We start from the raw sequence: 57,140 nt of genomic DNA, 5'->3' as shown, positions 1-57,140 counted from the left end.
TCACTGCCAAGTTCAACCGGCAGATCATCAAGCTGCGCATCGACCTGAGCTGCAAACCTGAATAAAACAGATTAATCGATAGATTGAACCCACTTTTTACGCTTTTTTATCGATAGGTCAAGCCTTAATCTCACCTCCATCGAATCGCAACCCTTTTTGCCGATGGAGGCACCCCATGTCCCGCGTACTGATCATCGAAAGCAGCGCCCGCCAGCAGGATTCCGTTTCCCGTCAACTGACCCGCGACTTCATCCAGCAGTGGCAAGCGGCGCATCCTGCCGACGAGATCAAGGTACGCGACCTGGCGGTCAACCCGGTGCCGCACCTGGACGCCAACCTGCTCGGTGGCTGGATGAAGCCCGAAGAGCAGCGCAGCGCGGCTGAAATCGAAGCGCTGGCCCGTTCCAACGAGCTGACCAATGAGTTGCTGGCCGCCGACGTACTGGTGATGGCCGCGCCCATGTACAACTTCGCCATCCCCAGCACCCTCAAGGCCTGGCTCGACCACGTGCTCCGCGCCGGCATCACCTTCAAGTACACCCCGACCGGGCCGCAGGGGCTGCTCAACGGCAAGCGTGCGATCGTCCTGACTGCCCGTGGCGGCATCCATGCCGGCGCCACCAGCGATCATCAGGAACCGTACCTGCGCCAGGTGATGGCCTTCATCGGTATTCACGAGGTGAACTTCATCCACGCCGAGGGCCTGAACATGAGTGGCGATTTCCATGAGAAGGGGCTCAACCAGGCCAAGGCAAAACTGGCGGCGGTAGCGTAAAACGCGAGGTAGCCACGAATTCCCAACCCTGACACCTGTTGCTCCTTTGGGTGTATGTGCCCGGTCAAGCGAATGACCGGGCTTTTTTTTGCGCGCAAGGCTCAGTGCAGATCCGCCACTTCCCTGCGCTGCTGCGCCATCTCCATGAAGGCGCTCATCGCCGAAGTCGGCAGCGAATCCTGGCGACGGATGAACACCGTGGACACGCGAGAGAATTCCGCTGGCAGCTCATGGCAGCGAATCGCATGGCGCACGCTGCAGTTCTGCGTCACCGACCTGGGCAACAGGGTCACGCCCATTCCGGCCGACACGCAGGTAAGGATGCCATCCAGGGTGCCCATCTCCATGATCTGGTTGGGCACCAGGCCAACCCGGTAGAACCAGTTCTCCAAGGTAGAGCGGTAGAAGCAGCCGCTGCGAAACACCAGCACTGTCTGCGAGGGCATTCGCGCCATCAAGCTGTCGAGCGAATCGAACTGGTCGCTGCTGACCAGCACCAATTCCTCGCAGAACACCTCTTGCTGGGCAAGCATCGGATTCTGGTGAAATCCTCCGACGAAAGCGCCATCGATCCGGTGGGACTCGATGGCCTTGATCAGTTCTGCAGTGGTGCCGGTAAGCAACGACAGTTGCACATCGGGATGCTGCTCGCGGTAGCGGGTGAGGATCTTCGGCAGGCGAATGGCGGCGGTGGTCTCCATCGAGCCCAGGCGCAGCGGGCCGTTGGGTACGCCGGTATCGAGCAGGGCGCTGCGGCTTTCTTCGGTCAGTTGCAGGATGCGTCGGGCATACCCGAGAAACGTCTCGCCCGCAGCCGTGAGCACGACGCCGGATTTTCTGCGGATGAACAGCTCGCGATTGAGCTCCGCCTCGAGCTCCTTGATGCGCATGGTCACGTTGGATTGCACGGTGTTGATCCTGGCTGCGGCCGCGGTAAAACTGCCCAGGTCGGCCACGGCGCAGAAGATCTTCAACTGGCGCATTTCCATGAGGTCTACCTATCACTGATGATGATTGATGGCCTGTTTATGCATCATTTCATACCCGGTTATCCAGTGGCTTGGGGGCAACCGGTCCCGTCTGCTGCTTCACGATCAGTGATGGAACTCATCATTTATCATCATTTGTGAAAATTCATGGGTGCGCTTAAGGTCGACTCTGGGCTCGCTCCACGCCAACGGAAACGCGCGCCCGCCATGAACCACCCGCCGTCGCCTGCGCTGCGATGAGCAATCCATGATGAGCAACCTCAATGACCACTGACATCCAGGCTTTGCTGAACATCCGTTTCCCCATCATCCAGGCGCCCATGGCGGTCGCCTCCACGCCGGCGCTGGCGGCGGCGGTATCGAATGCGGGCGGTTTGGGTTCGATCGCGATAGGCCCGTGCTCGGTCGAGCAGGCTCGCCAGCACATACGTGCAACCTTCGCGCTGACCCAGAAACCGTTCAACGCCAATCTGTTCTGTCATCGCCCGGCGCTGCGAGATGACGTGCGCGAGGATGCCTGGCTGCAAGCGCTCGAAGCGCGCTTTGCCGAGTTTCAGGCCCAGCCGCCGACGGGCCTGCGGGAAATCTATCGCTCGTTCGTCGAAGACCCCGAGATGCTGCAGATGCTGCTGGAAGAAAAACCGGCAGTGGTGAGTTTTCATTTCGGCCTGCCGCCGCAGTCGTTCATCGAGGCGCTCAAGGCGGCCGGTATCGTGCTGCTGGCCTGCGTGACCAATGTGGAGGAGGCGCTGCAGGTACAGCGAGCCGGGGTCGATGCACTGATCGCCCAGGGTTACGAAGCGGGCGGCCACCGCGGGATCTTCGACCAGGATCATGATGATCGATTGAGCACCCTGGCACTCGTACGCCTGCTGGCTGATCACGTTCAACTGCCGATCATCGCGACCGGCGGGATCATGGACGGCGCAGACATCGCCAAGGCGTTCGCGCAGGGCGCCTGTGCGGCACAGTTGGGTACAGCGTTCTTGCTGTGCCCGGAGTCGGCGGCCAACGCGGCCTATCGTGAGGCGCTGACCGGGCCACGGGCGCGCCAGACGCAGATTACCAGCGCAATTTCCGGACGGCCTGCGCGGGGTATGGTCAACCGCGCGTTCGAGGTGAAGAGCGCTGCGGGCGTGCCGGATTATCCCCGCGCCTACGATGCCAACAAGGCGCTCAATAGCGTGGCGACTGCCCAGGGCTGCAGCGACTTCGCCGCACAATGGGCCGGTACCGGCGCCTATCGGGCGCGCGCCATGCCGGCAGCGCAGTTGGTCGAAGTGCTGATGGCCGAGCTCGACGCGCAGCGCTGACAGGCAAGATCTGGCTCAAAGGCTGTGGTGGAACTGGCTTGTTCAAAATCCAAAGACCAGCCCAATCCCCTGTAGGAGCGGCGGTTCGGCGCTCCGACTTGCCCGCGAAAAGGTCGCTGCGGTGGATGGCACCAGCACAACCGGTGCCATCCACCGCCGCATCTTCATCTTCCTCCCGGTTGCCCAGAACACCCCGTACCCGCTAAGGTCGCCGCCTTGATCCACGAGAGGCAACCATGGGCTACCTGATTATCGTCGCGCTGATCCAGGCGTTTTCCTTCAGCCTGATCGGCGAATACCTGGCCGGCCATGTCGACAGCTACTTCGCCGTGCTGGCGCGGGTACTGCTGGCAGGGCTGGTGTTCCTGCCGCTGACCCGCTGGCGCCAGGTCGAACCGCGCTTCATGCGCTCGATGCTGCTGATCGGCGCGCTGCAGTACGGCATCACCTATGTCTGCCTGTACCTGAGCTTTCGCGTGCTCACCGTGCCTGAAGTGCTGCTGTTCACCATCCTCACCCCGCTGCACGTCACCCTCATCGAAGATGCACTGAACCGCCGCTTCAATCCCTGGGCGCTGCTTGCGGCCCTGGTCGCGGTGGCCGGCGCAGCGGTGATCCGCTTCGACAGCATCAGCGGCGAGTTCTTCATGGGCTTCCTGCTCCTGCAACTGGCCAACTTCACCTACGCCGCCGGGCAGGTCCTGTACCGTCACCTGATCGCCCGCCACCCCAGCGACCTGCCGCACTACAAGCGCTTTGGCTACTTCTACCTGGGCGCGCTGATCGTCGTGCTGCCGGCCTTCCTGCTGTTCGGCAACGCCCAGCACCTGCCGAGCACCGACGTGCAATGGCTGGTGCTGTTGTTCCTCGGCCTGTGCCCGACCGCACTGGGGTTGTACTGGTGGAACAAGGGCGCCTGCCTGGTTTCCGGCGGCACCCTGGCGGTGATGAACAACCTGCACGTGCCGGTGGGCTTGCTGCTCAACCTGCTGATCTGGAACCAGCACGAGCCGCTGGGGCGGTTGTTCATCGGCGGTGCGGTGATCCTCGCCTCGGTGTGGCTGAGCCGCCTGGGCGACCGCCGCAGCCCGGCGCTGGCCGGCAAGGCCTGAGGCGCCCATGCATACCATCCTGGTCATCGTCGCGCCGATCTTCGCCCTGATCCTGGTCGGCTACCTGTGCCGCAAGACCGGCAAGCTCGGCGAACAGGCCGCCGCCGAAATCAACCGCATGGTGGTCTGGCTGTGCCTGCCGGCGCTGCTGTTCAAGGTGACCGCCACCGCGACCTGGAGCGAAATCTGGCACCCCGGCTTCATCGTCGCCTTCGGTGCCGGCGCGCTGGCAATGTTCTTCGTTACCCTCGCTTGGCGCCTGTTCAGCGGCCACAGCCTGGTGGCCTCGAGCATCGATGGCTTGAGTGCAGGCTATGCCAACACCGGCTACATCGGCATCCCACTGTGCCTGTTGCTGTTCGGCCAGCCAGGGCTGCAACCGGCGCTGATCTCGTCGCTGATCGTAGTCTGCCTGGTGTTCGCGATTTCCCTGACCCTGATCGAGATCGGCCTGCAGGAAGAACGCCAGATCGGCCGCGCCGTAATGCTGGTGGCCAAGGCGCTGGCGAAGAACCCGCTGGTGATTTCGCCACTGACCGGCGCTGCCTGGGCCATGTCCGGCCTGGGGCTGGCCGAGCCGGTGATGCACTTTCTCGACATGCTTGCCCTGGCCACCACGCCTTGCGCGCTGGTGTCGCTGGGGGCATTCCTGGCGCAGAAACGCAGCGGCGCGCAGGCCAGCCCCTGGCCGCTGGTGGGGCTCAAGCTGGTCGGGCAACCGGCACTGACCTGGGTGCTGGCCTTCAAGGTGTTCAGCCTGCCGACCATGTGGGCGACCTCGGCGGTGCTGCTGGCGGCGCTGCCGACCGGGACCGGGCCGTTCATGCTGGCGGAGTACTACAACCGCGAGGCGGGGCTCATTTCGCGCACCATCCTGCTGTCGACGGTGGCTTCGCTGCTGACCCTGACCGGGCTCATGTACCTGCTGGGTGTGGCGGGCTGACTGCTACGAAATGATCGCGGGACAAGCCCGCGTCTGTAGGAACGGCCGAGGATATGGGCCATTCAGCGAGTCTATGCGGCCAACTGAAACAGGGTTGAAGGCGAGCGGCGGCTTGCGGGTCGTGACGGAATGCTCTCGACCCAAAGCCGACACTCGCGCGGCGAAGGCCGAGGCAAGACCGTCGTGTCTTGCGTAGCCGCGTTGTCAATGTCGGCGCGCGTCGTCAGCTTGCTGCATGGGGTAGCGGCGTCAAGCCACTATCTTTGATCGCTGCGTCGGCTTCTGGTGAGGCCAGGTAATCGAGCAGCGCCTGGGCTGCGGCGTGATGCTGGCTCTTGTTGACGACAGCGCCCGAATACAGGGTCATTTTCTGTGCTTCTGCCGGGATCAGACCAACGATGTCGATACCTTTTACGGGCTTAAGCTCACTGAGCTGTTGAAAGCCGATCTGTGCTTGGCCGCGAGCGATCACTGCGCCTACGGGTTCGGCAGGTATCATGTGAGCCTTGGATTCGAACTGTTCACCAAGCTGCATGCGAGGGAACAGCGTCTTGGAAAGATATACCCCGCTTGCGCTGTCGGAGTAAGCGACAGAGCTGCTATCTTGCAGCACTTTGCGTAAGGTCTGCATGGTGCTTATGTCTGGCTTCGGTTCACCTTTGCGAACGGCCATGGCAATGAAAGATTTTCCGAGATCTGTTCGACTCGTCTTGTCGGCTTGTCCACTGGCGACCAAGTTGTCGAGGGCCGAACCAACCATCAGCACAACATCCGCCTGCTCACCACGAGCGAGTCTGTTCGGGATGGCCTGTGGGGTATCCCCCATCGATGGGGCGGCTAGAATTTCCAGCTTCACGCCATATTTTTTCTCATACGCTGGCGCTACTTCCCGGATGGCGCCCATGATCCCGCCGGAACTCAGAACGGTCAGTGTTTCCTTACCGCCGTGTACAACGTCAGCAGCCGAGCAGGCGAATGAAGTGGTTAAGAGGGTGGCACAGAACAGCATTCGGAACATCGGAGCTTTCTCCACAGGTATACGCGCAAAATCCTACCTGGGCGAAGCTCAAAGTTGTGATTAATCAGCGATTAAGAATGTTTTACTTTCTCCCCACCAATGGCATCTACAGGTAGAAAGTTGACCTTCGTGGATGTGCTGTATTCCCCCCAAAAAATCGTCTGGGACCGCTCGCCGCCATCAAGTTGCCCTTGCACGGGGCCCGACGCTATAGCGCCAGCAGTGCTGCTGCAAGTGCAGGCGGCATCACCAGCACCCCTAGGCGCAAAAAGTTCCAGGCGCTGACATGCGCCCCTTCGCGACGGATCGCCACCAACCACAAAAGGGTGGCCAGTGATCCGGTAATCGACAGGTTCGGCCCCAGGTCGACGCCGATCAGCAGCGCCGCGGTCACCGGCTGCGGCAGGGCCACCAGCGACCCCATGGACCCGGCTATCAATCCAGTCGGCAAGTTGTTCATCAGGTTGCTGGCGATGGCCACGCCCACGCCTCCCACCCAACTCGCCCCGATCGTCGAGTCTGCGGCCAGAGCAGCCAGCCCCTGGGCAAGCTGCACTATCAGGCCGGTCTGGGCGACAGCTTCGACCAGTATGAACAAGCCCGCCACCAACGGCAGCACACCCCACGCTACATGGCGTAGCACCGGCATCGGGCTACGGCGCTGGCGTAAGTGGATCAGTGCTGTGGTTGCCACGCCGGCACAGAAGGTCGGCAGGCCAAGTGCCCGGTCCAGCGCTGAGGCTCCCAGCAGCAGAATTGCCGTGAGCACGATGCCCACTGCGCATAGACGGGCGCCCAGAGACAGCGGCTGGTTATCCACATTCAGAGTCAGCGGTTGGCGGATCTGCCGGCGTTGGGTCAGGCGCAGCACCAGATAGGTCACAGCGATTGCCGCAAGCGATGGCAAACTGAACTGCCTCAGCCACTCCAGTAGCGGGGGCATCTGGCTGCCGAAGACTACCAGATTGGCCGGATTGGAAATCGGCAGCACGAAACTGGCGGCGTTGGCGATGAAGGCGCAGATCAACAGGTAGGGCAAAGGCTCGGCCTTGGCAGCCTTGCACGCCGCATACACCGCAGGAGTCAACACAACCGCTGTTGCATCGTTGGACAGGAACACGGTGACCAGCGTACCCACCAGAAATACCAGGTCGAACAGCCTTTGCCCCGAACCTCGGGCGTGGCGGACCGCGTAGCGGGCCAGCCAGTCGAACAGCCCCTCCTGGCGTGCAAGCTCGGCCAGTACCATCATGCCGATCAGGAAGAGGTACACGTCGCCGCCTTCGGCCACTGCCGCCAGAGCGCTGCGCGGTGTGATCAGGCCCAGGCCTGTCAGTAGCAGCGCACCGCCCATGGCCCAGACGTATTCCGGGATCCGCCAGGGGCGCAGGATGACACCGCAGGTTGCCAGAGCGGCTATCGTCCAGATGATCGAGGCGTTTTCGCTGTAAGGCATGAGGCGTCTAGTTTCCGGCAGGGGTAGGCAGGGGCGATGGCGCGACGCCCGGATGAGTCTCCGGCAGCGCCATCAGCACTATTGCGAAGGCGACCGCGGCAATGCCGGCCAAGGTCAGGAATGCCGCATCGTAGCCGGCTGCTTGAACAACCAGCCCGGCAATCCCAGGGCTGAGCGCAGCGCCCAGTCCGAACACCGCCGTCAGCGCGCCAAGGCTGAAATTGAAGCGCCCGGTGCCTTCGGTCAAGTCCTTGATCACGATCGGGAACAATGCACCGAAGATGCCTGCGCCGATTCCATCGAGCAATTGCACGCCAACCAGCCAGAATGGATTGTCGGACGCCACGTACAGGGCTCCGCGCAGCGGTAGGATGAAAAAGCCGGCCAGAAGGAACGGCCTGCGCCCCCAGGTCTCGGCCTTTGCCCCCACGAGCAGCGCCATCGGCACCATCACCAACTGCGCTGCGACGATGCAGGCGGATGTGAGTGGAGTGGCCAAGCGCAGGTCGACTTGCGATAGCTTCTGGCTCACCAGCGGCAGCATCGCCGCGTTGGCCAAGTGGAACAACGCGCAGCACACAGCGAATACCAAGAGCGTGCGGTTGTGCAGGAGGTCCCTGAACTTGGCAAGGTTTTCAGCACAACCCGGACCATGGACAAGGCCGCGAGCCACCTGGTGGTCGATGGCGGCTGCTGGCACACGCCACATCGCCACGATGCTGGCTACGGTCATGACCGCCATGAGATAGAACACCACCACCGGGCCGAACAGATACGCCAAGCCACCGGCCAGCAATGCTGAGCAGGCATTGCCCGCATGGTTGAACGTCTCGTTGCGACCCACCCTTCGCGTAAAGGCCTTGGGGCCTGTGATGCCCAGCGAGATGGCGGCAATCGCCGGAGCGAACAGCGAGCCTGCTATGGCGCCGATCGTCTGGGTCAAGGCCACTCCGGCGAACGACGAAATCCACGGCAGCAGCAGGCAGCTGCCGGTCACCAGCACGGCGGCGGTCACGACCACCGCGTGTTTGGCTGTCGTGCGGTCAATCAAGGCTCCAGCCGGAGTTTGCGCCACCAGTGCAGCGATGCCTGCCAGGCTCATCACCAGGCCAATGCTCGCCGGCTGCCACTGGTGCACGGCAAGCAGGTAGATGGCGAGGTAGGGCCCGAGTCCGTCACGCACGTCCGCCAGGAAGAAGTTCAGCCAGTCAAGGGCACGGTCGTGCGAAGCGGCGCAGCTTGAGTGTTCCATGGACGCAGTCTCTAAAAACAAGGGGGGAGCGCGATGGGCAGTTACTGGACGCGCGCAGGCCTGATAAAGCAGCTGTCTGATGTCCATCAGTCCAACGCACTTCCTGCACTGTAGGCCAGCGCGCCCCTATCTGTACGCGGCTCTGTCGTTGACATAGGACTTGCTCAAATGGTTCGGCACATGATCGCTCAGCACGCAGATCATTTGCGGTTTAAACGGGGCACCCGATAAGTGCGGCTACGCGTTGCGCAAGCGAGGTACTGGCAGGGAGGCGCGAGCTGCTATGCGGCTTTTAGGTGGAAACCCAAGAATTTGAGCTTCCATTGGTTATCGGATGCGGCTTCTCATTGCAGAGGGCCGCTTTGCGGCCCTTTCGCGGGGCAAGTCGGGGCGCGAACCGCCGCATCCATTGGGGGAGCGCTTTTTAGGCCTCGCTCATGCGCTCAACCCGCGCCGCCAGCCCCGAGCGCATATCGCTACCGCTAGGCTGCTGATACAGACTCAAGCCAAACTCCGGCAACACCGCCAGCAGGTAATCGAAGATATCCCCCTGAATCCGTTCGTACTCGGCCCACACCGTGGTGCGGGTAAAGCAGTAGATCTCCAGCGGCACACCCTCGGCGCTGGTCTGCATCTGGCGGACCATGCAGGTCATGTTCGGGTGCACGTCGGGGTGGTTCTTCAGGTACGCCAGGGCGAAGGCGCGAAAGGTGCCGATGTTGGTCAGCTTGCGGCGGTTGGCCGAGAGTTCGGCGACCAGGCCCTGGGCCTCGTTCCAGTCGTGCAGTTCCTTGCGCTTGGTGGCCAGGTAGTCGCCGAGCAGGCGTACGCCGCCCAGGCGCTGTTCTTCTTCGAGGGTGAGAAAGCGCACGCCGGTGGCGTCGATGAACAGGCTGCGCTTGATGCGACGGCCGCCGGACTGCTGCATGCCGCGGTAGTTGCGGAACGACTCGCTCATCAGGCGCCAGGTGGGGATGGAGACGATGGTCTTGTCGAAGTTCTGCACCTTGACCGTGTGCAGGGTGATGTCGATCACATCACCGTCGGCACCGACCTGGGGCATTTCGATCCAGTCGCCGACGTGGAGCATGTCGTTGCTGGTCAACTGCACGCTGGCAACGAACGACAGCAGGGTGTCCTTGTATACCAACAGCAGCACCGCCGACATCGCACCCAGGCCCGACAGCAGCAACAGCGGCGAGCGGTCGATCAGGGTGGCTACGATGACGATGGCGCTGAACACCCACAGCACCATCTTCGCCAGTTGCACATAGCCCTTGATCGAGCGGGTACGGGCGTGTTCGGTGCGGGCGTAGATGTCCAGCAGGCCGTCGAGCAGGCACGACAGGGCGCGGGTGAGGAACAGCAGGGTGACGGCCAGGGCCAGGTTGCCGAGAAAATGCTGGGCGGTGGCCGAGAGCTCCGGCACCAGTTTCAGGCCGAACTGCAGAATCAGTGACGGCGTGGTCTGCGCCAGGCGGTGGAAGACCTTGTTGTGGCGCAGGTCGTCGAGCCAGCGCAGCGGCGGCTGGCGGGCCAGCAGGCGGGTGCTGTGCAGCAGCAGGAAGCGCGCCAGGCGGCCGACCAGCAGCGAGACCAGCAGCAGGACCAGCACGCCGAGGGAGGCGTGCAGCATTGGGTGTTGGTCGAGGGTGCCCCAGAGGTCCAGGGTGTCGTGCCAGATTCGTTGGATATCCATGTAATCAATGCATTCAGTGGGTCGAACGGAGCGCCATTAGAGCGCGGAAACCGCGAATGTTGCCAAAAGAAATTCGGCTACAGCCGCGGAAAACGTTACCCTATGCAACCGAATTGTCCGCATCTGTCTGAGGTACACCCGTGTTTTCCCAATTCGCCCTGCACGAACGCCTGCTCAAAGCCGTGGCCGAGCTGAAATTTGTCGAGCCGACCCCGGTGCAGGCGGCGGCCATTCCCCTGGCCCTGCAAGGGCGTGACCTGCGGGTCACGGCGCAGACCGGCAGCGGCAAGACCGCAGCCTTCGTGCTGCCGCTGCTCAACCGCCTGGTCGACCTGAGCGGGCCACGGGTCGAGATCCGTGCGCTGATCCTGCTGCCGACCCGCGAGCTGGCGCAGCAAACCCTCAAGCAGGTGCAACTGTTCTCGCAGTTCACCTACATCAAGTCCGGCCTGGTCACCGGCGGTGAAGACTTCAAGGAACAGGCCGCGATGCTGCGCAAGGTGCCGGACGTGCTGATCGGCACCCCAGGTCGCCTGCTTGAGCAGCTCAATGCCGGCAACCTCGACCTCTCCCACGTGCAGGTGATGATCCTCGACGAAGCCGACCGCATGCTCGACATGGGCTTTGCCGAAGATATGGAGCGCCTGTGCAAGGAGTGCGAGAACCGCGAGCAGACCCTGCTGTTCTCCGCCACCACCGGCGGTGCGGCGCTGCGCGACATCATCGGCAAGGTATTGAAAGACCCTGAGCACCTGATGCTCAACAGCGTCTCGCAACTGGCCGAAGGCACCCGTCAGCAGATCATCACTGCCGACCACGACCAGCATAAAGAAGCGATCGTGCAGTGGCTGCTGGCCAACGAGACCTTCGACAAGGCGATCATCTTCACCAACACCCGCGCCCTGGCCGACCGCATTTACGGTCACCTAGTGGCCAAGGATGTGAAGGCTTTCGTCCTGCACGGCGAGAAGGACCAGAAGGACCGCAAGCTGGCCATCGAGCGCTTCAAGCAGGGCAGCTCCAAGGTGCTGGTGGCCACCGACGTTGCGGCCCGTGGCCTGGACATCGACGGCCTGGACCTGGTGATCAACTTCGACATGCCGCGCAGTGGTGACGAGTACGTGCACCGTGTGGGCCGTACCGGCCGTGCCGGTGGCGAAGGCCTGGCGATCTCGCTGATCACCCACAACGACTGGAACCTGATGTCGAGCATCGAGCGCTACCTCAAGCAGCAGTTCGAGCGCCGCGTCATCAAGGAGGTCAAGGGCACCTACAGCGGGCCGAAGAAGGTCAAGGCTTCGGGCAAGGCAGTGGGCGCGAAGAAGAAAAAGGTCGACAAGAAGACCGGCGAGAAGAAGACCGCCGCCAAGCGCAAACCAACCGCCAAGCCGCGCCCGAACGCTCCGCTGGCCAGCTCCGATGGCCTGGCACCGCTGAAGAAGCGGGCGCCCAAGGCGGAGTAACCCCAGCACCTGTCTTGTTCAAAATCTTAAGGCCAGCCCAATCCCCCTGTGGGAGCGGGCTTGCCCGCGAACACGGGCGTAGCCCGTGCCAGGCAGCGCGGTGTCTTTTTCGCGGGCAAGCCCGCTCCTACAAGTGGTATGCGGTGCACGGCAGCTTTGATTCAACCCGCCTTTTGCTCCGCCTCTTTCAACTCCTTCACCCGCTTGTCGATCAGCTGGCATTTGTCTGGCAAGTCCTTGCTTGCCGTCCCCAGCTCCATGCCCTGGAGCTCATCATTTATCTCCTTGGCCTTCTGCGGGTTCTGCTCGGTCAGTTGAGTCACCAGCTTGGCCAGTTCTTCGCGCTTTTGCGTGGCTTCTTCCGGTGTGCAGGCCCAGGCGGGCAGGGCGCAGGACAGGCTGGCGAGCAGGGTGATGCGGCACAGAGTGTTCATGGGCTTGGCCTCATGGCGGGGTTATCCGGTTGAGGTCTGACGGGCGCTGAAAGTTCATACGATCCATGGCCTGTAACGATTCAGCCACAAGGCCTGTCCTTGAGCGTTTGCGCGGTTTTTGGGGCGATGGGGCGCACGCGCAAGGATGGGCCCTCTGTGCGCTGTTTCTGAGTTTCTGCCACGTCCAGGCCCAGGCCGCCTCGCCCGGCGACCAAGACCTGATCCGCGAACGCCAGAACCGTCTGCTCGAAGTAATATATACGGCAACGTAGCTGGTTCTGTATTCTCCGAAGTCGTTGGGGGACAAGTCAGTTCTGTAGGAAATAAAAAGTGAAGCTGGAAAGAGTTGGTTTTTTTTTGATGGCTGTGTTGTTGGTGTATTCTGTATTGTTTTTTCTTGGAGTTGGGGTGTTGGGGCACCTTGTAGGGTCGATTATTGGTTATTATAAGTTTGATTATTGGGTATTTGGTTGGAAGGAGATTCATAAGTCTATTCTTGTTGGCTTGTCTTGCGGGGTTCCAGTCGCTTTAGGGATATGGGTGGAGTCAAAGGTGGCAGCGGTTAAAAAAAGCGCCGCGACTGATTTTTAATTTGTGGTTGTTTTAGGTTTATTTGGAGTTTAGAGGAACCTAACTATAGTGCCGCGAGCGCTCAGATTTTGTAAGTTTTTCAGCCGTATATGGAAAGGAGTCTTGTGGCGGCTAAGAGCCAGCGACGAGTCAAGTGCCGAAGCGTTAATCAATAAAATCTACTTCACGTCGTCTGTAGAAATCGACCAAGGATGAGCAGGGTTTGATTCGTGGTTCTGATTGTGAGCGGTTGTGGCGTGAGGGACGACCTGCGTCATTAATTCACGCCAAAAATTTTAAGTAGTAACCCAGAAATTATCCCTGACCCTCGCGGCGCGCCGGGATGCTTGATTCAATTGGGCCTGATAAAGTCAAAGATTGGTTTCGCCCGCAGAGCTCCGTCGGTTGCTTCAAGTGTCGCCACGCTCGGGGTATGAGCCTTATCGCGATGCGAGAAGCGCCATCACCCTAGCTTTTCATTTCTCAGCAAAGGACGCAAAGAATGGCCCGTTATTTCAAACATTCCGACTCCCAAAAAGTCGAAGAAGTCAGCTCGTTCCAAACCTTTATGGTCATGTTCTTCGGCCCGCTGTATCTCTTTCTCTCCGAACAGCTCAAGCATTTGATGATCTGGATCGCAATCGTGGGGCTGACGCTCACGTTGCAGCCACAGTGGACAGCTCCAGTGTGTCTTGGGCTTCAGCTGTTCTACATGGCCTTCATCCAGAAGATGCTCGCTGCTCGCTACCTGCGCGAAGGCTGGGTCGAAATCAGCGAGGAAGAAGCACGCACTTCGGACGTGATCGGTTGAGCCTCGTCAAAGCATGACCGACTCTTGATCATTCCCCCTGCAAGTTAGCCCGAATGGGCTTACTTTCAGCGGAGGCGCGAATGCTCAGGCTTCTTGCTCCCTCGAGACCGATCGCCACGTCACCAGCCCATCGAGGCCAAGATCTGACTTCAGGTAGTTCAGTGTATTGCGCGCCTGGGCCTTTTCTTCGAACGGGCCGGCGAACAGGTGAGGGGGTTCATCGAGAATTGCAGGAATGTCCATCAGTTCGATCTGCTTGGCGAGACGTTCAAATTCTTCGTCAGTTTCAGCAGTAATGCGTGCTACCCAACCACTGCGGTCTCTCAACGCTATGGGCTCTACTTGCGCTGCGCAGTGCTTGCAGCGTGACGCTGACGCCTTAATGTCCTGTGCGCAGGAGGGGCAAGGGCGCAGATCTTCGTGCACGAGGCCGTCAACGCCGGTTTTTTCTCGTCGTGGCAGTATCAACACGGCGATCAATGCCAGGCCAGGAAAGAAAAAACCGATCGCAATCCATCTTGGCACCGAGCGGCCGCGGCTGTTTGCTGCATAAGCAGTCATCGCCAGGATAACGATCCAGAGCACCAGAAAGAGATTCATTGCAATTCCTTATTTTGATCCTTGAGCGAGACTCCGCGGTTCCAGACGGCGGGTCGCTCAGCGAAATTCCGTTCTGCGGGGGCATTGCGCCACGCTGGCAACGGTCATGACGGGCTTGTTTGAAGCATGTACATGTTCAACCCGCAAGGGTTAGGACCGTGCTTTGTCGCAGCTGGCGCAGCGGTCGGCTATTTCAGCACAGCTCAGATGAGTCGCGTTGATTTGTTTTGCGGTTTCTGGAGACAAGACTTGTCTCGAGTTCGTGGGAGCTGTGAATCCGTGAGCCGGTTTGAACTGCCATAGATGCCTGTTCGCAGGACCAGAGCCGGCTCCAGCCGTGTACTGTCAATGATTTGAACGGACCTCCGACGCTTCCGGTCCCATGCTGTGTACCCACCGTCCACAGCAAGAGGCCACTGCCATGAGCACCTACGACTGGGACCTGATCGAACGCTTGCTGCACGAGGTGCAGAACGGCGCAGGTCAAAGCTTCACGCCACGCCCCTACGCCGAGCAGCATGCTGCGGCGATGGCCGCCAAAGGCCAGCCGGTGGGCGATCTGGATCAGCTGAAAACCCGCGCCTGTGAATACGAAAAGCTGCTGTTCCAGCGCGGCTTCATCGAAAGCCGGCCTGAAGAGGATGGCGGCAACGGTGAAAACTTTGTGCTCACCGAGCGCGGCTCGCGCCTGCTCAGCCTCATCGACAGCGCGATTCCAGGAGCGGACAGCCCACGCTTGAAGCTGGATCAGCAGGCAGATGCGCTGGATGAGTCCACCTTCGATCAGGTCTCAAGCAAGCCGCAGATCACACCAGGTGCGATTTAGGCTGGTATCGGCGGGGCGGGCGCACCGATAATCGGCAATGGATCCATTTTCTGACTGCCGAGCGTTGCCCATGCCCCTGACCCGCTACGAGGCCCGCCCATGAGCGCGGCCCGCAAGAACACCGACGCCTTTGCCCTGCAGGTGATGCTGGGGTTGTGCCTGATCTGGGGCTCCCAGCAGGTGATGATCAAATGGGCGGCCGTGGATATCGCGCCGGTGATGCAGGCGGCGTTTCGCTCCGGTATCGCTGCGGTGCTGGTAGGGCTGCTGATGTGCTGGCGGGGCGGCTGGGCGCAGTTGGGCAGCACCTGGCGCGCGGGTTTGCTGGCCGGGGCGTTGTTCGGGCTGGAGTTTCTGTTCATCGCCGAGGGGCTGAAGCTGACCTCGGCGGCGCATATGTCGGTGTTTCTCTACACGGCCCCAGTGTTCACCGCGCTGGGGCTGCACTTCATGTTGCCCAGCGAGCGTCTGCGTTTGTTGCAGTGGCTGGGGATTGCGCTGGCGTTTGCCGGGATTGCCCTGGCCTTTGCGGGCGGGCTGTCGCTGGATCAACTCGATGGGCGGGTGCTGCTCGGCGATGCCATGGCGGTGCTGGCCGGGCTGATGTGGGGTGCGACCACGGTGGTGGTGCGGGCTTCGCGGCTGTCGGAGGCGCCGGCGACCTTGACGCTGTTCTACCAGCTGATGGTGGGCTTCGTCGGCTTGCTGCTGATGGCGTTGTTCAGCGGGCAGATCGGTGCGGTGTCGTTCACGCCGTTGGCACTGGGCAGCGTGCTGTTCCAGGGGTTGGTGGTGTCGTTCTTCAGTTACCTGACCTGGTTCTGGTTGCTGCGCCAGTACCTGGCGTCGAACCTGGCGGTGTTTTCGTTCATCACGCCGTTGTTCGGGGTGACGTTCGGGGTGCTGTTGCTGGATGAGCCGCTGAGCGTGAACTTCGTGGTGGGGGCGGTGATGGTGCTCGGTGGTGTGGTGCTGGTAAGTGCCGAGCCTTGGGTGCGGCGGCAGTTGCGCCGGGTGGTGGGGTAAGGCGGGCTGTAGCGTGTCTGATTTTTCCTAATTCTCGGGCGCCGGTGTCAGGTTTTGAGTCGTTAGGATCTATCCTACGCGGCTTGCGGAAGCGTCTTAATTGTCGTGGAAATGCGTCAGGGATAACTTCGCCGGGTCGTCCAAACGACAGGGTGTGAGAACCCTAATCACGATAGCGTCCGCTCTGCTATGGCAGCCGTGCGCGGGCAGGTTCGTCCTGACCGGTTCCCCTATCGTGGCCGGGTTCTCACCCCGCGTACGACTGCCACCCAATCCTGTGAGAACGAGCGAGTGGCAGTTCCTGTTTTTCACGATGGGAGTCATGCCATGAAAAAGCTCGTCCCCGATCCACCCCGCCTTACGCACGTTCCCCACACCACAGTGAGGAAACGTGGCCATGACTGATCTATCCGATGGCTACACCACCGCTGGTGTGGCGACTTTCCTGGACATGTACCGCGTACAGCCTGGCATTCCTTTCGAGCGGGTGCTGGAAGAAGTGTCGGTGATCCTTGGCTGTGTCCGGGAGTTGAGCGAGCAGGAACAGGTGAACCCGGTGAGCATCACCGCACTGCACTACCTGAGCGCGATGGCCAAGGCGTTGCTGAACGACCTGGAGGTTGGGCGTAACTCGGTGCATTGAGGCACAGCCCGGCTATGAAACCGCCTCGACCTGTAGGAGCGGGCTTGCCCGCGAAGAAGATATCGCGCTGCCTGGCACGGGCTACGCCCGTGTTCGCAGGCAAGCCGCTCCCACAGGGCCTGGGCTGGTTTCTAGATGTTGAGCAAGACAGCTGCTCCTACACTGTGGTCGCCAGTTGCTCTGCGGCGCGTTGATCCGATCTGCTTGTCGCCACCAGCAACCCGGCGACCCCCAGCCCTGCAGCCGCCAGCAACAGTGCGGGTTGCAGCCCGCCGCTGAAGTGGTTGCTCAGCGCGGCCAGCAAGGGGCCGCTGAGTTGGCCGAGGGCGAAGCAGGCGGTCAGCAGGCCGGCGTTGCGCTGGGTGGCGTGGGGCGCGAGCTCTCGCGAACGCTGCATCACCAATTGCATGCAGGCCAGGAACGGCGCACCGCACAGCAGTACCCCGAGCCCCAGTCCGATACCGCCGCCCAGCAGGCAGGCCAGCACGCCCAAGGCTTGCAGCCAGAGTGTGGCGGTCAGCCAGACGCTGGTGCGACCCGGGCCGCGCAGGCTGACGATCACTACGCCAAGCGCTGCGGCAAGGCCGAAGCCGGGCCAGAACAGGTCGGCAAGCCACTGCCCTTGGAATTGCTGGCTGGCCATCTGCGAGAGGAAGGTGGCGGGCAGGATGTAGCCGATGCCGTACAACGCATAGACCATCGCCAGACGGACGATGCCGCGCTGGCGTGGATGAGCCTGCGCTGCTGCGGTGCTGGGGGCGGGCGTCAGCAGATGGGCGCGCGGCAGCCACGGCAGCACAGCCAGCAGCATCACCAGCGCTGCCACCGAGTACATCAACCACAGCGCCGCCGAGTCGAGGCTGAGCAGGTGCGCACCGAGTGCGAGGAAACCGGTGATGGCGATCCCCACGCCGGGGCCTGCGAACACCAGTGCGCCGAGTCGCGCGCGATCATGGCTGCTGGCCACGTGCTGGCTGAGGCTGGTCAGCATAACCAATGCCCAGGCGCTTGCCACACCGATGCCGAAGCGCAGCAGCAGGTGGCTCCAGAATCCGTTGGCAGCCCAGGAGGCCAGGGTCAGCAGCACGCACAGCCACAGCCCGGCATGCAGGCGCAGGCGCACCTGGTGCGGGTGGCGGGCGAACATGCCGTCCACGGCGCCCAGAAAATAGCCGAGATAGTTGGCAGCGGCCACCAGGCCGCCTGCGGTCAGGTCGAACTGGCCCTCGGCAATCAGGCGGGGCATCTGCGGGGTCAGGGCGAAGCGGCCGATGCCCATGGCCATCATCAGCGCGACGGCACTGGCCATGAGTTGCAGTAAGGGCGACATGGGAAGACTCCTGCGCAGTGGTAAGCGATGGATGGCAGGGTAGGAGTTCTTGACTTTCAATAAAATTGAATAATGATGATCAAGTTGTTCTGTTTTGGAGAATGTCGTGGACTTCAGCCAATTGCGGATCTTCCAGGCCGTCGCCGAGGAGGGTTCAGTGACCCGCGCCGCCGAGCGCCTGCACCGGGTGCCGTCGAACCTGTCGACGCGCCTGCGTCAGCTCGAGGAGCAGCTGGGCGTGGAGTTGTTCCTGCGCGAGCGTCAGCGCTTGCAGCTCTCGCCGGCCGGCAAAGTGTTGCTGGACTATGCGCACAGGCTTTCGGTACTGCGCGATGAAGCCATGGCAGCGGTGCAGGGCGGTCAGCCAGCTGGGGACTTCATCATCGGGACCATGTACAGCACTGCGGCCATCCAGCTTCCGGCGTTGCTTGCGCGCTACCATCAGGCCTATCCGGCAGTGAACCTGCAGGTGCAGGCCGCGCCCAGTGGCGAGTTGTTGCAGGGCCTGCTCGAGCGCCGCCTGGACGCCGCGCTGGTGGATGGCCCGCCGGGGCTGGCCGGGCTCGATGGCGTGCCCTTGTGCGAGGAACGGCTGGTGCTGATCACCAGCCCCGAGCATCCGCCGGTGCACAGCGCGCGTGATGTGGCCGGGCGTTCGGTGTTCACGTTCCGCCAGGGGTGTGCCTACCGCATGCGTCTGGAAGCCTGGTATGCGCACGATCACACGCCAATGGGGCGGGTGATGGAGATCGAGTCGTACCAGGGCATGCTGGCGTGCGTGATCGCGGGGGCGGGGGTGGCGATGATGTCGCAGTCGATGCTCGACAGCCTGCCGGGCCGCGAGCGGGTCAGCGCGCATCCGCTGCAGGCGCCGTTCGATCATGCCGAGACCTGGTTGATGTGGCGCCAGGGCATGTGCGGGGCAAATTTGCAGGCGTGGATCGACCTGCAACAAGGTGAAACAGTAAACCGGCTGTCGGAGTACGGCGTTTCCGCTTGATCTGCGGCAAAATCGCCCATATCTGTAAGGTTAGACGCAGGCGATATACAGAACATGGGACTATGATCTGTATGAAGCATCGCAGGACTGATTTGCCGCAAGGCTGACCCGTGAAGGGGGCACTATGAACAAGCGCATGTACAACTGGCTCCACGACCTTGCCGTCGCCCTTGGCCTGGTACCGCCGCCATTGCAACCGGTACCGATCCCCACCGACGAAGAACAGCGCAAGCGCCAGCCGCGTCGGCGCTGATTAGCGCAGGAAAAAGGCCGCTGCATCCTTGGGGGATGCGGCGGCCTTTTGCGTTTTTGCAGGGGGATCTGTGGTGGGGCTTTCGCAGTGCATGGCACCGGCTTCGCCGGTGATCGCGGGACCAGCCCGCTCCCACAGGGATTGGGCTGACCTTTAGATTTTGAACAAGACAGCTGCTTCCACAGGGTAGGGGCGGGCTGGTCCGGGGATTTTCTGCCCTGGAATCAGGCCAGGTTCACCGCCGCTGCCGGTTTACGCGACATCAGGCTGACCACGACAAAGCTCACCAGGCCCACCGCCAGGCTGTAGTAGATCGGCGAGTTGGCATCCAGGCCGTCCTTGAACATGAAGAACAGCGCGGTGGCAAAGCCCAGCGACATGCTGGCGATTGCGCCTGGAGTGGTGGCGCGTTTCCAGAAGATCGCCCCGATCAGCGGGATCAGCATGCCACCGACCAGCAGGTTGTAGGCCAGGGTGAGGGCACTGATCACATCGTTCACCGCCAGGGCGATCACCAGCACGGCCACGCCAGTGAGCAGGGTGAACAGGCGGTTCACGCCCAGGCTCGAGCGCTTGCCACCACGCAGCTTGGGCAGCAGGTCTTCGGTCAGGGTGGTGGACGCCGCCAGCAGGCCGGCGCTTGCGGTCGACATCATCGCCGCCAGTGCCGCCGCCATCAGCAGGCCACGGATGCCGTCGGGCAGGGTGGTCTTGATCATTTCGGCGAAGGCGTTGTTCGGGTTGGCCAGGTCTGGCATCAGCACGTGGGCGGCCATGCCGATCAGCGCGCAGGCCAGGCCGTAGATCACGCAGTACACGCCTGCGGCGGTGCCAGCGCGCTGGCAGACTTTCTCGTCACGTGCGGTGAACACACGCTGCCAGATGTCCTGGCCGATCAGGATGCCGAAGAAGTAGATCAGGAAGTAGGTGATGATGGTGTCCCAGCCGATGGTGGTGAGCTGGAAGCTCGCCGCCGGCAGCTTGGCCACCAGTGCATCCCAGCCACCGGCCTTGTACAGGCACACCGGCAGGAGGATGAACATCAGGCCCACGGTTTTGATGACGAACTGCACGATGTCGGTGAGGGTCAGCGACCACATGCCGCCGATGGTCGAGTAGACCACCACCACGCCACCGCCGAACAGCAAGGCCATCCAGAACGGCACATCGAGCAGCACTTGCAGCACGGTGCCCATGGCCAGCGTGGAGACCACGCCGATCATCAGCGCGTAGGCCAGCATGATCACTGCACTGGCCTGGCGCGCCATCGGGTTGTAGCGGCGCTCCAGGACCTGGGTCACGGTGAAGATGCGCAGGCGCAGCAGCGGTTTGGCGAGGAACAGGTTCAGGGCGATGATGCCCAGGCCCAGGGCCGCGCACAGCCAGAAACCGGAAATACCGTGGACATAGCCCAGGCGCACGGTGCCGACGGTGGATGCACCGCCGAGCACGGTGGTGGCCATGGTGCCCATGTAGAGGGTCGGGCCGAGATTGCGTCCGGCGACCAGGTAGTCTTCGTGGGTCTTCGCACGCCGCATGCCGTACCAGCCAAGCCCGAGCATGCCAGCGGCGTAGATCAGTACAACAATGATGTCCAAGGCCATGGGTGTCTCCGATTATCTTTATTATGCGAGATCGATCGCTCGGACGCTCTCACCGCGTCCGGCGCTCCTCATCGAGTGTTGGCGGGCCTCTATGGCCCTGTCCCACGGCTCCTGCCTGGGTATTGCAGGTGTTTCAGGTGATCAGCGACGCACTACGCCGGGAAGCACGCAGAGCATTTCGAACAACAGGTTGGCGCCCAGCAGCGAGGTGTTGCCGGTGGTGTCGTACGGTGGCGAGACCTCGACCAGGTCGCAGCCGATCAGGTCCAGGCCGTGGCAACCGCGGATGATTTCCATCGCCTGGATGGTGGTCAGGCCGCCGATTTCCGGGGTGCCGGTGCCTGGCGCCCAGGCCGGGTCGATGCCGTCGATGTCGAACGACAGGTACACCGGGCCACCGCCGACCTTCTCGCGCACTTCGGCCATCAGCGGCTCCAGCGATTTGTGCCAGCACTCTTCGGCCTGCACCACGCGGAAGCCCTGGCGGCGGCTCCAGTTGAAGTCGTCGGCGGTATAGCCCTGGGCGCGCAGGCCGATCTGCACCACGCGGTCGCAGTCCAGCAGGCCTTCCTCGACGGCGCGGCGGAAGGTGGTGCCGTGGGCGATCTTCTCGCCGAACATATGATCGTTGACGTCGGCGTGGGCGTCGATGTGCACCAGGCCGATCTTGCCGTGCTTTTTATGCAGGGCGCGCAGGATCGGCAGGGTGATGGTGTGGTCGCCACCCAGGGTCATGGGGATGACGTTGTGTTCGACGATCTCGTCGTAGGCTTCTTCGATGATGCGTACGGCGTCGAGCAGGTTGAAGGTGTTGATCGCCACGTCACCGATGTCGGCGACCGACAGCGAGTCGAACGGGGCGGCGCCGGTGGCCATGTTGTACGGGCGGATCATCACCGATTCGGCGCGGATCTGCCGCGGGCCGAAGCGGGTACCGGAGCGCAGCGAGGTGCCGATGTCCAGCGGCACGCCGATGAAGGCGGCGTCCAGGCCTTCGGCGCTTTGCAGGTGGGGGAGGCGGAGCATGGTGGCGATGCCGCCGAAACGCGGCATTTCGTTGCCGCCCAGTGGTTGGTGGAGAATCTTGTCCACGGTGGGCCTCATCAGTCGGTCGATTGTTCTGTTTGTTCGAACCTGTGTCGCGGCACGCTCGGCAAGCGCGAAGGCGCCGGCGACCAGGGACATTTCGGCCAAGTCTGCGCAAGGTAGTGCGCCGGAAGAATCGCTACCGACAAATACTTACTTCAGGAATTTCTGAACTATCGCGACGAAGGCGCGGTAGACTCTGACGGATTTCCACTCTGCGGAACCTGTGCGCCATGGCCTCATCGCTGCCCGACCTGAAACTGCTGCGCATCTTCGTCAGCGTGGTGCGTCACCAAGGTTTCGCCAACGCCCAGCGTGACCTCAACCTTTCCACGTCGGCCATCAGCACCTACATGAGCCAGCTGGAAAGTGCCCTGGGCCTGGTGCTGTGCCACCGCGGCCGTGGTGGTTTCAGCCTGACCAGCAAGGGTGAGCTGTTCCACCAGGAGACCTTGCGCCTGCTGGGCGAGCTCGATGGTTTCGAGCAATACGCTGCGGCGCTCAAGGGTGAGCTGCGCGGCACCCTCAACCTGGGGGTGATCGACTCCACCGTCGGCGATCGCGCGCTGCCCCTGGCCGAGGCGATCGGCGCCTACAGCCAGGAGCACCCGGCCGTGCACTTGCACCTGTCGGTTTCCAGCCCTTACGAGCTGCAGCTGGGTGTGCAGGACAACCGCCTGGACCTGGCCATCGGCGCCTTCTCTTCGCGCATGAGCGGCCTGGTGTACCAGCCGTTGTACCGCGAGCAGCACTGGCTGTACTGCAGCAGCCGCCACCCGCTGTTCAACGAGCGGCGCATTCCGGCGCAGGTCATCACCCAGCAGCGTATGGTCGGCCGGGGTTACTGGAGCCAGGCGGAGCTGGCCCGTCACGGCTTCAAGCACAGCGCCGCGACCGTGGAAAGCATGGAGGCGCAGCTGATCCTGATCCTGTCCGGTGCCTACATCGGTTACCTGCCCGAGCACTATGCCCAGGCCTGGGCCGACAAAGGTGATCTGCGTGTCTTATCGCCGTCTACCTTCGGCTATCAGGCGCCATTTTCTTTGATCATCCGGCGTGGGCGCAGCCGCGAACCGTTGATCCAGACCTTCCGCGACCTGCTCAAGTCGCAATTGAATGTGGGCTGATCGGCGTTGCCGGAAACACATTCCGTCAGGTCGGGAACTTTTCTTACAAATGCTGATCTCGCACGTGAAAAAGCTCTGCTAAACCTTTACTTGCTTTGATGAAATTTCCCCCTCGTCTACACAAGCAAGGACCGCCCGAGATGCGCACGAACCTGCCCGTAACCGAGCATGAAAGAACGTTCTCCAGCGAGCAGCGGTTGATTTCCACCACCGACCTGAACAGCCGGATCACCTACTGCAACGATGCGTTCGTGGCAATCAGCGGATTCACCTACGACGAGTTGGTGGGGCAGCCGCACAACCTGGTGCGCCATCCCGACATGCCGCCGTCGGTGTTCGGCCATATGTGGGAAACCATCAAGCAGGGCAAGCCGTGGATGGGGGTGGTGAAGAACCGCGCCAAGAACGGCGACTTCTACTGGGTCAGCGCCTATGTCACGGCGGTCTACGAGAACGGCCGCATCAGTGGCTACGAATCGGTGCGTTCGGTGCCGACTCGCGAACAGATTCGTCGTGCCGAAGCGTTGTACGCACGCCTGCGGGCCGAACGCTCGCCAGTGCCCTGGGCCGCGCGGCTGGCGCATGGCCTGGGGACTGGCTGGCCACTGGTGGGTGCCGGGCTGATTGCGGCGGCAGGCTACCTGTGGCTACCGCCCTATGCGGCGCTGGGCCTGCTGATGGTCAGCCTGTTCAGTGCCTGGTACCTGATCGAACACCGGCAGAACCAGGCCATCCGCCGGACCTTGGCCGAGCATCCCAAGGCTTTCACCAGCCCGCTGGTCGCCCTGACCTACAGTGACAACCCCGGCTTGCGCGGCCAACTCGACCTGGCGATTATCAGCGAAGAGGCACGCCTGCAGAGCGCGCTCACGCGGCTGGTGGACGCCGGCGTTGGCGTCAAGTCACGGGCCGCACAGTCAGCGGAACTGTCTGATGCCCAGGCGCAGATGCTCGACCGACAGCGCAGCGAAACCGACCAGTCGGCCACCGCCATCGCGCAGATGGCGGCAACCATCCAGCAGGTCACCCATAACGTGCAGAGCACTGCCCATGCGGCCGGCGATGCCGACCAGCTGGCGCAGCAGGGCAGTGACCTGGCCCAGCAGAGCCTGCGGGCCATGGGCAGCATGAGCGAGGCGGTGAACGACATCGGCCAGGCGGTCAATGCCCTGGCCGAGCAGACCCAATCGATCGGCAGTGTGGTGGATGTGATCACCTCGATCGCCGAGCAGACCAACCTGCTGGCGCTCAATGCCGCAATCGAAGCGGCGCGCGCCGGGGAGCAGGGCAGGGGGTTTGCGGTGGTGGCCGACGAGGTGCGCTCGCTGGCCCAGCGCACTCGCACCTCCACCGAGGAAATCCACCAGATCATCGCCTCGCTGCGTGCCGGTGCCGAGCGCGCGGTGAGCAGCGCCAGCCGCGGCGAGCAGATTTCCCGTGACAGCGTGCACAGCGTCGAGGCGGTGCAGTCGGCACTGGCTGGCATCGTCCAGGCGGTGAGCCGCATCACCGGGATGAGCCAGCAGATGGCGACCGCGTCCGAGCAGCAGAGCCACGTGGCGGAGGATATCAACCAGCAGATCGTGCGCATCGCCCACCTGTGCGACGAAAGCGCCGGGCAGGCGAAGCAGGGCGCCGAGATCAGCCAGGACCTGGAGCGGATGGCGGAGTACCTGCATAGCCTGGCGGAGCGGTTCAATCGTTAGAGGGGAATGGCGACGCCGACAAACCTGCTCCTGCCAGGCACTGCGATCTGCTGTAGCAGCCCCTGCATCCTGTGTAGCTGCACAGATCCTGGGGCCGCTGCTCGGCCCATCGCGGGACGAGCCCGCTCCCACAGGACAGCGCCGCATTCGAGGCGCGTGGTGCTGTCCTGTGGGGGCGGCGGTTCGGCGTCCTGACTTGTCCCGCGAATGGCCCGCAAGGCGGGCCCCGATTTCCGGCATATAGCCCCGGCATATGGCAAAATCCCTCCGCCAACGGAGACCCCCATGCCCAGACCTCGCTGCGAGCGCTGCCAGCGCCCGCTCGCCCATTGCCTCTGCCCACTGATCCCATCAATAGACAGCCGCACCCGCGTGGTCCTGCTGCAGCACCCCAGTGAAACCAGCCACGCCCTGAACACCGCCCGCCTGGCGGCTTTGGGGCTGCGCAATGCCGAACTGTTGATTGCTGAGGTCTTCGAGGATCTGCCCGCATTGCTGGCCACTCCCGGCTATCGTCCGGTGCTGCTGTTCCCGGGCGAGCAGGCCGAGGTGGTGTCGGCCTATGGCGAAGGCGATGCGTTGCCGTTGCTGCTGATCGTCCCAGACGGGACCTGGCGCAAGGCACGCAAGTTGCTGTACCTCAACCCGCTGCTGGAGGGGTTGCCGCGGGTGACGCTCGGCCAGGTCCAGCCCTCGCGCTACCGACTGCGCAAGGCGCCGGAGGCAGGTGCGGTGTCGACCATCGAAGCGGTGGTGCAGGCGCTGAATGTGTTGGAGCAGCCCGCGAATTTCGATGAATTGCTCAGGCCGTTCGAGGCATTGATCGAAGGGCAGATCAGCGCCATGGGGGCTGAGACCTTTGCTCGGAATCATGGGGAAGGATGACAGAGTGGTGGTGGCCTTTTCGCGGGCAAGCCCGCTCCCACAAGGCCACCACCCATCCCACGGCCCTCACCGCTCACGCATCGCCTCGGTCCTGGCCTTCATCACCGGCTTGAGCAGGTAATCCAGCACGCTCTTCTGCCCGGTGATGATGTCCACCGTCGCGGTCATCCCCGGGATGATCAGCAGCGGCTTGTTGTCCCCGCCCAAATGGTTTTTCTCGGTGCGCACCTGGATCAGGTAGAACGCATTGCCCTTGTCGTCGGTGACGGTGTCGGCACTGATCAGCTCGAGCGTGGCCTTGAGCCCGCCATAGATGGTGTAGTCGTAGGCACTGAACTTGACCATCGCCACCTGCCCCGGATGCAGAAACGCCACGTCCTGCGGGCGCACCTTGGCTTCGATCAGCAGGTTGTCCTCGATCGGTACGATCTCCACCAGGTCGCTGCCGGGCTGGACCACGCCGCCGATGGTGTTGACCTTGAGCAGCTTGACGATGCCCCGTACCGGCGACACCACGGTGGTGCGGTTGACCCGGTCGTCGATGGCGATGCTGGTGGCGGTGATCTTCGACAGTTCCGTGCGCTTGTCGTTGAGCTCCTTGGCGGCGTCCGAGCGAAAACTTGCATCGGACTCCTGGATCTTGCTGCGAATCTCGGCGATGGCCGCTTCGGCGCGGGGGATGGCCAGGTTGGTCGCGTTCAGTTGGCCGCGGGCTTCGACGCTGCGTTGCTTGAGGCGCAGGATCTCCACCGGCGAAATGGCGCCCTTGCTCACCAAGGGTGACGACATGTCCAGCTCCTGCTGCAGCAGGCCAACGGCCGAACGGTACTGCTCGACCTTGGAGCGGAATTCGGCGAGTTCCTGGGTCTTCTGCCGCAGTTGTTCGTTGAGTGTCTGCTTCTCGCTGGCGAGCCGGCGCTGGCGTGATTGATAGAGGGCGATTTCGTCTTCGGCCACCTGCGGTGCCTTGGCGCGGACTTCTTCCGATAGCGCGAAGGGTCGCCCTTCGGCTTCGGCCGACAGGCGCTCGACCTGTGCGGTCAGGGCATAACGGTCGGCTTCGCTCTCGCCCTTGTTCGACTTGAAACGGGTGTCGTCCAGGCGCAGCAGGGTGGCGCCCTTGTCGACCATCTGCCCTTCGCGCACGAAGATCTCGGTGACGATGCCGCCTTCGAGGTTCTGGATCACCTGCACCTTGCTCGAGGGGATGGCCTTGCCTTCGCCGACCGTGACCTCGTCGAGCACGGCGAACTTGGCCCAGACCAGGGCCACCAGCAACAGCGCTGCTGCCAGCCACACCGTGATGCGCGACAGGCGCGGCGAGTCCTGCAGGGTGGCACCTGCCAGCTCCGGCATGTAGTCGCGCTCGGCATGCTTGTCGGCGCCGGAGAGCTGGCTGCGCACACTATGGCTGAGGGGCATGTCTACCTCCGATGAAAACCACGGTGCCTGTGGCAGCGCCGTCCTTCACGTCGTTTACAGGGCTGCGCCGATACGGCCTTTGCGCAGGGCGTCGATCACCGCGTCCTTCGGCCCGTCGGCCACCACCTTGCCGTTGTCCAGTACCACCAGCCGATCCACCAGGCTGAGCATCGAGCTGCGGTGGGTGACCAGCAGCAGGGTCTTGCCGGGCACCCAGGCCAGCAGGCGTTGGCGCAGTTGGTCTTCGCTGCTGTTGTCCATGTGGCTGGTGGGTTCGTCGAGGATCAGGATCGGCGGCTCCAGCAACAGTGCACGGGCCAGCAGGACGGCCTGGCGCTGGCCGCCGGAGAGCAATTGGCCGCGCTCGCCCAGCGGGCGGTCGAAGCCCTGCGGGTGTTGGCGGGCCAGTTCGCTGACACCGGTCAGCTCGGCGACTTCGAGCATGCGCGCATCGCTGACGTGGCGTGCGCCCAGGGTCAGGTTGTCGCGCAGGCTGCCTGCCAGCAGGGGCATGTCGTGGGCGACATAGCCAAGCTGATTGCGCAGGTCGGCGATATCCAGCTGGCGCAGGTCGAGGTTGTCCAGCAGTACCTGGCCTTCGTCAGGGTGGTGAAACCCCATCAACAATCGCCCGAGCGTGCTCTTGCCCGAACCGCTGCGACCGATGATGCCGATGCGCTCGCCGGGCTTGATCGACAGGTTGATATCGTTCAGTGCCGCGGCGACCTGACCGGGATAGCGGAACGTCACGTGGCTGATGCCCAGGCCGCCTTGCAGCACCGTATGCTCCAGCGCCTGCTGACCGGGTTGGCGCTCCTGTGGCAAGCTCATCAGTGCGTCGGTGCTGCGCATGGTCAGTTGTGCTTGTTGGTAACGGGTGATCAGCCCGGCGATCTGGCCCAGCGGCGCCAGCACCCGGCTGCCGAGCATGTAGCAGGCGACCAGCGCGCCCACGCTGAGGCTGCCGGCGATGATCGAATAGACCCCCGCGACGATGGTGGCCATGCCGCAGAACTGCTGGATGAACAGCGTGCCGTTGCTGGCCAGGGCCGACAGGTTGCGGGCATGGGCGTCGAGACGGGCGATGGCGCCGTTGGTGTGTTCCCACTGGTATTGGCGTTCGCTTTCGGCGCCACAGGCCTTGAGGGTTTCCAGGCCGCCAAGGGTTTCGATCAGCAAGGCCTGGCGCACGGCGCCGAGGCTCAGGCTTTTCTGCACCGTGTCGCGCAGGCGTATCTGGATGAACAACGCCACGCCCACCGCCAGGGGGAAGGCGACCAGCGGGATAACCACCAGCCAGCCGCCGAGCAGGCCGATGACCAGCAACATCAGCACCACGAAGGGCAGGTCGATGATGCTGGTCAGGGTCACGGCGGTGAGGAATTCGCGCAGGCCCTGGAAGTCGTGGATGCTCTGGGCGAAGCCGCCGATGCTGGCCGGACGCGCTTTCATGGCCATGCCGGTGATGCGTTCGAACAGCGTGGCCGACAGGATCAGGTCGGTCTTCTTGCCGGCCTGGTCCAGCAGGTGCGCGCGGACCATGCGCAGCACCAATTCGAAGGCGGTACCGATGAACAGGCCGATGACTAGCACCCACAGGGTCGAGAGGGCCTGGTTGGGCACCACGCGGTCGTAGGTCTGCATCACGAACAGCGGCACCATCAGCCCGAGCAGGTTGATCAGAAGGCTGGCCAGCAGGGCATCGCTGTATAGCCAGCGCGAATGCTTGAGGGTGTCGCGAAACCAGGCTTCGACCCTTGGCAGCAATGGCGTACGCAGGTCTTCGAGGGTATGTCGCGGGCGGGCGAACAGGGCTTGCCCGCTGTAGGCCTGCTCCAGCGCCTGGCGCTCGACCCATTGCTCGCCACCGTCGGCCTCGCACGGCAGGATCAGCGCCCGTCCATCTTCGCTCCAGCGTTGCAGCACGGCGCTGCGTCCATCGCCGAGCAGCAACAGTACCGGCAGGTTCAGTGTATTGATGGCGCTCAGTTCGCGGCGCAGTACGCGTGCCTGCAGGCCGGCGCGGGCGGCTGCGCGGGGCAATAGTTCGAGGCTCAGGCGCTGGTCGGCCAGCGGCAGGCCGGCGCACAGGCTGGCACGGCTGGCCGGGCACCCATGAACCTTGCACAGGATCAGCAGGCCATCGAGCAACGGATCATCCGCAGCCAGGGTGGGCTGCGTGCTTTGCATACTGGTCACGATGGCCTACTCCTGCCGCGCTGGACGGGAAGCGGCCGTGGCGTTGCCAGGCCGCGTTGCAGGACCTAACGCATGTCGGGCAACTGCGCCTCATTGCGTACGTCGGTCTTGGCGATGGCTTCCGGTGGCAGCGAGATGCGCTGCTTGCTCAGCAACTCGCCCATGGTCGCCAGCACCCGGTACATGGAAAACTCTTCGGTGTAGCGCACCTCGGTGTAGCGGCGGTTGGCGTTGTACAGCTCGTTCTCGCTGTCGAGCACGTCAAGCAGGGTGCGCTGGCCCAGGCCGAACTGGTCCTGGTAGGCACCGCGTACGCGTTGAGTGGTCTCGGCGTATTCGCGGGCGCTAGGGGTCTGCTTGCGCGCGTTGTTCATGGCGTTCCAGGCCAGGCTCAGGTTCTCGGTGAGCTCGCGCAGGGCATTGTTGCGGATGTCCATGGCCTGGTTGATCTTGTGCGCATCGGACTGCAAGCGCGCCTTGTCGCTGCCGCCACGGAACAGGTTGTAGCTGAGCTCGACGCCGGCCTGCCAGTCGTTGTTGCTGTGGCCGCGCTCGCCGCCCAGGTTGTTGTTGGCGCCGGTGGCCAGCACTGCGTCCAGGCGCGGGTAGAACGGCGACTTGGCCACTTCGTACTGTTTCTCCGCCGCGTTGACATCGGCCTGGGCGGACTTGAGGTACGGGTTGTTCTCGCGCATGCCCTGGCGGGCTTCGTCGAGGGTGCTGGGCATCTGGATCTTGATCGAGGTCGGCGTTTCCAGTTCGTCGGGCTGGCGACCGATGACGCTGTAGAAGTTGGCCTCGGCGTCGGCCAGGTCGACCTCGGCGGTGTCCAGGTTGTTTTCCGCCAGGGCGCGACGGGCGCGGGACTGGTCGAGGTCGGCGGTGCTGCCGACACCGCGTTCGCTGCGCAGGCCGATCTGGTCGTTGACGCGCAGGTGCGCCTGCAGGTTGTTCTTGGCCAGGGTTACCAGCTCACGGCGCTTGAGTACTTCCAGGTACACCTCGATGGCACGCAGGGCGACATCCTGGGCGATGGCCTGGGTGTAATACGCGCGCGAGGTGGCCACCGATTCGGTACGCCCGACTTCGTTGGCGGTGTTGAAGCCGTCGAAGATCATTTGCCGCAGGCGCAGTTCGGACTGTGTGTAGTTGAGGGTTTCCTTGTTGTGATTGCGCGTGCCGTCGGGGTTGATGCCCCGCGTATTGAGGTTGTCCGAGCGCTGACGGCCATAGCCGGCCACCAGGTCGACGGTGGGGAAGTAGCCTCCGCGCGCGAACTTCACATCCTCATCGGCCGACAGCTTGCTGTTGCGATTGGAGCTGATCTGAGGGTGGTAGTCCACGGCGCTCTGGACAGCCTCGGTGATCGACATCGCCTGAGCGTTGGCACAGGCCATGGCCAACAGAATCGCACTGGTGATGGGGGTTAACACGCGCATGGGGTACTTCTCCCTGGTCTTTAAAAAGATCCTGCTATTCGCCAAAAAAATGACGAAAAATTGAGTTGAAACCGTTTCAGGTTTGTAACAACAGAGCTAAGAACATTTAACGGGCGAGCTAAGAAGATTTTTTCATAAGGTCTATGCGAAAAAAAACTTATGCGGTCTAAGCAAACCGAGACATTGTTCTATTCAAGCGCTCGGGTAAATCGGCTGCAGTACCTGATTTCCGGGCTTCTGAGAAAGTTCCAGATTTTTTGCAGCTAAGGACCCTGGAGAGGACAACAACGGCGGAATTTGGCGACAAAAAATTGGCATTAAAATAATGGCCAATTACCACTACCGCACGTGTTGAGCTGTCTTGGTGAAGGCGATTTCTCACCCTTGTGACAGACGCGAGACCCGCAAAGGATCGCTTCCCGCATTACCTGGCCTGTCCGCCACTGCAGAAAGCCAATCGGCAGGGGAGGCGTGCGTTCATGGCTAAATCAATTGGCGTGGTCAGCAAGGTCATAGGTCAGGTATTCGCGGTGGGCAGCGACGGTGCCAAGCGCCTGCTGGTGGAAGGCGATCGGCTGTTCGCGGGCGAGCAGCTGGAAACCGGAGCCGCGGGTGCTGTGGCCGTACGTTTGCACAACGGCGCCGAGCTGACGTTGGGACGAGGTAGCAGCCTGGAGATGACCCCGGACCTGTTGGCCAACCGAGCTCCCCACGTACATGCCCCTGATACGCTGCCCAGCCAGGCGCAGCTCAGCGATGTCGAGCGCCTGCAACAAGCCATTGCCGCAGGTGCCGACCCGACGCAGGAGGGCGAGGCACCCGCCGCCGGGCCTGGCGCCAATGGCGCGCCCGGGGCCTTGGGCGGCGGGCACAGCTTCGTGTTGCTGACCGAAGTGGCCGGGCGGGTCGATCCGACCATCGGCTTCCCCACCGCAGGCTTCAACGGTATTCCGGAACTGGCCAACCGCTACATCGGTACCCTGGATGTCGACAACAACGCAGGGCCGTTCGGGCCTCCGGCCATTCCTCCGATCAATCCGCCTGTAAATCCGCCTGTAAATCCGCCTGTAAATCCGCCTGTCATACCGCCGGACAATCCTGTGACCCTGCGCGGGCTCGACCTGAGCCCCGCCGAACTGACTCTCAACGAAGCGAACCTGCCGTTGGGGTCGGCCAGCAACCCGGCGGCCCTGACCCAGTCCGGCAGCTTCACCGTGGTCGCGCCGGATGGTGTGTTCAACCTCAGCGTCGGTGGTATAAACGTGGTGACTGCCGGGGTGGTGACCGGCGTGGGCCAGTCGATCACCACGGGCCTTGGCAACATCCTCACCATCACCGGTTACAACCCGTCCACGGGCGTGGTCAGCTACAGCTACACCCTCACCGGCGCCGAGCAGCATCCGGACGGAGCGGGCAGCAATGAACTCGGCGAGCATTTCCCGGTGCTGGTCAGCGACACGGATGGCGATGTGGCCAGTGGTTCGCTGGACGTGATCATTCGCGACGATGTGCCCACGGCGGTCAACGACACCAATGCGGTCACTGCCACCGAGCAGCACACCCAACTTACCGGCAACGTGCTGGACAACGACGTCCAGGGCGCCGATCGGGTGGTCGGCGGCCCCGTGGTAGCCGGTACCTACGTCGGAACCTACGGCACCCTGGTGCTCGCTGCGGACGGCTCCTACACCTACACGCTCAACCCCGAGGATGCGGACTTCAAGAACCTCAACGGTGGCGGACATGGCGTCGAGACCTTCACCTACACCCTGAAGGATGCGGACGGTGACACCAGCAGTGCGACCCTGACCCTGAACATCACCAACCTCGACGATCCGGTAACGCTCGGCGGCCTGGATGTGGAGGGCGGTGAACTGACGGTCTACGAGAAGCACTTGAGCAACGGCAGTGCGCCGGACAGCACCGCCCTGACCCAGAGCGGCAGCTTTACCGTCAGTGCACCGGACGGCCTGCAGACCCTGACGGTCGGCGGTATCAGCGTGGTCAGCGGCGGCCTGGTGGCGGGCTTCCCGCAGTCGATCACGACCGCGCTGGGCAACACCCTGACCATCACCGGCTACAACCCGACCACCGGCGTGGTCAGCTACAGCTACACCTTGCTCGGTAACGAAGGGCATCCCGTGGGCGAGGGCACCAACAGCCTGAGCGAGCATTTCAGCGTGATCGCCCAGGACACCGATGGCAGCAGCGCCACGGCCACCCTGGATGTGAACATCGTCGACGACGTGCCCCAGGCGCAGCCCGATTCGGCCAGCGTGGTGGAAGGTGGCACGGTCAGCGGCAATGTGCTGCTCAACGATCAGTTGGGCGCCGACCAGGCTGGCACCAGCAATGTGGTGGTGGGCGCGCGGGCGGGGGCCGACACCTCGACCTCGGTCATCGGCAATCTCAATACCGCGATCGGTGGCCTGTACGGCACCCTGACCATCGATGCCGCCGGCAACGCCACCTACCATGCCAACCCGAATGCCGTGGCGCCGGCCGGTGCCACCGATGTGTTCGTCTATACCATTCGCGACACCGACGGAGACGAAAGCACCACCACCATCACCATCAACGTCAAGGACTGCTCGCTGATCGCCGGGCCTAACGATGGCGTGACGGTGTACGAGAAGGCGCTGGATCTGGTGAAGGATGGTAATGACCTGGCGCCGGGTACCGTCACCGGCAGTGCGCCGAGCTCCACCGGCGAAACCGCCTCCGGTAGCCTGGCGGGTTCGGTGAGCGGTGGCATTGGCGCCCTGACCTATACGCTGGTGGGCAACGCGGTGGGCCAGTATGGCCAGATCCAGCTCAATGCCGATGGTTCCTACACCTACACGCTGACCTCGGCGCCGAAATCGCCGGATAACGTCAATGATGGGCCGAACAGTCTGACCGAGAGCTTCACCTACGAGGTGAAGGATTCGCTGGGCAACTCGACCACCAGCACCATCGTCATCACCATCGTCGACGACGTGCCCAAGGCACACAGCGATTTTGCCAATGTCTTCGAGGGCGGCACGGTCAGTGGCAACGTACTGGTCAACGATGTGTTCGGTGCCGATGTGGTGGCCGATGGCAAATACGTGGTCGGGGTTCGCGCAGGCGGGGACACTTCCACGTCGGCCATCGGCCAACTGGGCGTCCAGGTGGTCGGTCAGTATGGCTACCTGACCCTCGATGCCCAGGGCAACGCGACCTATCACGCCAACCCCGACAGCGTCACGCCGCCCGGTGCCACGGATGTGTTCGTCTACACCATCCGCGATGCCGACGGTGACGAGAGCACCACCACCATCACCATTGATATCCACGACTGCTCGTTGGTCGCGACGCCTGATGGCGGCGTAACGGTGTACGAGAAGGCGCTGGACCTGGTGAAGGATGGCAATGATCTGGCGCCGGGCAGCGTCACCGGCAGCGATCCGCATTCCCCAGGCGAGACGGCATCGGGCTCGCTGGCCGGGTCGGTGAGTGGCGGTATCGGGGCGATGACCTTCACCCTGGTGGGCAACGCCACCGGGCAGTACGGGCAGATTCAGCTCAATGCCGATGGTTCCTACACCTACACGTTGACCTCGGCGCCGAAATCGCCGGGCAACGTCAACGACGGCGCGAACACGTTGACGGAGTCCTTCACCTACCAGGTGAAGGATTCGCTGGGTAATTCGACTACTGGCACCATTGTCATCAGCATCGTCGACGATGTGCCCAAGGCGCACTGCGATGTGGCCAGCGTGACTGAAGGCGGTGTGGTCAGCGGCAACGTACTGGACAACGACATTGTCGGCGCCGATGTGCGGGGGGACGGCCAGTACGTGGTCGGCGTGCGTGCCGGCTCCGACACCTCGACTTCGGCGATTGGCCAGGTCGGCAGCCAGGTCATGGGCCAGTACGGCTACCTGACCGTCGATGCACAGGGCAATGCGACCTATCACGCCAACCCCAACAGCGTGTCCCAGGCCGGCGCTACCGACGTGTTCGTCTACACCCTCCGCGATGCCGACGGCGACGAGAGCACCACGACCATCACCATCAACGTGCACGACAGCAAGCTGGTGGCCTGCGAAGACAGCGAAGTGAAGGTGTATGAAAAAGCACTGGACCTGAACAAGGATGGCAACGACCTGGCGGCAGGCAATGTCACCGGCAGCGACCCGCACTCGACAGCGGAAACTGCATCCGGCAGCCTCGCGGGCTCGGTGGGTGGGGGTGTGGGCGCACTGACCTTCAGCCTGGTGGGCAACGCCACGGGGCAATATGGGCAGATCCAGCTCAATGCCGATGGCTCCTACACCTACACCCTGACCTCGGCGCCGAAAACGCCGGGCAACGTCAATGACGGTGCGAACAGCCTGACCGAGTCCTTCACTTATCAAGTGACGGACTCCGTAGGTAACTCGACCACCAGCACCATCGTCATCACCATCGTCGACGACGTACCCAAGGCCCATTGCGATGTGGCCAGCGTGACTGAAGGTGGTGTGGTCAGCGGCAATGTGCTGGACAACGACATTGTCGGTGCCGATGTACGGGCAGATGGTCAGTATGTGGTCGGCGTGCGCGCAGGCTCCGATACTTCGACTTCGGCAATTGGCCAGCTTGGCAGCCAGGTCATGGGCCAGTACGGCTACCTGACCCTCGATGCCCAGGGCAATGCGACTTATCACGCCAACCCTGACAGTGTGTCCAAGGCCGGCGCTAGCGACGTGTTCGTCTACACCATTCGCGATGCCGATGGTGACGAGAGCACCACGACCATCACCATCAATGTGCAGGACAGCAAGCTGGTGGCCTGTGAGGATCGTGACGTCACCGTGTACGAGAAGGCGCTCGACCTGGTCAAGGACGGTAACGACCTGGCGGCGGGTACGGTCACGGGTAGCGACCCGCACTCAACGGCGGAAACCGCCTCCGGCAGCCTGGTGGGATCGGTCGGCGGGGGTGTGGGTGCATTAACCTATAGCCTGGTGGGCAATGCTGTCGGCCAGTTCGGGCAAATCCAGATCAACGCCGACGGCTCCTACACCTACACCCTGACCTCGGCACCGAAAACGCCGGGTGGGGCGGACGATGGCGCCAATCGGGTTGTCGAGTACTTCACCTACAAGGCCACCGATTCACTGGGCAACAGTGTCACCAGCAGCATCGCGATTTCCATCGTCGATGATGTGCCCAAGGCCGTGTGCGCCGAGCGCAGCATCACGCCCGGCCAGGTGGACTCCAATATCCTGCTGGTGATCGATGTCTCCGGCAGCATGAACTTTGACTCTGGTGTGCAGGGGCTGAGCCGTCTGGCCTTGGCCAAGCAGGCGATCAACGCCTTGCTCGACAAGTACGACGACATGGGCGATATCAAGGTGCAGATCGTCACCTTCGCCACCGGGGCCTGGGTCAAGACGCCGGTCTGGGTGTCGATCGCCGAGGCCAAGAGCATCGTCGCCGGTCTGAGCGCAGACGGCTCGACCTACTACGACTCCGCCGCGACCAAGGCGCAGGAAGCCTTTGTCACCAGCGGCAAGATCGCGGGGGCGCAGAACATCAGCTACTTCTTCTCCGACGGCGTGCCCACAAACGGCCATTCGATGACCGCCGTGCGCGAAACAGCCTGGGAAAGCTTCCTCGACAACAACGGGATCAAGTCCTACGCCATCGGCCTCGGCACCGGGGTGAATCAGGCCAACCTCGACCCGCTGGCCTACGATGGCAGCAGCCATGTCGACACCGACTCGGTGGTGGTCACCGATCTGAGCCAGCTCAGCGCGGTGCTGTCCGGCACGGTACAAGGTGCGCCGATTACCGGCAGCCTTATGAGCGGTGGCCACTTCGGTGCCGATGGCGGCTTCATCAAGGCGCTGCTGGTCGATGGCACCACCTACACCTTCGACCCGAAAGCCAACGCCGGCCAGGGCGGCTATACGGTCGCCGGTGGCCCGGACAAGGCCAGTTTCGACACCGCCGGCAATACCCTGTCGATCAAGACAGCGCTCGGTGGCACGCTGCTGGTGGACATGGACACCGGCGAATTTACCTACACGCCGCCAAAGGACACCGGCAGCAGCCAGGTCGAGAAATTCGGCTTCACTGTCAGCGACAACGATGGCGACACCAGCAGTGCCAGCCTGGTGGTGAAGATCAACAGCAACAGCGCCCCGGTGGCGGGGGCCGACCACATCATCACCAACATCGCCGGTGCCAGCGTCACCGTACCGGCCGAGGCGCTGCTGGCCAACGACAGCGATGCGGATCACGACCACCTGAGCGCTGCGCCCATCACCTTCAACACGGGCTTTGCCGACAAGGGCGCGGGCTTCACGGTGGGCAGCCAGGTGCAAACGCTCAAGTTCGACGGCACCGCCAACAAGCCCGAAAACCAGCTCAAGGACCTGGCGCGCAGTGACTTCACTGCGGTCTCGGGTTCCATGACGGCGGCCTTGGTGATTGCTGGCTACCTGGGTTCGATCAGCACCGGCAATGCCAACGATGAGGACACATTGACCGTAACCCTGCGCAAGGGTGAAAGCCTCAGCCTCGACCATGACCGCCCGGCAGGCAACCTGATGCTGGAATGGAAGGATGCCAATGGCAACTACCAGCCCATCGCCGACGGTGGCAGCTTCACGGCCAGCCACGACGGTGTGTACAGCATTCATGTGATCAACAGCGAGAACGCCCTGGGCAACAGCAAGGCGGCGGAGAACTACAAGCTGAGCCTGGTGATCGACTACAGCCATGCCGAAAACGAGGTCTACCAGGGCAGCTACACGCTCAGCGACAACCATGGTGGCAGCGCTTCCGGGGCGGTGGACATCACCTATCAGGCAGGTCACACCTTGCAGGGCACGGCGGGCGACGATGTACTGCTGGCGGGCAATGGCGATGACACCTTGAACGGTGGTGCCGGTCACGATGTGCTGGTGGGAGGGGCGGGGAACGACGCCCTGTATGGCGGGGAGGGGGATGATCTGCTGATCGGTGGCCCCGGCAACGACCTGCTGGACGGTGGGCCAGGCAATGACACCGCCAGCTACGCGTCGGCCACTGCCGGGGTGACGGTCGATCTCGGCCATGTCGGTGCGCAGAACACCGGCGGTGCGGGGCTCGACACCTTGGTCAGCATCGAGAACCTCATCGGCTCGGACTACAACGACACGCTGATCGGCAACGATGGGGACAATGTGCTCAGCGGTGGCCTGGGGGACGACATCCTCATCGGCGGTGGCGGTAACGACATCCTCATTGGCGGGCCAGGCAACGACACACTCACCGGCGGCAGCGGCAACGATACCTTCGTCTGGCAGAAAGGCGACACCGGGCACGACCGGGTGACCGACTTCACGCCGGGCAGCGACCGGCTCGACCTGTCGCAATTGCTGCAGGGCGAGAACGCCACGGCGGCGTCACTGGATGACTACCTGCACTTCAAGGTCAGTGGCAGTGGGGTCAATGTGGTCTCGACCCTCGAGGTCAGCAGCGTGGCGGGCGCTGCGGCGACCCAGACCATCGATCTTGCCGGTGTCGACCTGGCCCAGCATTACGGGGTGACGGCGGGAGCGGGAGGCATGATCGCGGCGGGGAACGATACCGCGACCGTCATCAACGGCATGCTCAACGATCATTCGTTGAAGGTGGATACCGTATGACGACCGGGCTTGCCTTCTGTAGGCGCGTGTTCAGGGCAGGCGCAGGGTCTTCTGCTTGAGGATGTAGAGGGTGACCAGTACGGCACTGGTGAGCATGAAGGCCCTGGCCCAGAACAGCGGCACCAGATAGCACGAAAGCCCGATGCTCGCCCACATCAGGCCGATGGCGTAGACCTTGCCCTTGAGAGGGATACCGTCGCCGTTGAGGTAGTCGCGAATCCACGGTCCGAGCCTGGGGTGGTTCACCAACCAGTCGTGGAATCGTGGTGAGCTGCGGGCGAAACAGGCTGCCGCCAGCAGCAGGAAAGGGGTGGTGGGCAACACCGGCAGGAAGATCCCCAGCACCCCCAGCGCGACACTGAGCCAGCCGACGGCCAGCAGCAGGTAGCGCACCACTGTGAATCAGTGGTGGCGCGGCTTGAGCAGGGCTGGTTTTTCATCCGGCGCGTGCAGCAGCAGGAACAGCGCGCTGAGTGCCTCGGGAATCTGCACGACCATGTCGTCCTGCAGGTTGGCGTTGCTGGCGATGTCGGCGAACTCAGGTTGCTCGTCGAACAGGCCCGAGCCAACCATGATCGGCAGCAGCATTTCGCTGACTTCCTCTTCGGCGTTCTCGAACCAGGCCTCTTCACGCAGGAATACACCTTCCATGAAGCCGATGCACCAGCCGCGCAGGTCGGAATCGTCCGGCTCGTCGGTCAGGTCCAGCTCGCAGGGCAGGTCGAACTCTTCGTCGCTGGCCAGCTGGCGAGCGATGTGGCCCTTGAGGGCAACCAGCGTCGCTTCGATCTCGGTGCGCTGGGCTTCGCTGGCGTAGTGAGGTTCTTCGGCGAAAAGCGCGTCGATCCATTCGCGCTCGGGGACGTCCTCGGCACAGATCGACAACGCGGTCAGGTAGCCGTGTGCGGCGACGTAGTCCAGTGCTTCCTCGTGCAGTTCGTCGGCGTCGAGGAAGGCTTGCAGGCGGGTCAGTTGCTCGGCGAAGGACATTACAGGGCTACCTTGGGGAATAAACGATAGTGAATTCTAGCACCTTGCAGCCTCGGCGGGGCAAAGGGAACGTCTGTCACCGTAGCCTGCCGCAGAGCAGGGCAGTCGGGTATACTCCGCGGTTTTTCAAGCCAGCTGGCGTTTCTGCGCAGCCCGGCAAAAACCGCTTACGCATTCGGTGTGCGCGCGGCGGATTTATCGTCCAGCCTGTGTCCAGGATGGTACGGCGATTTGGAGTGGCAAATGCTCGAACAGGCTCAGCGCGTCCTCAAGGATATCTTCGGCTACGACAGCTTCCGAGGTCGCCAGGCGGCGATCATCGAATGCGTGGCCAACGGGGGCGATGCACTGGTCCTGATGCCCACCGGTGGTGGCAAGTCGCTGTGTTTCCAGGTGCCAGGCCTGCTGCGGCCGGGCCTGACCGTGGTGGTGTCGCCGCTGATCGCGTTGATGGACGACCAGGTCGCCACCCTCGACGAGCTGGGGGTGGCCGCGGCCGCGCTGAACTCGACGCTCAGCCCCGAGCAGCAGCGCGACCTGGCTGGGCGCCTGCGCCGCGGTGAGGTGAAGATGCTGTACCTGGCGCCTGAACGCCTGGTGCAGCCACGCATGCTGGAGTTCCTGCGCGACCTGGACATCTCGCTGTTCGCCATCGACGAAGCGCATTGCGTGTCGCAATGGGGGCATGATTTCCGCCCCGAGTACCTGCAACTGGGCCAGCTTGCCGAACTGTTCCCGCACGTGCCGCGTATTGCCCTGACCGCCACCGCCGACATGCGCACCCGTGAGGAAATCGTCCAGCGCCTGCACCTGCAGGGCGCGGAGCGTTTCCTGTCGAGCTTCGACCGGCCCAACATCTTCTATCGCATCGTGCCCAAGGAGTCGCCGCGCAAGCAACTGATGGCGTTTCTCGGCGAGCGGCGCGGCAACGCCGGCATCGTCTACTGCCTGTCGCGCAAGAAGGTCGATGAAACCGCCGCCTTCCTCTGCGAGCAGGGATTCCCGGCGCTGCCCTATCACGCCGGCCTGGCTGCAGAGACCCGCTCGGCCAACCAGCACCGCTTCCTCAACGAGGAAGGGCTGATCATGGTGGCCACCATCGCGTTCGGCATGGGTATCGACAAGCCCAACGTGCGTTTCGTCGCTCACCTGGACCTGCCCAAGTCGCTTGAGGCCTACTACCAGGAAACCGGTCGGGCCGGGCGTGATGGCCTGCCGTCCGATGCCTGGATGGCCTATGGCCTGCAGGACATGGTGATGCTCAAGCAGATGCTGCAGAACTCCGAAGGCGACGAACGTCACAAGCGTATCGAACAGCACAAGCTCGACGCGATGCTGGCGCTGTGCGAAGAGACGCGCTGCCGGCGCCAGTCGCTGCTGGCCTACTTCGATGAGGTGCTCGAGCAGCCCTGCGGCCATTGCGACAACTGCGTCGACAATGTGCAGACCTGGGATGCCACCGAGCCCGCGCGTCAGGCACTGTCGGCCGTGTTTCGCACTGGCCAGCGCTATGGGGTCGGCCATCTGGTCGATGTCCTGCTGGGCAAGGATACCGAGAAGGTACGCAATTTCGGTCACGAGAAACTGTCGGTGTTCGGCGTCGGCAAGGCGTTGGGCGAGCACGAATGGCGGTCGCTGTTCCGTCAGCTGGTTGCCCGCGGCCTGGTGGACATCGACCTTGAGGGTTATGGCGGCCTGCGTCTGTCCGACACCTGCCGGCCACTGCTGCGAGGCGAAGTGAACCTGCAATTGCGTCGCGATCTCAAGCCGCAGACCGTGGCCAAGTCCTCGGGCAGTGGCGGCGGCAGCCCAGCCAGCCAGTTGGTGCGTGCCGAAGAGCGCGAGCTGTGGGAAGCGCTGCGCACACTGCGCCGCAAGCTGGCGGAGGAGCACAGCGTGCCGCCCTATGTCATCTTCCCCGATTCGACGTTGCTCGAGATGCTGCGCAGCCAGCCCACTAGTCTCAGCGACATGGCCCAGGTCAGCGGCGTGGGGGCGCGCAAGCTGGAGCGCTATGGCCAGGCGTTCCTGGAAGTGCTCAACGGCGCCGGCGGCACCGAGGAGGCGCCGAAGGTGGTGCTCGACCTGCGGCACGAACTGGTCAGCCTGGCCCGCGCCGGCATGACCCCGGCGCAGATCGCCGGGCAGCTGAACTGCAGCGAGAAGAACGTCTACAGCCTGTTGGCCGAGGCCATCGGGCGCCAGGAGCTGAGCCTGGAGCAGGCGCTGGACTTGCCAGAAGAATTGATGATGGAGGTGCAGGACGCATTCCTCGACGGGGAGGGTGAACTGCCGCCGGTTTCGGCCATCGCTCCGCAGTTTGGCCAACGCGTGCCGGAAGGGGTGCTGTATTGCGTGCGGGCGGCGCTGGCGGCGGAGTTCGAGCTTTGAGGCAGCAGTGCCTGTTGCCGCAAGCGTAGGGTGCCGCTGACAACGCCGGGTATCCCGGCCATTGCTGACCTTTGTCATTCTTCTTGTCGATTATCGGACCTTTCCCACTCGTCGAGCCTTGCCTGATACCCCTGGGCATGATTAGCTGACTAATAATTAGTTCTATCGATCGAGTTGCTTATGCCCCTGACCGACAACCAACACCGCTTCGGCATGCAGCTGGCCCAGATGTCCCGGGGCTGGCGCGCCGAACTGGACCGCCGCCTGGCTGGGCTGAACCTGTCCCAGGCCCGCTGGCTGGTGCTGCTGCACCTGGCCCGTTTCGATGAATCGCCGACCCAGCGCGAACTGGCGCAGAGTGTCGGCGTCGAAGGCCCGACCCTGGCGCGTCTGCTCGACAGCCTGGAAAGTCAGGGGCTGGTACGGCGCCAAGCGGTCATGGAAGATCGGCGGGCGAAGAAGATCCTGTTGTGCCCGCCTGCAAAACCGCTCATCGATCAGATCGAAACCATTGCCAATGCCCTTCGCGCCGAACTCTTCACGGGCGTTGATGAGGCGGATCTGGAGGTGTGCATGCGTGTGCACGCGAAGATTCTTGGCAATCTCGAGAAGTCCTGACCCCCGCACCACGCTTAGCGGTACAAGTAAACGGATAGTGGCTCACGCCCTATCCGTTTTTTTATGTCGCGCCTTCGTACGCTCTAGAAGGTGTGTCCCAGATTCAGGTACACCGCCTTCTGGTGCTCGGTGTTGGCGCCATAACTGATGTTCAGCGGCCCAAGTGGCGTGTCCAGCCCGAGGAAGATGCTTGCGGCGTTGATATAGCCACTGTCGAACTCGTTGTCGTTGTTCCAGGCGCGGCCACGCTCCAGCGAGCCACCCAGGTACAGCGGGAAGTCCAGCGGCAGGTAGGCGCGTGGTGTCAGGCGACGGTAGTAGACCACGCGCATCAGGCTGATGTTCTGCCCCGACACCGAGTCCTGGCGAAAGCCCGATAGTTGCCGAGCGCCGCCAAGCACGAAGCTGGAGGTCACCACCTCGGTATCGTCCAGGGTGCGGCCGTAGCGGCCGCCGAATACCCAGGTGTTCGGCCCGTAGCTCAACGCCTTGTCGATGTTGAACTGCCACTGTCGGTAGTCGCTGTCCGAGTCCAGCGAGCGGTCGTACTTGCGCAAGGTCAGGCCGATGTCTTCGCCGCTGTGGGGGAAGTACACGTTGTCGAGGGTGTCGAAGGAGTATTTCAGTTCGTAGAAGCCTTCATTGAAGCTGACCTTTGGCAGGTCCTGGTCGCCGATGCGCACTTCCGCCTCACCCCAGGCCTTGCCTACGCCCAGGCGTACTTCCCCGTAGGTGCCGATCTGTCGACCCAGGTTCAGACCAAAGCCGTAGCGTTCCAGGCGGTACTCGGCCACCGGGTCGTTGTCCAGGGTCGCTTCGATGTTCTGCGAGCCGAGCGACAGGTACGGGGCGACGAAGTAGCGCGAGCCGACGTCCAGCGGCTGGTAGAACTCGCTGTAGAGCTCCTGCTGATCGCCGATCTGTGCCCGGGTCAACCATTCGGCGCCCAGGCGATTGATGCCGTTCATCCGATAGCTGGCACCCAGATTGAAGGCACTGTCGCCGCGCATGTCATCGGACAGGTTCAGGCCCAGGCGCAGGTAGTCGGTACCGCCGCGTTTACCCCGGGCGTTGATCACCAGCGTGTTCTCCTCGCCCTTGTGCACCACGCGGTACTGCACCCGGTCGAAGTAGTCCAGGCCGTAGAGGGTGCCCATATCGGTTTGCAGGCGCTCCAGCTCCAGCGGCTCGCCCAGGGGCTGGCGGATGTAGTAGCGGATCACGTCATCGCTGACCTTTGAATCGTTCTCCACCTTGATCGCCGTGATGATGGGCGTGCGCTGTTGCGCAGAGCGGGCCACGGCCAACTGGCTGTCGCCGCCAGCCTGGCGCAGCACCGCCAGGCGTGCGTCGAGGGCGCGGGTGGCGCGGTAGCCGGCGTCGATCATGTCCTGGGCACGGCCGAAGTCGGTCACGCCAAAGGCTGCCAGTGCTGGCTGTACCAGGATGTCGTCGCGGTGCAGGCTGGCCAGTTGTTCCTCGGAGTTGCGCCGGGTCATCAGGGTGATCGACTGGTTGAGCACGTCCACGACCGTGGCCAGTTGCTTGCGACTGCGCAGCGGGGTGCCGATATCGACGACGATAGCCATGTCCACGCCCATTTCGCGCACCACATCCACCGGGATGTTGTCGACCATGCCACCGTCCACCAGCAGGCGCCCGTCGAGCTCGACCGGGGCGAACACTGCCGGAATCGACATGCTGGCGCGCACCACCTGAGGCAGGTGACCACGGCGGAACACCACCTTCTCACCGCTGGCGATGTCGGTGGCAACGGCGCGGAACGGGATCGGCAGTTTGTCGAAGTCACGGATGTCAGCGGTGTGGGCCAGCTTGCTTTCCAGCAGCAATGACAGGTTCTGGCCCTGTATCACCCCCAGCGGCAAGCCAAGGCTGCCGTCATCGCGAAAGCTCAGCTTCTGCTTGACCAGGAAATCGCGGTCGTCCTGCTTGCGGCGAAACGGCACATCCTTGCGCGGCGGAGCGTCGGAAAGTGCCTGCTGCCAGTCGAGGGTACGGGCCAGGTGTTCGAGCTCCTCGATGCTGTAGCCGGAGGCATACAGGCCGCCAACCACCGCGCCCATGCTGGTCCCGGCGATGGCGTCGATGTGCACGCCTTGTTCCTCCAGGGCCTTGAGCACGCCGATATGCGCCAGGCCGCGGGCAGCACCCCCCGACAGCACCAGGCCGACCTTGGGCCGAGGCGGCTCCACGGCCAGGGCGGTGAACGAGGTGAGCGCCAGCAACAGGCATAACAGCAGATGATGCATTGTGAGTCTCAACGCGATGGGCAAAGACCGCTAGTATAAGCGGCTCACTCACCAGGAACTGTCTCCACATGGCCGATACCAAGCCAGAAGTTGTCATCACGTATTGCACGCAGTGCCAATGGCTGCTGCGTGCTGCCTGGCTGGCTCAGGAGCTGCTCAGCACCTTCGCCGACGATCTTGCGCGAGTCGCCCTGGAGCCGGGTACCGGTGGGGTGTTTCGCATCACCTGCGACGGCGCGCAGATCTGGGAGCGCAAGCTCGATGGTGGCTTCCCCGAGGCCAAGGTGCTCAAGCAGCGGGTGCGTGACCAGATCGACCCGCAGCGAGACCTGGGCCACAACGACCGTTGATCATGCGCCTTCGGCCAGGCGTTCCCTCCTTGGCGGTGGCTCGGCAGACAGGCGGCTGGAAAGCACGATGGCAAAGATGATCAGCGCCCCGCCAGCGAGCATGCGCAGGGTAGGCGTCTCGGCGAACACCATCCAGGCCACGGCGATACCGTAGACCGGCTCCATGCCGAACACCACCGAGGCGGTGCGGGCCTTGATCACTGCCAGGCTGGCGACGAACAGGCTGTGCGCCACCCCGGTGCAGAAGATGCCGAGCAGGGCGATCCATAGCCAGTCCATGGGCTTCACCGCGCTGAGCCCCGGCAAGGCGAAGGGCAGGAGGCACACACCGACCACCAGGTTCTGGTACAGCGCAGCCTGTACCGCAGGCACGCGGCCTGAGCCGGCTCGATTGGTCAGCGACAGCAGCGAGAACAGCAGGCCCGAAAGCAAGGCCCAGAGCAGGCCGCCCGTGGCTTCGCTGGCCAGGTCGAACGCCGGGGTGACCAGCACCAGGCCGATGCTTACCAGCAGTACCAGCAGGGCTTCGTTGCGACGGATGCGCTCGCGGAACAGCACGCCTTCGAGGATCACGGTGAACGCTGGAAAGCTGGCAAAGCCGAGGGTAGCGATGGCAACGCCGCCGACCCGCACGGCGATGAAGAAGCTCACCCAGTGCCCGGCCAGCAATATGCCGCCAAGCAGCAGGCGCCCCAGGTCCTGGGCCCTGAGTCGCTGCCAGCCCTTGCGGGCGAGGCCGGCGAACAAGGCCAGGGCCAGCACCGCGAAGAGTGCGCGGCCAAAGACGATGACCGAGGGCGTGGCACTGGCGGCCAGTTTGCCGAAGACGCCGGTGAGGCCGAAGAACAGCGCGCCGATGTGCAGGGCGCCGAGGGCAGTACGGTGGTTCATGGTGAGTCCTTGCTCGAGATCTTTGCTGGCACTTGCGCGGGTAGACCGTACCCACAGGCTGGCACAGGCACAGTGTAGAGCCGGTGGAAAACAGATTCTGTCGTCATCCTGGCGTCAGTTGTCGCCAGACTCTCGTCGCAGCGCCAGCGGCGTAAGGCTGAACGCCCGCAATATCGCCGCCGAAAACGCACTCTGCGAGCTGTAACCCACCTGTGCGGCGATTTCACCCATCGGCAGCGAGGTAAGGACGATCAGTTGCCGCGCCTTGAGCAAACGCCGCTGGCGGATGTAGTCCATCGGTGTCATGCCGCATTCCTCGACGAAGCGTGCGTGCAGGCGAGCACCTGACAAACCGGCCAGCCTTGCCAGGTCGGCGACTTGCAGAGGGTGTGCGGCATGACGCTCGATATGTGCATCGAAGGCTGCGTAGGGCAGGCGTTTGCTAGGCGTGGTGGGGGCGGCGGCGGTGTTCAGGCTGGCCAGCAGCAGGAGTGCGCCTTGGCGGCTGATCAGCGGATCGTCCACCGCGCTCGCTGCGAGCCAGTCCACCAGTTGCTGCTGGCGGCCGTCGAGCAGCAGCGTCGCTGGGCGTTCGAGCAGGCGGTGGCTGGCCTCGGCGTGGCCGCCCATCTGCTCGCGCAGCCAGTGTTCGCCTGGTATATCCAGCACCAGGCAGTGGCTGCCCGCGTCGCTGGCGCAGGTGTGGTGAAAACCGGCGGGGACCACGATGAGCCCCTGGCGGTCGATGCGCGTGCCTCGGCCCTGTACTTCGAAATCGAGGTGCCCACGCAGGCCGAACACCAGTTGCGGGTGTTCGTGGCTGTGGGCGAGCAACTCGTCGCGGTAATGGCGCAGGGACAGGATCGGACCGACCATGGGAGCATCCTTGGGGCAGGGGAGCAGTGTATCGCAGTGCCGCGCAGGGGGAGCGGTTTTAGCCGCGAAAGGTAAACAATGCGCGATCCGCGCCCGACCACTCGTCACACGACTGCCACCGATCTGTCATGCGCACCTGCCAGTCTCCTGCAAACAGCGCCGGAGGCCGCCCCATGACACATGCCGAACTTGTCCGTCCGTCACGCAAGCAGCGGGTGCGCACCCTGTGGATCTCCGATGTGCACCTGGGCACCCGGGATTGCCAGGCCGAGCACTTGTCGCAGTTTCTCAAGGGCTACCAGGCCGACCGCGTCTACCTGGTCGGCGACATCATCGACGGCTGGAAGCTGCGTAGCGGTATCTATTGGCCGCAAGCCCATACCAATGTGATTCGTCGCTTGTTGACCATGAGCAAACGCGGTACCGAGGTGATCTACGTCACCGGCAACCACGACGAGTTCCTGCGCCGTTATTCGAAGCTGATCCTGGGCAATATCCAACTGGTCGACGAGGCCGAGCACCTTACCGCCGATGGTCGGCGCCTACTGGTGGTGCACGGTGACCAGTTCGATGTGATCACCCGCTATCACCGCTGGTTGGCGTTTCTGGGCGACCGTGCCTATGAATTCACCCTGGTGCTCAATCGTTGGCTCAACCATTGGCGTGCCCGCTACGGGTATGGCTACTGGTCGTTGTCGGCGTACCTCAAGCACAAGGTCAAGGGTGCGGTGAATTTCATCAGCGACTTCGAGGATGCGATTGCCCATGAGTGCACACGCCGGGGGTTCCAGGGCGTGGTGTGTGGGCATATTCACCACGCCGAGATCCGCAAGGTGGGCGAGGTCGAGTACCTCAACTGCGGTGACTGGGTGGAATCGTGCACGGCGTTGATCGAGCACTGGGACGGCCACATCGAGCTGTACCGTCTGGCCGATGCCCAGGCGCGGGAGACCGAGCGCGTCGCGGCAGTGCGCGAGCCAGCGTAATGCGGCGCGGCCGCAGGCCTCTCAAAGACTGATCTTGCCTCGCAAGATATCGCGGAACATCGCGAAATCACCAATCAGGCTATACAGCGGATACGTGAAGGTGGCCGGTCGGTTCTTCTCGAAAAAGAAGTGCCCGACCCAGGCGAAGCCGTACCCGGCGAACGGTATGGCCAGCAATAGCAGCCAGTTGCCGCTGCCAATGGTGTAGGCCAGCAGGGCGATGACCAGGCTGGTGCCGACGAAGTGCAGGCGTCGGCACGTAGGGTTGGCGTGTTCGCCAAGGTAGTAGGGGTAGAATTCGGCAAAACTGCGAAACTGCGCTGTGCTGTTCATGGGCTGTGTTCCCGCAGGTGCGTTTTTGTTCAGGATACACGGCGTGGAGCCTGTTTCGAGTCTAGAGTCACTGGGAGTGGCTACCAGTGACAATTGGCGCCAATTGAATATCCTTTCGATTCACCGCTGGAGCGGTCAGCACAAGAAGCCTGTCATGAGTGAAAGAACCACGTCAGCCAGCTGGGCATCAGGGATCGTCAAGGCGCTCGAGCTGGAAGGGCTCGACTGTCGTGCCATGTTCAAGCAGCTCGGGCTGGACTTCGCCGCCCTCGATGATCCGGATGCGCGCTTTCCCCAGGACGCCATGACCCGCCTCTGGCAGTTGGCGGTGGAGCTGTCGGGGAACGAGGCCATTGGCCTGAACATGGCGCGAGTGGTGCGGCCGGCGTCCTTCCACGTGGTCGGCTATGCGCTGATGTCCAGCCGTACGCTGGCCGAAGGTTTCGAGCGGCTGGTGCGTTATCAGCGGATCATCGCCGAAAGCTCCGACCTGAGCTTTCGTCTCGGGCCTGAGGGCTATTCGCTGATTCTTACCGTCCACGGTGATCACCTGCCGCCGACCCGGCACAGCTCGGAAGCCTCGCTGGCCTGCGCGCTGTCGCTGTGCAGCTGGCTCAGTGGTCGTCCGGTACAGCCGCGCCGGGTGCTGATCCAGGGGCCGCAACCCAGGAATGTCGAGCCTTATCGGGTCGCGTTCCGCGCGCCACTGGTATTTGGGGCTCCCCACGATGCGCTGGTGCTCGAGCGAGCCGACATGGAAGCGCCGCTGCCCACCGCCAACGAAGCGATGGCAATTCTCCATGATCGATTTGCGGGCGAATACCTGGCGCGCTTCTCGGAAAGTCGCGTCACCCATCGGGTGCGCCAGACCCTGTGCCGTATCCTGCCCCAGGGCGAACCCAAGCGCGAAACCGTGGCCCAGGCCTTGCACCTGTCCCAGCGCACGCTGCAGCGGCGCTTGCAGGAGGAAGGCACCAGCTTCCAGACCCTGCTGGACGACACCCGGCGCGAGCTGGCCGAGCAATACCTGGCGCAGCCAGGCATGACCCTGCTGGAAACCGCTTATCTGCTGGGTTTTGCCGATCCGAGCAATTTCTACCGGGCCTTCCGCCGCTGGTTCGACGTCACGCCCAGCGAGTACCGCGCGCGCCTGGAGGCGTCAGTGGTCAGTGACGCCAGAACGCAGGCATGCACAACACCAGCACCGTGATGATCTCCAGGCGGCCGAGCAGCATGCCGCCGGCGAGAATCCACTTGGCGGCATCCGGCAGGCTGGCGAAGTTGCCGGCCGGGCCGATCACCTCGCCCAGGCCCGGCCCCACGCCGGAAACGGTACTGGCCGCGCCGGTCAGGGCGGTCATCCAGTCCACGCCCAGCAGCGACAGCAACAGGGCGATGACGCAGATGGTCACGGCGAAGAAGAACGAGAAGGTCAGGATCGAGCGCACGATTTCTTCGTCGAGGCGGTGACCATTGTATTTCTGCTTGATCACTGCGCGCGGGTGGATCAGCTGGTTGAGGCTGGCCTTGAGCAGGATGTACGCGACCTGGAAGCGGAAAATCTTGATGCCACCGGCGGTCGAGCCGGAGCAGCCGCCGATGAAGCCGAGATAGAAGAACAGCATCAGCGAGAAGTTGCCCCACAGGCTGTAGTCGCCCAGGGCGAATCCGGTGGTGGTGACCACCGAGGTGACGTTCAGTGCCACGTGGCGGAAGGCGTCGAGCCAGTGCAGGTCGGTGGTGGCCCAATACCAGGTGCCGAGCACGACCCAGGTGGCGACCAGCAACCCGAGCAGCCCCTGTACCTGCTGGTCGCGGATCAGCGCCCGGCGATTGCCGCGCAGGGTGGCCACGTAAAGGGTGAAGGGCACGCTGCCAAGGATCATCACCACCACCGCGACCCAGTGCACCGCAGGAATGTCCCACTTGGCCAGCGACAGGTCGGAGGTGGAGAAACCGCCGGTGGAAATCGCCGACATGGCGTGGTTGATCGCGTCGAAGGGGCTCATCCCCGCCCACCAGAACGCCAGGCTGCCGAGTACGGTGATGCCGACGTACACCGCGACGATGAACTTGGCGACCATATGCGAGCGCGGCATGACCTTTTCCGAACGGTCCGAGGACTCGGTCTGGAACAGGCGCATGCCACCGATGCGCAGCAACGGCAGGATCGCGACCGCCATGCCGATGAAGCCGATACCGCCGAGCCAGTGCAGCATCGAGCGCCACATGAGGATGCCCGGCGACATGTTGTCCAGGCCGCTGAGCACCGTGGAGCCGGTGGCGGTGATGCCGGACATGCTTTCGAAGAAGGCGTCGGTGTAGCTGATGTGCTGGGTTAGCAGGAAGGGCAGGGCGGCGAACACGCAGACCACCAGCCAGCTGCTGACGGTCAGCAGGTACATGTCGCGGGGGCGCAGGTGCACATGTTCCGGGCGGCCTGGCAGGACCATGGCCAGGCCTGCGATGAAGGTGATCAGGCTCGACCAGAGGAACGACGGCATGTCGCCGGTGCGCTCGAAGATCAGCAGGGTCGCCATGGGCACGACCATGCTCACCGCCAGGGTGATCAGGAAGATGCCGATGATGAAACCAATGATCCTTAAGGTCGGCAACGCCATGTGATCTGCTCTGACTCGAAACGGAAAGGGCGCCATTCTACCTGTGGGTCGCGGGATGTAAACGTGTGCCCGGCGGTGGGGGTGCGGACTTTTGATCGCGATCGCGGACAAGTCGGCTCCACATGTGCGCGAGGTCCTTTAGAATGGCGGCACATTTCTTCTGCCAGGAGGGTAGCCGATGGAGGCTCTCGACGCATTGCTCAACCGTGTTTCCGTGCCACGCCTGACCGAACCTGCGCCCAATGCCGCCCAACGCGAGGGGTTGTTCCAGGCGGCGCTGCGTGCGCCGGACCACGGCCAGCTGCGCCCGTGGCGTTTTCTGACCATCGAAGGGCAGGGGCGCGAGAAGCTCGGCGAGCTGTTCGCCGAAGCGGTGCAGGCCAAAGGCGATGCCAGCCAGGCGGCACTGGACAAGGCCCGGGCCATGCCGCTGCGCGCGCCCTTGCTGATCGTGGTCATTGCCCGTCTGCAGGATCACTTCAAGGTGCCGAAGTCGGAGCAGCGTCTGGCTGCCGGTTGTGCGGCCCATGGCATCCTGATCGCCGCCCATGCTCAGGGCATCGGCGCCGTGTGGCGCACTGGCGACATGGCCTTCGATGCCCATGTGAACAAGGGGCTGGGGCTGGCGGAGAACGAAGAGCTGATCGGGTACCTGTACCTGGGCACGCCGATCAATGAGCCGCGCACCCCGCCAGTGCTGGAGACGGCCGAGTTCGTCAGCGCCTGGGGCGAGTGATCGGGTGAGGGAGTGGGCTGCTGTGCAGCCCAATCGCGGTGCAAGTCGGGCTTGTACGGTCAAGCAGGTGCTTGGGCCACCGGCAGCTCCAGCCGCGCGACAAAGCCCCCCTGCGGATGATTCTCCAGCACCAGCGTCCCGCCATGTCGCTCGGCCGCGCGCCGGGCGATCGCCAGGCCAAGCCCGTGGCCCGGCGCGTCCTGCCCCGGCGCGCGGAAGAACGGCTCACCCAGCTGCGCAAGGTGTTCTGGCGCCACACCGGGGCCGTGGTCGCGCACGCTCAGCAGCAGGTGTTCCTGCTCGCGGCTGGCGCGAATCTCGATGGGCTGCCCTGCCGGGCTGAAGCGCAGCGCATTGCGCACCAGGTTGTCTACCGCCCGCTCCAGCAAGGTTGGCCAGCCCTGCAGGGTCAGCCCTGGCTCGGCCTCCAGGCGTACTTCCTGTTCCGGCACGCTGAGCTGGGCATCCTTGCGCACGCTGCCGAGCAGTGCGTTGAGGTCGACGGGCTCGGCATGCGCCTGCTCGGCATCGACCCTGGCGAGCACCAGGATTTCGCTGATCAGGTCTTCCAGCCGGTCGCACTCGCGGGTCAGGCGCGGCCAGAGGGCCTGGCGCTGTTCGGGCTCGGCGCGTTCGGCCAGGGCCAGGGCGATGCGCAGGCGCGCCAGCGGCGAGCGCAGTTCGTGGGAGACGTCACGGAGCAATTGGCGCTGGCTGCCGATCAGACTTTGCAGGCGGGCGCCCATCTTGTTGAAGTCGTTGGCCAGGACGCCGAACTCGTCGCGGCGTACCGCCAGTCGCGCCAGGCTGTTCTGCTGGTAGCTGGTCTGGCCCAGGTCGTGCACCGCACCGCGCAGGCGGCTGAGAGGGCGGGTGATCGAGAGGGTCACCAGCAAGCTGAACAAGGTCAGCACCACCAGGGCGATTCCCAGGGCGCTGAGCGGCCAGATCAGGCTTTCACGGTGCCAGGCCATCAGCTCCGGGTGGGGGATGCGGTAGATCAGCAGGTAGGTTTCGCCCGTGGCAGGGCTGGTGTACTCCTCGGTGAGGCGGCGCCAGGGCAGGCGCCGCTCGTCGTTGTGCTGGCGTCGCTCGAAATCTTCGGCGCGACGCGGGAAGGTTCCGGGTACCACGGCATCGCCGCTGTCGTCGAGCACCTGGACGTCGATCTTGTAGCGCTGCTTGCGTCGTTCCAGAAAGCGCTGCGATGCCTCCAGGCCTTCCTGTTCATAGTGCTGTACCCAGCGGCTGGCCAGGGTGTTCAGGCCCGGGTGGCGGCTGAGAATCCAGGCGTCCTGGTTGAGCATGTGGCCGAGCAGGATCGACAGGCCCGCAACCAGGGCGATGGCCAGCCAGAAACTGGCCAGGATGCGCCAGAACAATGAACGCAAGACGATTACCTCCCACACACGAGAAAGGCCCGGCCCGCATTGACGCGAGCCGGGCACCGGTCGGACAGCTTACTGGGCCTTGGCGGCTTTTTCAGCTTTCCATGCCTGGAACTGCTGCCATTCAGCCTTGTCTGCCGCGCGTTTGCTCTGCAGTTCGTCGAACTGCTTCTGTTGCTCTGGCTTGAGCAGGGCACGGATCTGGCTCTGGGTCTTGTCGTGACCGGCCTTGATCTCGTCCTGCATGGCTTTCTGGTCCGCCGCCGGCAGCTTGGCCAGGTAGCGTTCGGTGACGTCGCGGCGCTGCTTCATCTGCTCACCCATCAACTTGCCGATCTGCTGGCGCTGGTCGCGGGTCAGGTCAAGCTGCGCGAAAGGCGCATCACCGCGGTGATGCGGGCCGTCACCGCGTGGGCCGCCGTCTGGCATGGCCATGGCTACGGTCGGCAGGGCTGCGGCGAACATCAGGGCGATAAGGGTCTTGCGCATGGTGTTTCTCCTTTCTGAGGCCGGTGGTTACCGGATGAGCCCAGTCTAGGGAGATCAAGGTCAAGGGCGGTCAGGGCAGGGTAAAGGCTGGGTAAAGACGGTCATGGCGCTACACTGTGACCCGACTTGCCGTGGAGCCTTGCCGTGACCCTCAGCCTTTCCCTCAAGCAGGCCCGACGCCTGGCCCTGTCCGCGCAGGGCTTCGGTAAGCCCCAGGCCGCGACGCCGGCTGCGCTCAAGCGCATGCTGCAGCGTCTGGGCGTGGTGCAGATCGATTCGGTCAATGCGCTGGTGCGCTCGCACTACCTGCCTCTGTTCTCACGCCTGGGCGACTACCCTACCGAATTGCTCGACCAGTTGGCCTGGGGCCGTGGGCGTCAGCGCCAGTTGTTCGAGTATTGGGGGCATGAGGCGTCCTTGCTGCCGCTGTCGCTCTATCCGCTGATGCGTTGGCGCATGGCGCGGGCGCAACAGGGCGAGGGTATCTACCGGCAGTTGGCGCAGTTCGGCCGCGAGCGTCAGGATGTCATTGCCCGCGTGCTGGCTGCGGTGCGTGACCAGGGCGCCTTGGGCGCCGGAAGCCTGTCGACCCGGCAAGAGCGCGCCGGCCCATGGTGGGACTGGAGCGAGGAGAAGCATGCCCTGGAGTGGCTGTTCGCGGCCGGGCGGGTCACCGTCGCCGGGCGCCGCGGGTTCGAGCGCCTGTACGACCTGCCGGAGCGCGTGCTGCCGGCGACGATCCTCGATCAGCCCGAGCTATCCGACAGCGAAGCCCAGCAGGGACTGTTGCTGCAAGCCGCCACGGCCTTGGGCGTGGCGACCGAGCAGGACCTGCGCGACTATTTCAGGCTCACGCCTGCGCAGGCGCGGGCCGCCCTGGTGCAGCTGCTCGCCGAGGGTCGCCTGCAACACTGCACGGTGCAGGGCTGGAAGCAGCCGGCGTACTGCGCCGGCACGCCGCGCATTCCCCGGCGTGTGGAGGCCAGTGCCTTGCTTTCGCCGTTCGATTCGTTGGTCTGGGAGCGCGCCCGTACCGAGCGGCTGTTCGACTTTCGCTACCGTTTGGAGATCTACACCCCGGCGCACAAGCGAGTGTATGGCTACTACGTGTTGCCGTTCCTGCACGACGGCCGTATCGCCGCGCGCCTGGACCTGCGTGCGGAGCGAGCACGCGGTGAGCTGGCGGTGCATGCCGTGCATGAGGAGGTCCAGGGGCTGGATGAAGAGGGCTTCCAGGCCCTGGCCCGCAGCCTGGAACGGCTGGCGGGGTGGCTGGGCCTGGAGCGGGTGCGCCTGGATTGCGCGCGCGAGTCGGCAGGGCCGTTGCGTCAGGCCCTCAGCGACGCACCTGCTTGAGGGTTTCGGCGATCAGGAAGGCCAGTTCCAGTGATTGATCGGCGTTCATCCGGGGGTCGCAATGGGTGTGGTAGCGGTCCGACAGGCCATCTTCGGTGATCGGCCGGGCGCCGCCGATGCATTCTGTGACATTCTGCCCGGTCATTTCGATATGGATACCCCCGGCGTGGCTGCCTTCGGCCTGGTGCACCTGGAAGAACTGCCGCACTTCGTCGAGGATCTGCGCGAAATCGCGGGTCTTGTAGCCACTGCTGGCCTTGATGGTGTTGCCGTGCATCGGGTCGGAGCTCCACAGCACCTGGCGCCCCTCGCGCTCGACGGCGCGGATCAGCCCGGGCAGGTGATCGCCGACCTTGTTCGCCCCCATGCGCACGATCAGGTTCAGGCGGCCGGGGTCGTTGTCCGGGTTGAGCACGTCGATCAGGCGGATCAGATCCTCGGTGTTCATGCTTGGACCGACCTTGACCCCGATCGGGTTGTGCACGCCCCGCAGGAACTCCACGTGGGCACCGTCGAGCTGGCGGGTGCGGTCGCCGATCCACAGCATGTGCGCCGAGCAGTCGTAGTAGTCCCCCGTCAGGCTGTCGCGGCGTACGAAGGCTTCCTCGTAGTTGAGCAGCAGCGCCTCGTGGGCGGTGAAGAAGCTGGTCTCGCGCAGTTGCGGTGCGCTGTCCAGGCCGCAGGCACGCATGAAGGCCAGGGTCTCGTCGATGCGATCAGCAAGCTGATGGTATTTGTCGGCCAGCGCCGAGTTGGCGATGAAATCCAGGTTCCACTTGTGCACCTGGTGCAGGTCGGCGAAGCCGCCCTGGGCGAAGGCGCGCAGCAGGTTGAGGCTGGCGGTGGCCTGGTGGTACGCCTGCAGCAGGCGCTCAGGGTCGGGGACGCGGCTGGCGGCGTCGAAGCCGATACCATTGACGATGTCGCCGCGGTAGGCGGGCAGGGTGACCTGGCCGATGGTTTCGTCGTTGGCCGAGCGCGGTTTGGCGAACTGCCCGGCCATGCGTCCGACCTTCACCACCGGGCAGCCAGCGGCGAAGGTCATGACGATGGCCATCTGCAGCAGCACCTTGAAGGTGTCGCGGATCTTCGCGGCGGAGAACTCGGCGAAACTCTCGGCGCAGTCGCCACCTTGCAGCAGGAAGGCGCGGCCCTGGGTGACCTCGGCGAACTGGCGGCGCAACTCGCGGGCTTCGCCGGCGAACACCAGCGGCGGGTAGCTGGCCAGGGTCTGCTCGACCTTGAGCAGGTGAGCGGCGTCGGGGTAGGTCGGTTGTTGCTGGATCGGCAGGGCGCGCCAGCTGTCGGGGGTCCAGGGTCGGTTCATCACGGGCTCGATGTGGTCGGTTCAGGCGTACCTGCCATGGTAACAGTTGGCAGCGCGCTTGTTGCACCGCAGGCATTGGCGGACAATGCCGGTTTTTGTGTGTGCAGGTGGCAGGCGATGGCGACGGAGCGGGAAGAACGGCTGCTGGCCCGGGTGGAAGATGCCTACGGGGTCATCAGTGTGTACGAGGTCGAGGATTATCGCTTCCTCGAATTCGGTGACGCCATCGAGCAGAGCTGTACCTTCACCGCCGACCCCAGTTGGCTGGAGTACGACTACACGCGTGCGATGCTGGTCGGTGCACTCTGCCATCCGCAGCCGGAGAGCGCACTGTTCCTGGGGCTGGGGGCCGGTACCCTGACCCAGGCCTGCCTGAAGTTCCTGCCGCTGGAGGATGTCGAGGCCATCGAGCTGCGCCCGGACGTGCCGCGTCTGGCCATGGAATACATGGGGCTCGATGATGATCCGCGCTTGTACGTGCGCGTTGGCGATGCCCTGGAACTGCTGCCCACGGCTGAGAAGGCCGACCTGATTTTCGTCGATCTCTATACCGATCATGGCCCGGGCGTAGGCCATCTGGCCTGGGGCTTTCTGGAACAGTGCCAACAGCAGCTCAATCTGGGAGGCTGGCTGGTGATCAACCAGTGGGCCAGCGACGATGGTCGGCCTTTGGGTGCGGCATTGTTGCGTGGGTTGTATCACCGGCATTACTGGGAGCTGCCGGTGAAGGAGGGCAACGTGATCCTGCTGGTGCCGGCGGATCTGGAGCAGGCACTGGATCTGGAGGGTTTGCAGGCGCGGGCCGAGGCGTTGGCAGCGCGGCTGGGCTATTCGCTGGACTACCTGATTCGCGAAGTTCGGCCGGCGAGCTGAGCGTAAAGCTGCGGCGTA

48 protein-coding genes (1 of these 48 running past the window's edge) are annotated in these 57,140 nt (G+C 63.5%); 25 read left to right on the top strand and 23 right to left on the bottom strand.

Going from position 1 to position 57,140, the window contains the following annotated elements; translation table 11 throughout:
• Both APH44_RS14490 and APH44_RS14485 read left to right on the top strand, forming a co-directional pair.
• Nucleotides 1–65, top strand: partial view of a hypothetical protein gene (locus APH44_RS14490; RefSeq protein ID WP_054893296.1) — the 3' portion only. Its footprint begins 250 nt before the window's first position; only the last 65 of its 315 coding nucleotides appear in the window; its start codon lies off the left edge, out of view; it ends in the stop codon at nt 63–65.
• A gap of 110 nt (nt 66–175) precedes the next feature.
• On the top strand, nt 176–775 hold the full coding sequence (locus APH44_RS14485; protein ID WP_054893295.1) for an FMN-dependent NADH-azoreductase: 600 nt from the start codon (nt 176–178) through the stop codon (nt 773–775).
• Nucleotides 776–876: 101 nt separating this feature from the next.
• Here the strand turns inward: APH44_RS14485 and APH44_RS14480 are convergent, their stop codons facing one another.
• On the bottom strand, nt 877–1,764 hold the full coding sequence (locus tag APH44_RS14480) for a LysR family transcriptional regulator (protein WP_054893294.1): 888 nt from the start codon (nt 1,762–1,764) through the stop codon (nt 877–879).
• 263 nt (nt 1,765–2,027) lie between these two features.
• Here APH44_RS14480 and APH44_RS14475 point away from each other — a divergent pair, with 263 nt between their 5' ends.
• The 3 genes from APH44_RS14475 to APH44_RS14465 all read left to right on the top strand — a co-directional run bounded on the left by APH44_RS14475 (nt 2,028) and on the right by APH44_RS14465 (nt 5,132).
• Nucleotides 2,028–3,077: a nitronate monooxygenase family protein gene (locus APH44_RS14475; protein WP_054893293.1), complete on the top strand. Its 1,050-nt coding sequence runs from the start codon at nt 2,028–2,030 to the stop codon at nt 3,075–3,077.
• A gap of 236 nt (nt 3,078–3,313) precedes the next feature.
• Nucleotides 3,314–4,189: a carboxylate/amino acid/amine transporter gene (locus tag APH44_RS14470; RefSeq protein ID WP_054893292.1), complete on the top strand. Its 876-nt coding sequence runs from the start codon at nt 3,314–3,316 to the stop codon at nt 4,187–4,189.
• 7 nt (nt 4,190–4,196) lie between these two features.
• Nucleotides 4,197–5,132, top strand: a complete 936-nt coding sequence (locus APH44_RS14465) for an AEC family transporter (protein ID WP_054893291.1) — start codon at nt 4,197–4,199, stop codon at nt 5,130–5,132.
• 223 nt (nt 5,133–5,355) lie between these two features.
• On the opposite strand, the gene APH44_RS14460 is transcribed toward APH44_RS14465, so the two are convergent.
• The 4 genes from APH44_RS14460 to APH44_RS14445 form a co-directional block, all read right to left on the bottom strand.
• Nucleotides 5,356–6,150, bottom strand: a complete 795-nt coding sequence (locus APH44_RS14460; RefSeq protein ID WP_054893290.1) for a substrate-binding domain-containing protein — start codon at nt 6,148–6,150, stop codon at nt 5,356–5,358.
• Between the two features lie 208 nt (nt 6,151–6,358).
• Nucleotides 6,359–7,606 carry an arsenic transporter gene (locus tag APH44_RS14455; RefSeq protein WP_054893289.1) on the bottom strand — a complete coding sequence of 416 codons (1,248 nt, stop codon included), beginning with the start codon at nt 7,604–7,606 and terminating at the stop codon, nt 6,359–6,361.
• Between the two features lie 7 nt (nt 7,607–7,613).
• On the bottom strand, nt 7,614–8,858 hold the full coding sequence (locus APH44_RS14450; protein ID WP_054893288.1) for an MFS transporter: 1,245 nt from the start codon (nt 8,856–8,858) through the stop codon (nt 7,614–7,616).
• Between the two features lie 424 nt (nt 8,859–9,282).
• Nucleotides 9,283–10,557, bottom strand: a complete 1,275-nt coding sequence (locus tag APH44_RS14445) for a mechanosensitive ion channel family protein (RefSeq protein ID WP_054893287.1) — start codon at nt 10,555–10,557, stop codon at nt 9,283–9,285.
• A 140-nt stretch (nt 10,558–10,697) separates the two neighbouring features.
• On the opposite strand from APH44_RS14445, the gene APH44_RS14440 reads away from it, so the two are divergent.
• Complete coding sequence (locus APH44_RS14440) at nt 10,698–12,020, top strand: DEAD/DEAH box helicase (RefSeq protein ID WP_054893286.1); 1,323 nt, start codon at nt 10,698–10,700, stop codon at nt 12,018–12,020.
• 161 nt (nt 12,021–12,181) lie between these two features.
• Here the strand turns inward: APH44_RS14440 and APH44_RS14435 are convergent, their stop codons facing one another.
• Nucleotides 12,182–12,454 (bottom strand): hypothetical protein, encoded by a 273-nt coding sequence (locus APH44_RS14435; protein ID WP_054893285.1) that lies wholly within the window; start codon nt 12,452–12,454, stop codon nt 12,182–12,184.
• Nucleotides 12,455–12,784: 330 nt separating this feature from the next.
• Between APH44_RS14435 and APH44_RS29755 the strand changes: the two genes are divergently transcribed.
• Both APH44_RS29755 and APH44_RS14430 read left to right on the top strand, forming a co-directional pair.
• Nucleotides 12,785–13,045 (top strand): hypothetical protein, encoded by a 261-nt coding sequence (locus APH44_RS29755; RefSeq protein ID WP_156343753.1) that lies wholly within the window; start codon nt 12,785–12,787, stop codon nt 13,043–13,045.
• Nucleotides 13,046–13,526: 481 nt separating this feature from the next.
• Nucleotides 13,527–13,835 carry a hypothetical protein gene (locus APH44_RS14430; protein ID WP_054893284.1) on the top strand — a complete coding sequence of 103 codons (309 nt, stop codon included), beginning with the start codon at nt 13,527–13,529 and terminating at the stop codon, nt 13,833–13,835.
• Between the two features lie 84 nt (nt 13,836–13,919).
• Here the strand turns inward: APH44_RS14430 and APH44_RS14425 are convergent, their stop codons facing one another.
• On the bottom strand, nt 13,920–14,435 hold the full coding sequence (locus APH44_RS14425; RefSeq protein ID WP_054893283.1) for an SPOR domain-containing protein: 516 nt from the start codon (nt 14,433–14,435) through the stop codon (nt 13,920–13,922).
• A gap of 421 nt (nt 14,436–14,856) precedes the next feature.
• Between APH44_RS14425 and APH44_RS14420 the strand changes: the two genes are divergently transcribed.
• The 3 genes from APH44_RS14420 to APH44_RS14405 all read left to right on the top strand — a co-directional run bounded on the left by APH44_RS14420 (nt 14,857) and on the right by APH44_RS14405 (nt 16,930).
• Entirely contained in the window at nt 14,857–15,261 is a 405-nt protein-coding gene (locus APH44_RS14420; protein WP_054893282.1) for a hypothetical protein, read from the top strand.
• A 99-nt stretch (nt 15,262–15,360) separates the two neighbouring features.
• Nucleotides 15,361–16,287, top strand: coding sequence for a DMT family transporter (locus tag APH44_RS14415; protein ID WP_054893281.1), 927 nt, complete (start codon nt 15,361–15,363; stop codon nt 16,285–16,287).
• 397 nt (nt 16,288–16,684) lie between these two features.
• Nucleotides 16,685–16,930, top strand: coding sequence for a DUF3077 domain-containing protein (locus tag APH44_RS14405; RefSeq protein ID WP_054893279.1), 246 nt, complete (start codon nt 16,685–16,687; stop codon nt 16,928–16,930).
• A 157-nt stretch (nt 16,931–17,087) separates the two neighbouring features.
• Here the strand turns inward: APH44_RS14405 and APH44_RS14400 are convergent, their stop codons facing one another.
• Nucleotides 17,088–18,260 (bottom strand): YbfB/YjiJ family MFS transporter, encoded by a 1,173-nt coding sequence (locus APH44_RS14400; RefSeq protein ID WP_054893278.1) that lies wholly within the window; start codon nt 18,258–18,260, stop codon nt 17,088–17,090.
• Between the two features lie 106 nt (nt 18,261–18,366).
• On the opposite strand from APH44_RS14400, the gene APH44_RS14395 reads away from it, so the two are divergent.
• The gene (locus tag APH44_RS14395) at nt 18,367–19,260 is read left to right on the top strand and encodes a LysR family transcriptional regulator (RefSeq protein ID WP_054893277.1); all 894 of its coding nucleotides are present in this window, start codon (nt 18,367–18,369) and stop codon (nt 19,258–19,260) included.
• Between the two features lie 124 nt (nt 19,261–19,384).
• Nucleotides 19,385–19,513 (top strand): PA1414 family protein, encoded by a 129-nt coding sequence (locus APH44_RS30380; RefSeq protein WP_256093825.1) that lies wholly within the window; start codon nt 19,385–19,387, stop codon nt 19,511–19,513.
• Between the two features lie 224 nt (nt 19,514–19,737).
• Here the strand turns inward: APH44_RS30380 and APH44_RS14390 are convergent, their stop codons facing one another.
• The gene (locus APH44_RS14390; protein WP_054893276.1) at nt 19,738–21,117 is read right to left on the bottom strand and encodes a sodium:solute symporter; all 1,380 of its coding nucleotides are present in this window, start codon (nt 21,115–21,117) and stop codon (nt 19,738–19,740) included.
• A 141-nt stretch (nt 21,118–21,258) separates the two neighbouring features.
• Complete coding sequence (gene speB / locus APH44_RS14385; RefSeq protein ID WP_054893275.1) at nt 21,259–22,209, bottom strand: agmatinase; 951 nt, start codon at nt 22,207–22,209, stop codon at nt 21,259–21,261.
• A gap of 227 nt (nt 22,210–22,436) precedes the next feature.
• Here speB and APH44_RS14380 point away from each other — a divergent pair, with 227 nt between their 5' ends.
• From APH44_RS14380 to APH44_RS14370, 3 genes are all read left to right on the top strand, one after another.
• Nucleotides 22,437–23,330, top strand: a complete 894-nt coding sequence (locus APH44_RS14380; protein WP_054893274.1) for a LysR family transcriptional regulator — start codon at nt 22,437–22,439, stop codon at nt 23,328–23,330.
• Between the two features lie 140 nt (nt 23,331–23,470).
• Nucleotides 23,471–25,036 carry a PAS domain-containing methyl-accepting chemotaxis protein gene (locus tag APH44_RS14375; protein ID WP_054893273.1) on the top strand — a complete coding sequence of 522 codons (1,566 nt, stop codon included), beginning with the start codon at nt 23,471–23,473 and terminating at the stop codon, nt 25,034–25,036.
• Nucleotides 25,037–25,321: 285 nt separating this feature from the next.
• Nucleotides 25,322–25,921 carry a tRNA-uridine aminocarboxypropyltransferase gene (locus APH44_RS14370; RefSeq protein ID WP_054893272.1) on the top strand — a complete coding sequence of 200 codons (600 nt, stop codon included), beginning with the start codon at nt 25,322–25,324 and terminating at the stop codon, nt 25,919–25,921.
• A 66-nt stretch (nt 25,922–25,987) separates the two neighbouring features.
• On the opposite strand, the gene APH44_RS14365 is transcribed toward APH44_RS14370, so the two are convergent.
• The 3 genes from APH44_RS14365 to APH44_RS14355 all read right to left on the bottom strand — a co-directional run bounded on the left by APH44_RS14365 (nt 25,988) and on the right by APH44_RS14355 (nt 30,981).
• Nucleotides 25,988–27,343, bottom strand: coding sequence for an HlyD family type I secretion periplasmic adaptor subunit (locus tag APH44_RS14365; RefSeq protein ID WP_054893271.1), 1,356 nt, complete (start codon nt 27,341–27,343; stop codon nt 25,988–25,990).
• A gap of 54 nt (nt 27,344–27,397) precedes the next feature.
• A complete protein-coding gene (locus APH44_RS14360; protein WP_156343755.1) occupies nt 27,398–29,533 on the bottom strand; it encodes a type I secretion system permease/ATPase in 2,136 nt (711 codons plus the stop codon).
• A gap of 74 nt (nt 29,534–29,607) precedes the next feature.
• Nucleotides 29,608–30,981, bottom strand: a complete 1,374-nt coding sequence (locus APH44_RS14355; protein WP_054893269.1) for a TolC family outer membrane protein — start codon at nt 30,979–30,981, stop codon at nt 29,608–29,610.
• Between the two features lie 479 nt (nt 30,982–31,460).
• Here APH44_RS14355 and APH44_RS14350 point away from each other — a divergent pair, with 479 nt between their 5' ends.
• Nucleotides 31,461–38,627 carry a retention module-containing protein gene (locus APH44_RS14350; RefSeq protein WP_054893268.1) on the top strand — a complete coding sequence of 2,389 codons (7,167 nt, stop codon included), beginning with the start codon at nt 31,461–31,463 and terminating at the stop codon, nt 38,625–38,627.
• A gap of 30 nt (nt 38,628–38,657) precedes the next feature.
• Here the strand turns inward: APH44_RS14350 and APH44_RS14345 are convergent, their stop codons facing one another.
• Both APH44_RS14345 and APH44_RS14340 read right to left on the bottom strand, forming a co-directional pair.
• Nucleotides 38,658–39,020 carry a YbaN family protein gene (locus APH44_RS14345; RefSeq protein WP_054893322.1) on the bottom strand — a complete coding sequence of 121 codons (363 nt, stop codon included), beginning with the start codon at nt 39,018–39,020 and terminating at the stop codon, nt 38,658–38,660.
• Between the two features lie 9 nt (nt 39,021–39,029).
• Complete coding sequence (locus tag APH44_RS14340) at nt 39,030–39,617, bottom strand: YecA family protein (RefSeq protein ID WP_054893267.1); 588 nt, start codon at nt 39,615–39,617, stop codon at nt 39,030–39,032.
• Between the two features lie 243 nt (nt 39,618–39,860).
• Here APH44_RS14340 and recQ point away from each other — a divergent pair, with 243 nt between their 5' ends.
• Nucleotides 39,861–42,008 carry a DNA helicase RecQ gene (gene recQ, locus APH44_RS14335; RefSeq protein WP_054893266.1) on the top strand — a complete coding sequence of 716 codons (2,148 nt, stop codon included), beginning with the start codon at nt 39,861–39,863 and terminating at the stop codon, nt 42,006–42,008.
• A gap of 180 nt (nt 42,009–42,188) precedes the next feature.
• Nucleotides 42,189–42,626: a MarR family transcriptional regulator gene (locus tag APH44_RS14330; RefSeq protein ID WP_054893265.1), complete on the top strand. Its 438-nt coding sequence runs from the start codon at nt 42,189–42,191 to the stop codon at nt 42,624–42,626.
• Nucleotides 42,627–42,709: 83 nt separating this feature from the next.
• Here the strand turns inward: APH44_RS14330 and APH44_RS14325 are convergent, their stop codons facing one another.
• A complete protein-coding gene (locus tag APH44_RS14325) occupies nt 42,710–44,896 on the bottom strand; it encodes a patatin-like phospholipase family protein (protein ID WP_054893264.1) in 2,187 nt (728 codons plus the stop codon).
• Nucleotides 44,897–44,964: 68 nt separating this feature from the next.
• On the opposite strand from APH44_RS14325, the gene APH44_RS14320 reads away from it, so the two are divergent.
• Entirely contained in the window at nt 44,965–45,246 is a 282-nt protein-coding gene (locus APH44_RS14320; protein ID WP_054893263.1) for a SelT/SelW/SelH family protein, read from the top strand.
• Here APH44_RS14320 and APH44_RS14315 read toward each other — a convergent pair whose 3' ends face one another.
• A complete protein-coding gene (locus APH44_RS14315; RefSeq protein WP_054893262.1) occupies nt 45,247–46,137 on the bottom strand; it encodes a DMT family transporter in 891 nt (296 codons plus the stop codon).
• A gap of 114 nt (nt 46,138–46,251) precedes the next feature.
• Nucleotides 46,252–47,013, bottom strand: a complete 762-nt coding sequence (locus tag APH44_RS14310; RefSeq protein WP_054893261.1) for an AraC family transcriptional regulator — start codon at nt 47,011–47,013, stop codon at nt 46,252–46,254.
• Nucleotides 47,014–47,186: 173 nt separating this feature from the next.
• Between APH44_RS14310 and APH44_RS14305 the strand changes: the two genes are divergently transcribed.
• Nucleotides 47,187–47,999 (top strand): UDP-2,3-diacylglucosamine diphosphatase, encoded by an 813-nt coding sequence (locus tag APH44_RS14305; RefSeq protein ID WP_054893260.1) that lies wholly within the window; start codon nt 47,187–47,189, stop codon nt 47,997–47,999.
• Nucleotides 48,000–48,020: 21 nt separating this feature from the next.
• Here APH44_RS14305 and APH44_RS14300 read toward each other — a convergent pair whose 3' ends face one another.
• Nucleotides 48,021–48,332 carry a DUF962 domain-containing protein gene (locus tag APH44_RS14300; protein ID WP_054893259.1) on the bottom strand — a complete coding sequence of 104 codons (312 nt, stop codon included), beginning with the start codon at nt 48,330–48,332 and terminating at the stop codon, nt 48,021–48,023.
• A 154-nt stretch (nt 48,333–48,486) separates the two neighbouring features.
• Between APH44_RS14300 and APH44_RS14295 the strand changes: the two genes are divergently transcribed.
• Nucleotides 48,487–49,542 (top strand): AraC family transcriptional regulator, encoded by a 1,056-nt coding sequence (locus APH44_RS14295; RefSeq protein WP_054893258.1) that lies wholly within the window; start codon nt 48,487–48,489, stop codon nt 49,540–49,542.
• On the opposite strand, the gene APH44_RS14290 is transcribed toward APH44_RS14295, so the two are convergent.
• On the bottom strand, nt 49,499–50,953 hold the full coding sequence (locus APH44_RS14290) for a TrkH family potassium uptake protein (RefSeq protein ID WP_054893257.1): 1,455 nt from the start codon (nt 50,951–50,953) through the stop codon (nt 49,499–49,501). The genes APH44_RS14295 and APH44_RS14290 overlap by 44 nt on opposite strands.
• Before the next feature lie 178 nt (nt 50,954–51,131).
• Here APH44_RS14290 and APH44_RS14285 point away from each other — a divergent pair, with 178 nt between their 5' ends.
• A complete protein-coding gene (locus APH44_RS14285; protein WP_054893256.1) occupies nt 51,132–51,689 on the top strand; it encodes an NAD(P)H nitroreductase in 558 nt (185 codons plus the stop codon).
• 59 nt (nt 51,690–51,748) lie between these two features.
• On the opposite strand, the gene APH44_RS14280 is transcribed toward APH44_RS14285, so the two are convergent.
• Both APH44_RS14280 and APH44_RS14275 read right to left on the bottom strand, forming a co-directional pair.
• Nucleotides 51,749–53,086 carry a sensor histidine kinase KdpD gene (locus APH44_RS14280; protein WP_054893321.1) on the bottom strand — a complete coding sequence of 446 codons (1,338 nt, stop codon included), beginning with the start codon at nt 53,084–53,086 and terminating at the stop codon, nt 51,749–51,751.
• Nucleotides 53,087–53,149: 63 nt separating this feature from the next.
• On the bottom strand, nt 53,150–53,566 hold the full coding sequence (locus tag APH44_RS14275; RefSeq protein WP_054893255.1) for a Spy/CpxP family protein refolding chaperone: 417 nt from the start codon (nt 53,564–53,566) through the stop codon (nt 53,150–53,152).
• Nucleotides 53,567–53,710: 144 nt separating this feature from the next.
• Here APH44_RS14275 and APH44_RS14270 point away from each other — a divergent pair, with 144 nt between their 5' ends.
• Nucleotides 53,711–54,922, top strand: a complete 1,212-nt coding sequence (locus APH44_RS14270) for a winged helix-turn-helix domain-containing protein (RefSeq protein ID WP_054893254.1) — start codon at nt 53,711–53,713, stop codon at nt 54,920–54,922.
• Here the strand turns inward: APH44_RS14270 and APH44_RS14265 are convergent.
• Nucleotides 54,903–56,249, bottom strand: a complete 1,347-nt coding sequence (locus APH44_RS14265; protein WP_054893253.1) for a class II 3-deoxy-7-phosphoheptulonate synthase — start codon at nt 56,247–56,249, stop codon at nt 54,903–54,905. The genes APH44_RS14270 and APH44_RS14265 overlap by 20 nt on opposite strands.
• Before the next feature lie 117 nt (nt 56,250–56,366).
• Between APH44_RS14265 and APH44_RS14260 the strand changes: the two genes are divergently transcribed.
• On the top strand, nt 56,367–57,122 hold the full coding sequence (locus APH44_RS14260; RefSeq protein WP_054893252.1) for a spermidine synthase: 756 nt from the start codon (nt 56,367–56,369) through the stop codon (nt 57,120–57,122).
• Nucleotides 57,123–57,140: the final 18 nt, after the last annotated feature.

Origin of the sequence: Pseudomonas sp. NBRC 111143, assembly GCF_001320965.1 — a bacterium.
Classification (GTDB): domain Bacteria; phylum Pseudomonadota; class Gammaproteobacteria; order Pseudomonadales; family Pseudomonadaceae; genus Aquipseudomonas; species Aquipseudomonas machongensis.
Note: the sequence above shows the minus strand (reverse complement) of the source record. Positions and strands in the feature narration are given on the sequence as shown.

Excerpts from the sequence above, each read along its gene's own strand:
- APH44_RS14325 (WP_054893264.1), bottom strand. The coding sequence starts at position 44,896 with ATGCATCATCTGCTGTTATGCCTGTTGCTGGCGCTCACCTCGTTCACC.
- APH44_RS14360 (WP_156343755.1), bottom strand. The coding sequence starts at position 29,533 with ATGCAAAGCACGCAGCCCACCCTGGCTGCGGATGATCCGTTGCTCGAT.
- APH44_RS14475 (WP_054893293.1), top strand. The coding sequence starts at position 2,028 with ATGACCACTGACATCCAGGCTTTGCTGAACATCCGTTTCCCCATCATC.
- APH44_RS14480 (WP_054893294.1), bottom strand. The coding sequence starts at position 1,764 with ATGGAAATGCGCCAGTTGAAGATCTTCTGCGCCGTGGCCGACCTGGGC.
- APH44_RS14435 (WP_054893285.1), bottom strand. The coding sequence starts at position 12,454 with ATGAACACTCTGTGCCGCATCACCCTGCTCGCCAGCCTGTCCTGCGCC.
- APH44_RS14400 (WP_054893278.1), bottom strand. The coding sequence starts at position 18,260 with ATGTCGCCCTTACTGCAACTCATGGCCAGTGCCGTCGCGCTGATGATG.
- APH44_RS14260 (WP_054893252.1), top strand. The coding sequence starts at position 56,367 with ATGGCGACGGAGCGGGAAGAACGGCTGCTGGCCCGGGTGGAAGATGCC.
- APH44_RS14340 (WP_054893267.1), bottom strand. The coding sequence starts at position 39,617 with ATGTCCTTCGCCGAGCAACTGACCCGCCTGCAAGCCTTCCTCGACGCC.
- APH44_RS14445 (WP_054893287.1), bottom strand. The coding sequence starts at position 10,557 with ATGGATATCCAACGAATCTGGCACGACACCCTGGACCTCTGGGGCACC.
- APH44_RS14350 (WP_054893268.1), top strand. The coding sequence starts at position 31,461 with ATGGCTAAATCAATTGGCGTGGTCAGCAAGGTCATAGGTCAGGTATTC.
- APH44_RS14295 (WP_054893258.1), top strand. The coding sequence starts at position 48,487 with ATGAGTGAAAGAACCACGTCAGCCAGCTGGGCATCAGGGATCGTCAAG.
- APH44_RS14285 (WP_054893256.1), top strand. The coding sequence starts at position 51,132 with ATGGAGGCTCTCGACGCATTGCTCAACCGTGTTTCCGTGCCACGCCTG.
- APH44_RS14465 (WP_054893291.1), top strand. The coding sequence starts at position 4,197 with ATGCATACCATCCTGGTCATCGTCGCGCCGATCTTCGCCCTGATCCTG.
- APH44_RS14305 (WP_054893260.1), top strand. The coding sequence starts at position 47,187 with ATGACACATGCCGAACTTGTCCGTCCGTCACGCAAGCAGCGGGTGCGC.
- APH44_RS14390 (WP_054893276.1), bottom strand. The coding sequence starts at position 21,117 with ATGGCCTTGGACATCATTGTTGTACTGATCTACGCCGCTGGCATGCTC.
- APH44_RS14415 (WP_054893281.1), top strand. The coding sequence starts at position 15,361 with ATGAGCGCGGCCCGCAAGAACACCGACGCCTTTGCCCTGCAGGTGATG.
- APH44_RS30380 (WP_256093825.1), top strand. The coding sequence starts at position 19,385 with ATGAACAAGCGCATGTACAACTGGCTCCACGACCTTGCCGTCGCCCTT.
- APH44_RS14425 (WP_054893283.1), bottom strand. The coding sequence starts at position 14,435 with ATGAATCTCTTTCTGGTGCTCTGGATCGTTATCCTGGCGATGACTGCT.
- APH44_RS14375 (WP_054893273.1), top strand. The coding sequence starts at position 23,471 with ATGCGCACGAACCTGCCCGTAACCGAGCATGAAAGAACGTTCTCCAGC.
- APH44_RS14370 (WP_054893272.1), top strand. The coding sequence starts at position 25,322 with ATGCCCAGACCTCGCTGCGAGCGCTGCCAGCGCCCGCTCGCCCATTGC.
- APH44_RS14420 (WP_054893282.1), top strand. The coding sequence starts at position 14,857 with ATGAGCACCTACGACTGGGACCTGATCGAACGCTTGCTGCACGAGGTG.
- APH44_RS14275 (WP_054893255.1), bottom strand. The coding sequence starts at position 53,566 with ATGCGCAAGACCCTTATCGCCCTGATGTTCGCCGCAGCCCTGCCGACC.
- APH44_RS14430 (WP_054893284.1), top strand. The coding sequence starts at position 13,527 with ATGGCCCGTTATTTCAAACATTCCGACTCCCAAAAAGTCGAAGAAGTC.
- APH44_RS14310 (WP_054893261.1), bottom strand. The coding sequence starts at position 47,013 with ATGGTCGGTCCGATCCTGTCCCTGCGCCATTACCGCGACGAGTTGCTC.
- APH44_RS14405 (WP_054893279.1), top strand. The coding sequence starts at position 16,685 with ATGACTGATCTATCCGATGGCTACACCACCGCTGGTGTGGCGACTTTC.
- APH44_RS14330 (WP_054893265.1), top strand. The coding sequence starts at position 42,189 with ATGCCCCTGACCGACAACCAACACCGCTTCGGCATGCAGCTGGCCCAG.
- APH44_RS14300 (WP_054893259.1), bottom strand. The coding sequence starts at position 48,332 with ATGAACAGCACAGCGCAGTTTCGCAGTTTTGCCGAATTCTACCCCTAC.
- APH44_RS14380 (WP_054893274.1), top strand. The coding sequence starts at position 22,437 with ATGGCCTCATCGCTGCCCGACCTGAAACTGCTGCGCATCTTCGTCAGC.
- APH44_RS14485 (WP_054893295.1), top strand. The coding sequence starts at position 176 with ATGTCCCGCGTACTGATCATCGAAAGCAGCGCCCGCCAGCAGGATTCC.
- APH44_RS14460 (WP_054893290.1), bottom strand. The coding sequence starts at position 6,150 with ATGTTCCGAATGCTGTTCTGTGCCACCCTCTTAACCACTTCATTCGCC.
- APH44_RS14455 (WP_054893289.1), bottom strand. The coding sequence starts at position 7,606 with ATGCCTTACAGCGAAAACGCCTCGATCATCTGGACGATAGCCGCTCTG.
- APH44_RS14320 (WP_054893263.1), top strand. The coding sequence starts at position 44,965 with ATGGCCGATACCAAGCCAGAAGTTGTCATCACGTATTGCACGCAGTGC.
- APH44_RS14315 (WP_054893262.1), bottom strand. The coding sequence starts at position 46,137 with ATGAACCACCGTACTGCCCTCGGCGCCCTGCACATCGGCGCGCTGTTC.
- APH44_RS14355 (WP_054893269.1), bottom strand. The coding sequence starts at position 30,981 with ATGCGCGTGTTAACCCCCATCACCAGTGCGATTCTGTTGGCCATGGCC.
- recQ (WP_054893266.1), top strand. The coding sequence starts at position 39,861 with ATGCTCGAACAGGCTCAGCGCGTCCTCAAGGATATCTTCGGCTACGAC.
- APH44_RS14470 (WP_054893292.1), top strand. The coding sequence starts at position 3,314 with ATGGGCTACCTGATTATCGTCGCGCTGATCCAGGCGTTTTCCTTCAGC.
- APH44_RS14290 (WP_054893257.1), bottom strand. The coding sequence starts at position 50,953 with ATGGCGTTGCCGACCTTAAGGATCATTGGTTTCATCATCGGCATCTTC.
- APH44_RS14265 (WP_054893253.1), bottom strand. The coding sequence starts at position 56,249 with ATGAACCGACCCTGGACCCCCGACAGCTGGCGCGCCCTGCCGATCCAG.
- APH44_RS14450 (WP_054893288.1), bottom strand. The coding sequence starts at position 8,858 with ATGGAACACTCAAGCTGCGCCGCTTCGCACGACCGTGCCCTTGACTGG.
- APH44_RS14365 (WP_054893271.1), bottom strand. The coding sequence starts at position 27,343 with ATGCCCCTCAGCCATAGTGTGCGCAGCCAGCTCTCCGGCGCCGACAAG.